Genomic DNA, 54269 nt, shown 5'->3' on the forward strand with positions numbered 1-54269 from the left:
CGCGCGCTGCACCAGGAAGTCGGTCAGCGGGCCGGGGGCGGCGTGCCGGCGGGTGGTGTCCAGCGGGAAGGAGGCGATGAGCAGGGCGGGGACGCCGAGGGGCTCGTCGCTCGGGGTGGGGGCGTGCACGACGGGTGTGGTGCGGGGGCGGGCCGGGGTGCCGTCCGGGTCGGGCACGGCCCAGGTGACCGACCAGTGCGGGCGCAGCCGCTCCTCGACCGGGCGGTCGGCGAGCAGGTCCGGGGTGAGCGGGCCGTGCGCGGAGACCGTGCGCCAGCGGGTCGTGCCGTCGCGGGAGTCGTTCACGACCGTGTGGGCGCCCTCGGTGCGGCGGCGCAGGGTGCGGGGGGCGTCGTCGTTGATCTCGACGACCACCTCCTCCAGGCCGGGCAGGGCGAGCAGGAGGGCGTCGTCGACGGCGTGCAGGAGGCGTTCGGCGAGGTCGGTGGCGGCCGCGTCGCGCAGCGGGAGGATGACGGCCGTGTCGTACGGGTCCGGGGCGCTGCCCTCGGCGGCGAACGGCAGGCGCAGCAGCGGTACGTGTCCGTCGCGGCGGCGGATCTCGTCGCCCAGGCCGGGGCTGTGGCGGGCGGTGTCGACGGCGAGTTCGCGGGCCTCGGCGAGGGACCAGCGGACGCCGCCGTGCCGGCCTACGACCGCGGGCTCGTCGGTGACGGCGAGTACGGCGGCGAAGCCGACGCCGAAGCGGCCGACGGTGGGCCGGTTTTCGTCGGCCTCGCGCTTGGCGGAGGCGCGGAGGGTGGAGAGCGACTCGACGCCGGCCGCGTCCAGGGGGGCGCCGGTGTTGGCGGCGACCAGGACGCCGTCGCGGAGGGTGAGGCGGAGGCGGCCGGGCACGTGGGCGTGGGCGCGGGCCGCTGCGTCGGCGGCGTTCTGGGCCAGCTCGACGACGAGGCGGTCCCGGTAGCCGCCGAGGACCAGGTCCTCCTCGGCGTTGGCGTCCTCGCGGAAGCGGGCGGGGCTGGTGGCCCAGGCGTCGAGCACCCCGCGGCGGAGGCGGGCGGTACCGAAGGGGTCGGCACCCTCTGTTGCCGGGCGCACGTACTTGGTCACGGTCACTCTCCTCGTCGGCTGACCACGAAGGTACCGCGCCGCTGCCGCTGGGCTTGGCCGGTGGGCCCGGTGGGGGGTGCTTCCTGGGGCTGCGCCCCAGACCCCGGGTCGGCTGGGGGTGCCACGCCCTGGGGCTCCGCCCCAGACCCCGGGGGTTTCCCACCCACCCACCCATGACGGCCAACTGGGAAGTCACCCCACCCTGGGGCTCCGCCCCAGACCCCGGCGGGGGCTCCGCCCCCTGCACCCCTCGCGGGGCTCCGCCCCAGCACCCCCGCGGGGACTGCGTCCCCTGCACCCCTCGCGGGGCTCCGCCCCAGACCCCGGCGGGGGCTCCGCCCCCTGCACCCCCTGCGGGCTCCGCCCCCGCACACCCCCAACCCCGGCCCGCATCATCCAGCCCGTCCGGCGTTTGAGGACGAGGGCCGTTCAGGGCCGACAGCGGGGGCCCGGGGGCGGCAGCCCTCGGTTACGAGTGGCCCAGTTCCGCCGTCTCCTCGTCGCCGGTGGGCGGTACCGAACCGGAATCCGGGGACGGTCGCAGGGGGAAGGGGTCGACCCTCGTCTCGTCGATCACGGGGGTGGCCGGCTGGGGCGGCTTGGGCATGACCGCGGCCTCGGAGTGGCCGCCGCAGCCGTAGGCGAGGGAGACGACGCGGCCGTCGGCCGGGGAGAACTCGTTGGCGCAGACACCGAAGGCCTGGCCGAGGGAGCCGCCGACGGGGACCAGGAAGCCGCAGCTGGCGCAGGAGGCGGGTGCCGCCTGCGCCATGGGGGTCTGGGCGCCGAAGGAGTCGTCCCAGCGGTCGGCGGCGACGTGGAGGCCGTAGCGGGACAGGACGCGGGCGCGGCGCATGCCCAGTTCCTCCGCTACCGCGGCGATCGTGCCGCGGGCGGGGGTCACCGGCTGTACGGCGGGCGTGCCGGGGGTGACCTCGGCGTCCTCGGCCTCGGCGAGTTCCGCCATCTCCTCGGACACGGGGGCGTTCGGCGGCGGCTCGGCCTCGCCGGTGTAGCCGGGCTCGAGGCGGAGGTCCTCGGCGTCGGTGGGCAGCAGGTCGCCGGGGCCCATGTCGCCGGGGCGGAGGCGTTCGCTCCAGGGCACCCACTGGGGGGCGAGGAGGGCGTCGGGGCCGGGGAGGAGGACCACCTCGTCGAGCGTCACGAACTTCGCGCGGGACGCGCGGGCCACCGTGGCCGCCCAGCGCCAGCCCCGGTACCCGAGCTCCTTGCACTCGAAGAAGTGCGTGACGACTCGGTCGCCCTCGGCGACCAGGCCCACATGCTCGCCGACGACGCCTGGCGCGGCCGCCTCCTCGGCCGCGGCACGGGCTAGGTCGACGGCCTCGGCGCACAGGCGGTCGGGGGTGCGGCTTCGCGTGGTCGCTGCGCTCACAGGTATCGCTTCTCTCCTACGCCGTCTCACGGGTGCGCCGGCCTGAAGGCGGTGGAACGGACGGAGCGGACCTGTGGGCCGCATCGACGTCCGCGTCCGATCGCGCTCGGGCGCACCTCTGCCATCCATTCTGCGGGATGGCTGAGATACGCACGCTACCCGGTCACCGGCGCTCGGCCTACACCGACGGAGTTGTTCGCCGGTTCAGGGTGGTGTTTCCGGCCCGGCCGTTCGACTCGCTTGGCTTCAAACCGCACTATCAATGCCCCTCTCGGGGCACTATGAACGTCGTGGCAGCCACGAGGCCGCCCCAGGGTGCCACCGGGACCGGTGGGACCGGGGGGAGTAGTCGAGGTGGCGGTGCGGGTCCGGTGCGCGGGGCCGCCCGCGCGGTCGGTCGTGCCCTGCACTTCCCGGTGACGGGGACCGCGCGCGGCATCCGCAAGGCGACGCACGCGCACGGCGCCGGCGAGTCCGGACTCGGCAAGCTGATCGAACTGCACGCGGTCAACGGCGCGGGCGACGTCATGATCACCGTCGCGCTGGCCTCGACGGTGTTCTTCTCGGTGCCCACCGACGAGGCCCGGGGGCGTGTAGCGCTCTACCTGGCCATCACGATGGCCCCGTTCACGGTCCTCGCGCCGGTGATCGGCCCGCTCCTCGACAAGCTGCCGCACGGCCGCCGGGTCGCGATGGCCGGGACCATGCTCGCCCGTGCCCTGCTCGCGCTGATCATCTCGGGGGCCGCGGCCAGCGGCAGCCTGGAGCTGTATCCGGCGGCGCTCGGGGTGCTGGTCGCGTCCAAGGCGTACGGGGTCGTACGCAGTGCCGTGGTGCCCCGGCTGCTGCCGCCCAGGTTCTCTCTGGTGAAGGCGAACTCGCGGGTGACCCTGGGCGGGCTGCTGGCCACGGGTGTCGCCGCGCCCATCGGGGCGGGGCTCCAGTCGATCGGCTCGCCCTGGCCGCTCTACGGCGCCTTCGTGATCTACATGGCCGGCGCGTTCCTGTCCTTCACCCTGCCCGCGAAGGTCGACTCGGCCAAGGACGAGGACATCGCGCTGCTCGCCGCCGACGAGCGGCATCTGCACGGCCCGCACCGCAAGGAGGAGCTGAAGCGGCCGGGGCTGCGCACGGTCGGGCCGGCCGTCACGAACGCGCTCGGCGCCAACGCCGCCCTGCGCTGTCTGTCCGGCTTCCTGATCTTCTTCCTCGCCTTCCTGCTGCGCGAGCACCCGCTGACCGGCGAGAGCGCGGCGGTGTCGATGGGGATAGTGGGCGTGGCCGCCGGCGCGGGCAACGCGCTGGGTACGGCGGTCGGGGCGTGGCTCAGGTCCCGGGCGCCGGAGATCATCATCGTGACGGTGGTGGCGGTGGTGCTGGGGGCGGCGATCGTCGCGGCGGTGTTCTTCGGCGCGTTCCTGGTGGCGTGTCTGGCCGCGGTCGCCGGGTTCGCGCAGGCGCTGGCCAAGCTGTGTCTGGACGCGCTGATCCAGCGGGACGTGCCGGAGCAGGTGCGGACGTCGGCGTTCGCCCGGTCGGAGACCTTGTTGCAGATGGCCTGGGTGTTCGGCGGGGCGGTGGGCATCGTGATGCCGCTCAACGGCACGCTGGGCCTGGCGGTGGGCGGCGCGTTCGTCGCCGTGGGCTGGCTGACCACGGTGCGCGGTCTGCTGAGCTCGGCGCGGCACGGCGGCACGGCGCGAGCGCGAGTGGCGTAACGAACCGGGCACGCCGCACCCCGCGTGGGGAAGGGCCGGGACACGCCAGATAGCCTTCGGACATGACCACGCTGCACTCCGTTGTTGTGCGACGCCGCCGCGCCGTCGCCGCCGCCGGCGCCGTTTCCGCCGGACTGCTTCTGCTGTCGGCCTGCGACAAGCCGACACCGATGTCGACGATCACCGTCGGCACGAGCTCGGTCAACTCCGAGGCCACTTGTTACAACGACGGCGACGCCCTCGACACGGCGTCGCTGACGAAGTGCCTGAAGGACACCGACCTCAAGTCCATCAAGGTGGACCCGGACGAGACCGTGCGCTTCGGGGTGGACCCGAAGATCGCGGACAACGGCTGGACGATCCTGATGAACGGCCAGCCCCTGACCGACTCCAGCAAGAAGACGTACCGGACCATCCCGGGCAGCGTGTTCTTCAACGCCCAGTACGGCGCCCAGGGCAACTCGACCCTGGTGTCCATCAAGGAGGGCGAGAAGACGGTCACGGGTCTGTGGTCCTTCAAGCTGAAGAAGGACTCCTGACCACGTCGTCCGTAGCCGGCTTCCGGGTCCTGGTGGCCACCGCGGTACCCGCCGAGCGGGACGCGGTGGCTCGGGCGTTTCCCGGTGCCGACGTGGTGGCCGCCGGGGTGGGCCCCGCCCTCGCCGCCGCCTCCACCGCGACCGCCCTCACCACCGCCGCGCTGCGCGGCACCCCCTACGGCCTGGTCGTCTCCGCCGGGATCGCCGGCGGTTTCCTGCCCGAGGCGCCCCTAGGTTCCCTCGTCGTCGCCGACGAGATCACCGTCGCCGATCTGGGCGCCGAGACACCGGAGGGGTTCGTTCCGGTCACCGGGCTGGGCTTCGGGACCGTCACCCACCGTCCGCCGGATTCACTCGTACGAGAGGTGACCGCGGCGACCGGCGCGCTCGCCGGCACCGTCCTCACCGTCTCGACCGTGACCGGAACCGCGGCCCGCGCCGCCGAGCTGCGCGCCCGCCACCCGCGTGCCCTCGCCGAGGCCATGGAGGGCTTCGGGGTCGCCGAGGCGGCCGCCGCGCACGGCACGCCCGTACTGGAGATCCGCGCGGTCTCCAACCCCGTCGGCCCGCGCGACCGCGACGCCTGGCGCATCGGCGACGCCCTCGCGGCCCTGGCCGAGGGGTTCGGGAAGCTGGCGCCCGTACTGGAGAGTTGGAAACAGGTATGACTGCCCACGGTGAGCCCGAGGCGCTGCGGATCGCGTACTCGCCCTGCCCCAACGACACCTTCGTCTTCGACGCCCTCGCCCATGGCCGGGTCCCGGGCGCGCCCGCCCTCGACGTCACCTTCGCGGACATCGACCTCACCAACGGCATGGCCGAGCGCGGCGAGTTCGACGTGCTGAAGGTGTCGTACGCGGTGCTGCCGTACGTCCTCGACGAGTACGCCCTGCTGCCGTGCGGCGGCGCGCTGGGCCGGGGCTGCGGGCCGCTGGTGCTGACGCGGGAGGCCGGGGCTGGGGGCACCTCCCACGCTTTCGGCAGTGGGGGACTGACGGGGCGTACGGTCGCGGTGCCCAGCGAGAAGTCGACCGCCTACCTGCTGTTCCGTCTCTGGGCGGCGGACACGCTGCCCGGCGGGGTCGGCGAGATCGTGGTCATGCCGTTCCACGAGATCATGCCGGCCGTGCGGGACGGGAAGGTCGACGCGGGGCTCGTCATCCACGAGGCGCGCTTCACGTACCAGAACTACGGGCTGCACAAGCTCGCCGACATGGGCGAGTATTGGGAGGACACCACCGGGCTGCCGATCCCGCTGGGCGCGATCGTCGCCAAGCGGTCACTGGGCGCGGACACGCTGCGGCTGCTCGCCGAGTCGATCCGTACGTCCGTGCACGCGGCCTGGGACGACCCCGAGGCCTCTCGCCCGTACGTCATGGAACACGCCCAGGAAATGGACCCGTCCGTCGCCGACCAGCACATCGGCCTGTACGTCAACGAGTTCACCTCGGAACTCGGCGAGGACGGCTATGCCGCTGTCCGGGGCCTGCTCACGCGAGCGGCGGCCGAGGGGCTGGTGCCGCCCCTCGGGCCGGGTGGGCTCGCGTTTCCCTGAGCGGGTGGGTCAGACGTCCAGCTGGTCGGCGACCGCCCGCAGCAGGCCGGCGATCTTCTTGCCGGAGGCCTTTTCGGGGTAGCGGCCCTTCTCGAGCATCGGGGTGATGTTCTCGAGGAGGGTCGTCAGGTCCTGCACGATGGAGGCCAGCTCGTCCGGCTTCTTGCGCTGCGCGGCCGCGACCGAGGGCGTGGGGTCCAGCACGACGACCGAGAGCGCCTGGTCGCCGCGCTGACCGGCGACCACGCCGAACTCCACCCGCTGTCCCGGCTTGAGTACGTCGACTCCGGCGGGGAGGACCGAGGAATGGACGAAGACGTCACCGCCGTCGTCGCGGGAGAGAAAGCCGAAGCCCTTCTCGCTGTTGAACCACTTGACCTTGCCGGTAGGCACGTCTGTCCTCGTCCTCGTACTCGTCGGAAAACTGCTTCGGAAAACGGCTCTTGATAGCACTGGGGCGGGTCGACCATGACCCGCCGGTACCAAGGCTAATGGTCTTGGGGCGGCTGACAAGACGTCGCCCGGTTGTTCCTTCGCGCTGGGAACTACCCTGGTCGGGTGCGTGACAAAACCCAAACGAATTCCGCCGCACCCGGTGACGGACTGATCCGCGCCGGTGCCGTCGTGTTCTTCATCGGTGCCGTGGCCACTCTCGTCACCGTGGCCCCGCTCTTCCTCGGCGCGAAACCATTTCCGGCGTTCATGTACGGCCTGTGCATGCTGATGGGCGTCGGCTTCCTCGTCGCGGGCGCCGGCGTGCTGCGCTCGGTCGCGGCGGGACGGCGACAGGCGCGGGCCTCGCGTTAGGACGGACGCCAGGGCCTGCCCGGCCTGCGACCCGATCCGCCGGACAGGCGCTACGCGGCCCGGCGGTACTCCGTGAGCCAGGCCGGGAGTTCGGTCAGGTCGGTGAGGACCACGTCCGCGCCCGCCGCGCGCAGTTCCTCCGCGTCGCACGGACCGGTCGCCACGGCCACGGACAGGGCGCCCGCCGTGCGTGCCCCGCGTATGTCACCCACATGGTCGCCGACATAGACGCCCGCGCCGTGCTCGCGCAGCGCCCGCGCCTTCTCCTCGGCCCACAGGTCGCCGACGACCGCGTCGGGCTCGATGCCGAGGTGGGCGAGGTGCAGCTTGGCGTTCGGCTCGTACTTGGCGGTGACGACGATCGTCCGTCCGCCGGCCTCCCGCACCGCGTCGATCGCCTCGCGCGCGCCCGGCAGCGCGGGCGTCGCGGTGATGGCGATCATGGGGTACATCTCCCGGTACAGCTCGCTCATCGGCGCCACCTGCTCGGCCGGGAACCAGTTGACCAGCTCGTCTGCCAGCGGCGGTCCCAGCCGGGTCACCGCCAGGTCGGCGTCGATGTACGTCCCCGTCCGCTCCGACAGCGCCTGGTAGCAGGCGCGGATGCCGGGGCGGGAGTCGATCAGGGTCATGTCGAGGTCGAAGCCGACGGTCAGCGGGCGTGAGGTCATATGGGCCATTGTGCCCAGGCGGTACGGCACCCAGGCCCGCCGCGACTGTGAGCTGGGCAACCGTCACGGTCGCCGCGAAGGTCACCGTCGCTGCGAACGCCAGACCAGGAACAGCGCCGAGGCCACGGCCGCGCCACGCACCACCCACGGCCAGGTCTCGGCCAGGGCGTCGTTCATATGGCCCTGGGCGATGGGGGTGCCCCAGCGGCCGTTGTCGCGGCCCCAGAGCCAGACCAGGCCGGCCGCGAGCGCCAGGCCCGGCACGCCCATCACGGCCCACTTGCTCTCCGCCGGGGTGAGCCGACGGGAGCCGTACGCGATGAGCCAGCCCAGGATCAGGACGAACGGGTTGCCCATGACCGCCCCGGCCACGAGCGCGGCGGCGGCCAGCAGCAGGAGCGGGTTGGTCCAGCCGGCGGCGGGGCGGGGCAGGGGGAGCCTGCGGCGGCGGGCGCGGGTGGCGGGGTCCGGGGCGGCCACCGTGTCCCTGGCGTCCGTGGCGTCCTCGACGGCCACCACGGGCGGCTCCGTCTCCTTCGCCGGTTCCTTCTCCAGGCTCGGCGGCTGCCTGAGCAGCTCGGGGATCTCCACCCCGCCGACGAACCCCGGCACGCTGTCGCCCACCCCGAAGGGGCCGCTGTCCACCCGCCACCAGTCGGGCTGCGCGGCGCTGTCGCCGAGTTCGTCCGCGCCCGCCAGGTGCGGCGGGGACGCGGCACGGGAGGGCGGGGCCGGGTCCGGCTCGGCCGGGCGCGGGCGGGGTACGACCCGGCGCAGCCCCTTCGGCCGTGTGCCGTCCTCGCCGTCCCGCTGTACGGGCACCGCGGCGGGCGGCGCCTCGGGGGGCCCGCCGGTGCCGCCCGCCGCCGTGACGACCTCGTCCGGGGTGCCGAGGCGGTCCAGGATGCGGCGGACCGCGGCGGGACTGTCCACCGTGGTCTTCGCCCGGTGCCGGTCGATCTCGTTGCGCAGCTCCGTCACGAGGCGCATCCGTGCGGATGACGCCAACTGGCGTTGCTGGGCCATGTCGCCTACGCGGCTCAGGTATTCGTAGACGACCTGGTCGCTCTCAATCCCCACGAAGTCCCTCCGGGGGTTCGGCCGTTGTTTCCCCGGGTCGAAGGTACCGCGTACCGGCCCTGGGGGCTGCCGCCCCCGGACCCCCGCAGCGGCCTGGACGGCCTCGTCCTCAAACGCCGGACGGGCTGAGAAAAGCGGACCGGGGTCTGAGTCGTACCCACCCGCTAACGTGGGGCAGATGAGCACCGAGGACCGCCCGGCGCCCCGCTCCCTCGCGGAAGCGCTCCGCGCGCGCGACGACGCATCCCTGGCCGGGCTGCTGCGCGCGCGCCCGGATCTCATCACGCCCGTGCCGACCGACCTCACGCAGCTGGCGACCCGTGCGGGGACGCGGGCCTCGGTGCTGCGGGCGCTGGAGCGGCTGGACCGGTTCGCGTTGCAGACGGCGGAAGCGCTGGCCGTGGCGGCGGACCCGGCGACGTACGACGAGGTGCTGGGGCTGATGGCGGGGGACGCCGGTGATCCGGTGGTCACGGCGGCGCTGCCCCGTGCCGTGGGGACCCTGCGCGAGCAGGCCCTGGCGTGGGGCGGCGACGACCGGCTGCGGCTGGTGCGGACCGCCCGTGAGCTGCTCGCGCCGTCCGCGCAGCATCCGTCGCCGACGGGGCTGGGGCCCGCCGTGCAGGAGGCGACGTCGGGGATGTCGCCGGGGCGGATCCAGGAGATCGTCACCACGGCCGGGCTGACGTCCACCCATGACTCGGTGTCGGCGGCGGCCGCGCTGGCCGCCCTGTTCACGGACCGGAAGCGGATGGCGGCGCTGCTCGACGAGGCGCCCGCGGAGTCGCTGGAGGTGCTGGACCGGCTGGTGTGGGGGCCGCCGTACGGGCAGGTCACCGCCGATCCGGCGGCCCGGCTGCGCTGGCTGCTCGATCGCGGTCTGCTGCTGCCGACGGCGCCCGGCACGGTCGTACTGCCCCGGGAGGTCGCCCTGCATCTGCGTGCGGGCCGCGCGCACCGGGAGCCGGAGCCGGTGCCGCCCGCCGTGGAGCCGGCCTCGGCGCACCGGCCCGAGATGGTGGACGCGACGGCGGCGGGGCAGGCGTACACCGCGCCGGCCACCGTCGAGGAGCTGCTGAAGGAGTGGGACGAGGGCGGGCCCGCGGTGCTGCGGGCCGGGGGCCTGAGCGTGCGGGACCTGAAGCGGACGGCCGTCGCCCTGGACGTGGCCGAGCCGGTCGCCGCGTTCTGGATCGAGCTGGCCTACGCGGCGGGGCTGCTGGCCTCCGACGGTGAGGCGGACGAGCGGTACGCGCCGACCCCGGCGTACGACGAGTGGCTGGAGCAGCCCGTGGCCCAGCGCTGGGCGCGGCTGGCCGAGGCGTGGCTGACGGTGACGCGGACGCCGGGGGTGATCGGCGGGCGGGACGCGAAGGACCGTACGTTGTCGGCGCTGGGGCCGGGTCTCGACCGGTCCGCGGCGCCCGAGGTGCGGCACCGGGTGCTGTCGCTGCTGGCGGGGCTGCCGGCGGGCGGGGCGCCGTCCGCCGAGGCCGTGCTGGAGCGGCTGCGCTGGGAGCGGCCGTTGCGCGGACCGCAGCGGGAGGACGATCTGCGGTCCCGGCTGGCCACGTGGACGCTGTCGGAGGCGGAGCTGCTCGGGGTGACGGGCCGGGGCGCGTTGTCCGCGCACGGGCGTGCCCTGATCGGGGCGCCGGCACCGCGTACGGGCGGGAAGGCGCCCGCCGGGCCGGGTGACAAGCTGCCCGTGCACCACCGTCATCACCTGCCGGCGGTCCGGGAGCCCCTTTCCGCGGCCGAGCAGGCCGTCGCGACGGCCGCCGCCGCCCGGGTGCTGGCCCCGCTGCTCCCGGAGCCCCTGGACCATGTGCTGCTCCAGGCCGATCTGACGGCGGTGGCGCCGGGTCCGCTGAAGCGGCCGCTGGCCGACATGCTGGGGGTGCTCGCGGACGTGGAGTCCAAGGGGGGTGCCACCGTCTACCGGTTCACGCCCGCCTCGGTACGGCGTGCCCTGGACGCCGGGCGTGCCGCGTCGGACCTGCACGCCTTCCTCGCCGCGCACTCCCGTACGCCGGTGCCGCAGCCGCTCGCGTATCTGATCGACGACGTGGCCCGTAAGCACGGGCATCTGCGGGTGGGGGCCGCGTCGGCCTATGTGCGCTGCGACGACGACGCGGTGCTGAGCGAGATCCTGGCGGACCGGCGGGCGGCGGCTCTGCGGCTGCGCCGGCTGGCGCCGACGGTGCTGGCGGCCCAGGCCGATCCGGCGACGTTGCTGGAGGGCCTGCGCGGGTTGGGGTTCGCCCCGGCCGCCGAGTCCGCCGAGGGGGATGTGCTGATCACCCGGGCCCATGCCCACCGCACCCCGCCGCGTACCGCCCCGGAGCCGGTTCCGGACGGCCCGCCGCCGCCCGACGGCACTCTCCTGTCGGCCGCGATCCGGGCGATCCGCGCGGGCGATCTCGCCGCCACCGCCCCGCGCAAGCCCGCCACCGCCACCGGCACCGGCACCCCGGTCTCCGACGGCGACCTGCCCCGCACCAGCTCCGCGGAGACCCTCGCCACCATGCAGGCCGCCGTCCTCACCGGCGGGGCCCTCTGGATCGGCTATGTGAACGCCGAGGGCACCGCCAGCCAGCGGGTCATCGCCCCGATCCGGGTCGAGGGCGGTTTCGTGACGGCGTACGACCACACGGCGGACGAGGTGCGGACGTATCCGCTGCACCGGGTGACGGGCGTGGCGGAGCTGGCGGACGACTGACCGCCGGTCTCAGCAGTCCCCGACGGGCGCGTCCGCGGCCAGGCCGAAGTGGGTGCGGGCGGCGGCCTCCAGGGCGTCGGAGGGCATCGAGTCGACGAGCGACGAGGCGAAGACACCGAGGTGTTTCCTGGTCCACCGGCCGTTCCCCGCGCCGTCGGGGGCCTCCTCCCGCGACACGACGCGGTAGCCGCCGTCCGTGTCCCGCGCCAGGCTCACCACCTGCGGGACCTGTCCGGCGCTGCACTCGACCAGGGTGCGGCCGTGCATCCCGTACTCGACGCACAGCGTGTCGACGCCCGCCCGGACGGCATCCCCGTGCTCCTCCAGGCCGATGGGCTCCGCCCGGCAGAACCAGCGCGCGTCCAGCGCGGGCACGGCCTCGCCGTAGCCGCTGCCGTGCGCCTCCGCCACGAGCCGGGCCTCGATCACCGGCCGTACCTGGCTCCACAGCCGCGTGTCGACGTCCGCGGCCGACGGCCGCGTGCCGACGTCCGCCGGCCGCATCGCCCAGGTGCCCGTGGCGGCCAGCACCACGACGGCTCCCACACCGGTGGCCCATCTGCGTCCCGACATCCGCGAACTCCTCACCGCCCCCGCGCCCGCGCACACCGCGCCGCCGCTCACGTGGTGAGACATCCGAACGGCGCGTGGAGTTGCCCCGGAGCCGCCCGGGGAAGAGCGGGCCCCCGTTTCGGGGCGCGGTGCGGCACACTGGACGTTTGGTCCATGCGGAAGGAATGACGTACGTGAATGGTCCGCTGATCGTCCAGTCCGACAAGACCCTGCTCCTGGAAGTCGACCACGAGCGGGCCGGCGACTGCCGTCGGGCCATCGCGCCGTTCGCCGAGCTGGAGCGGGCGCCGGAGCACATCCACACGTACCGGGTGACGCCGCTGGGGCTGTGGAACGCGCGGGCAGCGGGGCACGACGCCGAGCAGGTGGTGGACGCGCTGGTGCAGTACAGCCGGTATCCGGTGCCGCACGCGCTGCTCGTCGACATCGCCGAGACGATGGACCGGTACGGGCGGCTGACGCTGGCCAAGCACCCGGCGCACGGGCTGGTGCTCTCCACCACGGACCGGCCGGTGCTGGAGGAGGTGCTGAAGTCCAAGCGGATCGCTCCGCTGGTCGGCGCCCGGATCGACCCGGACACCGTCGTCGTGCACCCTTCCGAGCGCGGGCAGATCAAGCAGACGCTGCTGAAGCTGGGCTGGCCGGCCGAGGACCTCGCCGGGTACGTGGACGGTGAGGCGCACCCGATCGAGCTGGCCGAGGACGGATGGGCGCTCAGGCCCTACCAGAAGCAGGCCGTGGAGAACTTCTGGCACGGCGGCAGCGGTGTCGTCGTGCTGCCCTGCGGCGCGGGGAAGACGCTGGTCGGGGCCGGGGCGATGTCGGAGGCCAAGTCGACGACGCTGATCCTCGTCACGAACACCGTCTCGGCCCGGCAGTGGAAGCACGAGCTGGTGAAGCGGACCTCGCTGACCGAGGACGAGATCGGCGAGTACAGCGGTACGCGCAAGGAGATCCGGCCGGTCACCATCGCGACGTACCAGGTGCTGACCACGAAGCGGAAGGGCGTCTATCCCCACCTGGAGCTGTTCGACTCCCGGGACTGGGGGCTGATCGTCTACGACGAGGTGCACCTGCTGCCCGCGCCGGTCTTCAAGTTCACCGCCGACCTCCAGGCGCGGCGACGGCTCGGGCTGACGGCGACGCTCGTGCGCGAGGACGGGCGGGAGTCGGACGTCTTCTCGCTGATCGGGCCGAAGCGGTTCGACGCGCCGTGGAAGGAGATCGAGGCGCAGGGGTACATCGCGCCCGCCGACTGCGTCGAGGTCCGGGTCAATCTGACGGACGCCGAGCGGCTGGCGTACGCGACCGCCGAGACGGAGGAGAAGTACCGCTTCTGTGCGACGACGGACACCAAGCGGAAGGTGACCGAGGCGATCGTGCGGCGGTTCGCCGGGCAGCAGATCCTCGTCATCGGGCAGTACATCGACCAGCTCGACGAGCTGGGCGAGCATCTGAACGCGCCGGTGATCAAGGGTGAGACGTCGAACGCGCAGCGCGAGAAGCTCTTCGACGCCTTCCGGGAGGGCGAGATCAGCGTGCTGGTGGTGTCGAAGGTGGCGAACTTCTCCATCGACCTGCCGGAGGCGACCGTGGCCATCCAGGTGTCGGGGACGTTCGGCTCCCGGCAGGAGGAGGCCCAGCGCCTGGGGCGGGTGCTCCGTCCGAAGGCCGACGGCCACCAGGCCCACTTCTACTCCGTCGTCGCCCGCGACACCATCGACCAGGACTTCGCCGCCCACCGCCAGCGGTTCCTGGCGGAACAGGGTTACGCGTACCGGATCGTGGACGCGGACGAGCTCCTCGCGGAGAGCTGAGCACCCAGCAGCGCCAGCCCCAGCAGCGGGTACGGCGACGCCAGCGGTTGCTGCCACCAGGGCAGTCGGAGGTCCAGATCGCCCTGGTGGGGCAGCAGCCACATCAGGCGTGCCGTGAACAGCACGGCCGCGACGGCCGCCAGGCGGGTGCGGCCCTCCGCCAGGAGTACGGCGATGAGCGGCACGCACCACACCCAGTGGTGGGACCAGCTGATGGGGCAGACGAGCAGGGTGGTGAAGGCGGTCAGCAGGATTCCCCAGCGGTCCTCGGGGGCGCGGGCCGCCAGCCACAGGCCGAGCACGCCGAGGGCTGTCGCCGGGAGCAGCCAGGCGGGTCCGGGGGCCGGGTCCCCCAGCATCCGCGCGATCAGCCCTTGCAGGGACTGGTTGTCGATGATCCAGGGTTTGCCGACGCGGTCGGTCTCGTAGAGGCGGCGGGTGAAGAAGTCGACGCTGGCGGCGGGCAGCGCGAGGGTGCCGAGCAGGACGGTCGCGGTCAGTGCCGCCGTCGCCGTGGCGGCCTCCCGGTGGCGGTGACGCAGCAGCAGACAGGCGATGAACACGGCGGGCACGAGTTTGATCCCGGCCGCGACGCCCACGGCGGCCCCCTTGGCGCGGGCGCCGGCCGGCCGGGTGAGGTCCCACAGGGTCAGGCAGATGATCGCCAGGTTGATCTGGCCGAACACGAGGGTCTGGAAGACCGGTTCGAGCCAGAGGGCGAGTGCCGTGGCGGTGCGCAGGGCGGGCGGGGACAGGGTGCGCCCCGCGAGGCGGGCGGAGAGGGTGACGAGGCAGGCGAGCAGGAGCGCGTTGCCCGCGAGAGAGATGAGCTTGAGGGCCGGGACGGGGATCCAGGTCGTCGGGACGAACAGGACCGCCGCGAAGGGCGGATACGTCGCCGGCAGCTGCCATTCGGTGACGGTGAGGCCGTAGAGGTCGCCGCCGTGGGCGACGGCCTCGCCCTCGGCCCGGTAGACCAGCGTGTCGGCCATCGGGACGCGCTGCCAGACGCAGAGGACGGCGAGGGAGGAGAGGGAGACGACGAGGAGGACGCAGGACATCACCGACCGTTTTGGCACGGTGATGAACTTATGCGGTCACTTGGGGCGTATGCCTGCTTCCTCGCCGTACTCGCCGAGGACGACGACGCTGAACGCCGCGCTCACGAAGACTTTGACGGCGCGGAGTGCGTCGCCCAGGCGGTGGTGGGGGACGCCGTCGACGGCCGTGGCTCCGGCCGGGCGGGCGGGGGCTGGGTGGATGGTTGCTGCGCTCATGTCTCCATGGTGGAACTCGGACACAGCGATCGCATCGGCCCCGAGGACCGATCCCGGGCATATTTCGGTCCACCCACGGTCGGACCCTCCCCTAGGCCGGAGGTACTACCCCCTAAGGGTCCCTAGGGGGTCCTGGGGGACGGAAAAGGATTGGCTACCGCCGCCCCGCCCTCACTACAATCTCCGCTCCTGCCCGCCTCCTCACGGAGTGCCGCCGTCCGGCCGGAAACCGGTCGGCACCCCCACCGCACGCGCCCCACCAGGCCCCTCGGAGGCACCCCCTTGTCCACGCCCACCCACGACCCCCTCGCCCGGGAACGCTCCCACCTCGCCGCCTCCCGCGCCGCCCTGCGCGCCATGCGCGAGGACGTGGAGTCGCTCGACATCAAGGATGTCACCGCGAACTGGGTGAACGCCGAGGTGCTCGCCCGCCAGATCGACGAGCGCATCAAGGCGCTGGCCGACCTCAGCGGCACCCCGCTGTTCTTCGGCCGCCTCGACTATCTGCACGCGCCCGGAGCCGAACAGGCCGAGGGCGCCGAGGGAGAGCAGTTCTACATCGGGCGGCGGCATGTGCACGACGCCGACGGCGACCCGATGGTCATCGACTGGCGTGCGCCGGTCTCGCAGCCGTTCTACCGGGCGTCCAAGAAGGACGCGATGGACATCGGGCTGCGCCGCCGCTTCGGGTACACCGGCGGCGACCTCACGGCGTACGAGGACGAGCACCTCTCCGACCCCGCCGAGGCGGCCTCGACCAGCAAGCTGCTCCAGCAGGAGATCGAGCGCCCGCGTGTCGGCCCGATGCGTGACATCGTCGCCACGATCCAGCCGGAGCAGGACGAGATCGTCCGCAGCGGGCTCGGCGGCACGGTCTGTGTGCAGGGGGGCCCGGGGACCGGGAAGACGGCCGTGGGCCTGCACCGGGTCGCGTATCTGCTGTACGCCCACCGGGACCGGCTCGCCCGCACCGGCACCCTGGTCATCGGGCCGAACCGGTCCTTCCTGCACTACATCGAGCAAGTACTCCCGGCGCTGGGCGAGTTGGCCGTCCGGCAGGCCACCGTCGACGACCTCGTGGGCCAGGTCGAGGTGCGCGGCACCGACGACGCGGCGGCGGCGCTCGTCAAGGGGGACGCGCGGATGGCGGAGGTGCTGCGCAAGGCCCTCTACTCGCACGTCACCATGCCCACCGAGCCCGTGGTCGTGGTCCGCGGCTCCCGGCGCTGGCGCGTCCCGGCGTACGAACTCGAAGGCCTGGCACGCGAGTTGCTGGACCGCGACATCCGCTACGGTGCCGCCCGCGAGGCCCTGCCGCAGCGGGTCGCGCACGCGGTGCTGGTGCAGATGGAGCGCTCGGGCGAGGCCCCGGACGACCGGGTGCAGGACGCGGTGGCCCGCAACAGCGCGGTGAAGGCGGCGGTGAAGGCGGTCTGGCCGGCCGTCGAGCCGGCGAAACTCGTCCTGCGTCTGCTGACCGACGCCGATTTCCTCGCCGTACACGCCGACGGGATCCTCGACGAGGAGGAGCAGAAGACGATCCTGTGGGCGAAGCCGGTGCGCAGCGTGAAGTCGGCCAGGTGGTCGGCGGCGGACGCGGTGCTGATCGACGAGGCGACGGATCTCGTGCAGCGCACGCACTCGCTCGGGCACGTCGTCCTCGACGAGGCGCAGGACCTGTCCCCCATGCAGTACCGGGCCGTCGGCCGCCGCTGCACCACCGGCTCCGCGACCGTCCTCGGCGACCTGGCGCAGGGCACCACCCCGTGGGCGACCCGGAGCTGGGACGAGGCCCTCGGCCACCTGGGGAAGACGGACGGGGTGGTGGAGGAGCTGACCGCCGGTTTCCGTGTCCCGACGGACGTCATCACCTACGCCTCGCGGCTGCTGCCGCACATCGCGCCGGGCCTCACCCCGGTCGCCTCGGTCCGCGAGAACCCGGGCTTCTTCGAAGTCCGCGGCATCGACGGCACCGCCGAGGTCGTCGCCGCGTGCGAGGAGCTGCTCCGCAACGAGGGTTCGACCGGCCTGATCGCCGCCGACGCCCGCGTCCCCGCCCTCGCCGAGGCGCTCACCGCGGCCGGGATCACATATCTGGCCCCGGGTGAGGAGACGACGGCGGACACCCGGCTGACCCTGGTCCCCGCCTCGCTCGCCAAGGGCCTGGAGTACGACTACGTGGTCCTCGACGAGCCCCAGGCCGTGGTCGACGGCGAACCGGACGAGCGCACGGGTCTGCGCCGCCTGTACGTGACCCTGACCCGAGCGGTGTCGGGCCTGATCGTCACCCACGCGACCGCGCTGCCGCCGCAGCTGGCGTGAGCCGGCGTCAGGGCCGGGGCGCGTCCAGCGCCTCCCGCCACTGAGCCACCGCCGCCGCCGACACCGGGCCGTCCCAGCCTCCCGGTCTGGCCGCCCCGCCGATGTGGAAGCCGTCGATGCCCGCGGCGCGCAGGGCCGGCACATGGTCGAGGCGGAGGCCGCCGCCGACGAGGAGGCGCTGCTCGTATCCGGGCTCGCCGTGCCGGCGGGCCTCGGTGAGCAGGGTGGGCAGTCCTTCGTCGACGCCGGTGGCGGAGCCGGCGGTGAGGTAGCAGTCCAGGCCGGGCAGGTCGGCCAGTTGCTTGCGCAGGGCGGCGCGGTCGGCGGCGCGGTCGATCGCCCGGTGGAAGGTCCAGCGGCAGCCGTCCAGCTCGGCGACGACCCGCTCCACGGCGTCGAGGTCCACCCCGCCGTCGGGGCCGAGGAAGCCGAGCACGAACTGGTCGGCCCCGGCCGCGCGGAGTTCGCGCGCGGCCCCGACCAGACCGTCGGCCTCCCCGGCGGCGAACCCGTCGGCGAGCCGCAGCATCACGCGCAGGTCGAGGTCGACGGCGGCACGGATCCCGGCGAAGGTCCGGACGGGCGGGGTGAGCCCGTCGGCGGCCATGTCGGTGACCAGCTCGAGGCGGTCCGCGCCTCCGGCCTGGGCGGCGACCGCGTCCTCCGGATCGAGGGCGATCACCTCCAGAACCGCACGCGTGCTCATGCTCATCGGACCCCTTCCGTCGGTGTGCCCTGGAGCGGCTACAGGTCTAGTCCAATCTCAGGGTACGTCGGGAGGGCACCGGCTCGCGAGAGCGCCACCGGGCAGGGGCGTGGAATCAGCCGAAGATGTTCAGCTCCCCCACCTCCGCCCCGGCCAGCTCGTACGGGGCCGCCGTGAGCGGCCGACCCGAGTACAGCCGTACGAGCGTGGCGGCGTCCCCGATGAAGCGCGCCGGGGTCCGCGTCCCGCTCTCCGCCCCCAGCCGCAGCGGCTCGTCCACGTCGTCGAGGTCGGCGTGCAGCGGCAGCCGGCCCTTCTCGCGGGTGATCCAGGTCAGCAGGGTGAGCGCGTGCGGCAGGCCGGCGCCGGAGTAGGCCCCCGGTTCGCCGAAGGTCTCGCGGACGTCGCCCGCGTGCACCCACTCCCCGAGGGCGACCATGTCCAGCACCCCGCCCGCCTTGGCGATCACCGGCCCGGCCTCGGTCATTCCGCGTTCCAGCTCGTCGACCACCCGCGCGTTCGTCCACGCGGCGCGCTCGGCGATGTCCCGGTCGTTCGACGCCGGCGAGAACACCCCCTTCTCGAAGCGTCTCTCCACCACCCGCGTCAGCGCGGCCGAACAGTGCGCGAGCACGTCCCGCACCGTCCATCCCGGACACGCGGCGGTCGCCAGCGCGAAGTCCGCCTCGGAACGGGCCCGCAGCAGCGGTACCAGCGCGTCCCGCTCCACGGCCAGCAGCCGGCCGGGGAGTTCGGGGTCCCGTGTTTCCTTCATGGTCACGTCAGTCATACCGACCAAGCTAGGCCGCGCGGCGCACGGGAGGCGGGAGAATGAGCTCATGGCCGATCTCGACGTCCTACGCGCCCGTTTCGCCCGTGCCCTGGAGGGGGCCCGCGCCCCCGGCGGCGGCAAGGACCCGGTGCCGTACGCCGACAACCTCCTCGCCCGCTGGCAGGAGCCGCAGCGGCACTACCACACGCTCACGCACCTCACCGCGGTCCTCGACCACGTCGACGTACTGGAGGAGTACGCGGGCGACCCGGACGTCGTGCGCCTGGCGGCCTGGTTCCACGACGCCGTCTACCTGCCCGAACGGTCCGAGAACGAGGAGCGGTCGGCCCGGCTCGCCGAACGCGCGCTCCCCGAGGCCGGGGTCCCGGAGGGGAAGACCGCCGAGGTCGCCCGGCTGGTCCGGCTCACCGTGACGCACGACCCCGGCGACGAGGACCGCGACGGCCAGGTGCTGTGCGACGCCGACCTGGCGGTCCTCGCCGCGCCGCCCTCCGCGTACGCCGCGTACACCGCCGCGGTCCGCGAGGAGTACCACTTCGTGCCGAACGACGCCTTCCGCGCGGGGCGGGCCGCGATCCTGCGGCAACTCCTGGAACTGCCCAGGCTGTTCAGGACGCCGTACGGGCAGGAGAAGTGGGAGGCGACGGCCCGCTACAACCTCGCCGGCGAGCTGGAAATGCTGTCGACCTGAGCGGCCCGGCCCGCTTAGTGTGCGGCCCATGCGTGCCATAGGTGGGGATCAGGTGGAAGAGGCCGTCGCGGGCTGCGTGGCGGCACTGCGGCCGGCGGTGGAACGGGACTGGGAAGGCGTGAAGGCCGCGGGACTGGACTGGAGCTGCCATCAGACGGCGTTCCACATCGCCGAGGACCTCGTCGCGTACGCCGCCAACCTGGCGGGACGCGCCCAGGACGACTACGTGCCGTTCGAGATCACCCTCGACGACGGCACCGACAACGCGGGCCTGCTGCACGTCGTCGAGTCGACCGGAGCCCTGCTCGCCGCCGCCGTCCGCACCGCCCCGCGCGAGGTCCGCGCCTTCCACCCCTACCCCTTCCGCAGCGCCGACCGCGAGGGCTTCGCCGCGATGGGCATCGCCGAGGTGCTGCTGCACACGCATGACATCGCCCAGGCCCTGGGGCTGCCCTACGAGCCGTCCGAGGAGCTGGCCGAGTCCGTCCTGACCTGGCTCTTCCCGCACGTCCAGCCCGGCCCGGCCGCCTGGCCGACCCTGCTGTGGGCCACCGGCCGGGGCGAGCTGTCCGGCCGTGCCCCGGTCACCGAGTGGCGCTGGCGCAACAACCTGGTCATCCCCACCGAACGCCTCACCCTGGTCGGCGTCCGGCCCGCCGCCGCCCGCGATCTGCGGCTGGGCGGCGACGGCGGCTTCGAGTGGGTCGACGGCGGGCCGTTCCAGGGCACGCGGGACGCCGCCGGGATGGTGGTCAAGGCGTACGAAGCGGGCGTGCACCGGCCGGAGTTCGGGCTGTTCGCGCTCGTCCGCCGGGAGGACGGCCGCGCGGTCGGCGGCATGGGCTTCCACGGCGCCCCGGACGAGGAGGGCCGCGCGGAGGTCGGGTACGACCTCGTCGAGGCCGCCCGCGGCCAGGGCTACGCCACCGAGGCCCTGCGCGCCCTGTCCGAGTGGGCGCTCGCCCGGGACGACGTACGGCTGCTGATGGCCACCGTCGACCAGGAGAACCTCCCCTCGCAGGCTGTGGTCACCCGGTCCGGCTACGACCGGGCGACCGTGGAGGAGGAGCGGACGGCCCGCGAGCAGGACGACATGGACAGCGTGCTCCAGCTGTATCTCCGCCGGGACTGAGGGCGCCCAGGGCAGGCCCTAAGGGCCCCCGCGGTACTTGCGCCTGCGCAGCCCGGACTTGTGCAGCAGCCGCACCACCTCGCGGCTGCTGACCTCCACCGCTCCGGCCCGTACGACGTCCGCGTACCGGTGGGAGGGGATGTCGTAGTGGTCGCGCTCGAAGGCCCGCCGGGGCACGCCCAGTTCCGCGGCGAAGCCGTGCAGCTCGTCGTACGAGACGTCGCTCACCAGGTGCGACCACATGCGCCCGTGGCCGGGCCAGGTCGGCGGATCGATGTAGACCGTCACGGGCGCCTCACGACGGCGGCTCCCCGCCCGTCGCCGATCCCAGCGCGCCCACCGCCGCGACCTTCACACCCGCCTTGTGGCACACCCAGTGCGGGTCGGGCCCCAGCTCCGGCTCGACGTCCAGGGCGTGCGGGTCGCCGTGGCCGCACACCGGGCACAGCGGCCAGCGTCCGTACCGGTCCAGGAGCGCGTCCTGCACGTCCTGCGCGATCAGCCCCGCCACATAGCTCGCCCCCTCCGGCCACTGCTCGACCCACCATCGCCGCTGTACGACGGACTCCTCGACCAGCGAGACGACGTCGGCCTCGGCCACGTCACCGGCGACGAGGTCGGCCAGTACGAGGGCGCGGGCGGCATGCAGGGCCTGCTCCAGGGGGCTGATGGGGTCCATGAACCCATTGTGCGCACTCTTGACCGGGACACCGAGCCGAAAATATCTTTCATGGGTGACCCAGGATGTGAAGGAAATTTTCGGGGGAGCCCTGGCCGCCAAGGTCCGCACGCTCGCGCCGTCGATGACCCGCTCCATGCAGCGCGTCGCCGAGGCCGTCGCGAACGACCCGGCGGGCTGCGCGGCCCTCACGGTCACCGGCCTCGCCGAACTCACCGGCACCAGCGAGGCCACGGTCGTACGCACCGCCCGGCTGCTCGGCTATCCGGGTTACCGCGACCTCCGACTCGCGCTGGCCGGCCTCGCCGCCCAGCAGCAGTCCGGACGCGCGCCCGCCATCACCACCGACATCGCGGTCGACGATCCGATCGCCGACGTCGTCGCCAAGCTCGCCTACGACGAGCAGCAGACCCTCGCCGACACCGCCGCCGGCCTCGACACCGTGCAGCTGGGCGCCGCCGTCACCGCGCTCGCAGGCGCCCGGCGGACCGATGTGTACGGGATAGGCGCGTCGGGGCTCGTCGCACAGGACCTCACCCAGAAGCTGCTGCGGATAGGGCTCATAGCCCACGCGCACAGCGATCCCCATCTCGCCGTGACCAACGCCGTGCAGCTGCGGGCGGGGGACGTGGCGATCGCGATCACGCACTCCGGTTCGACGGGCGACGTCATAGAGCCGCTGCGGGTCGCGTTCGAGCGCGGGGCGACCACCGTCGCCGTCACCGGACGCCCGGACAGCGCGGTCACCCAGTACGCCGACCACGTGCTGACCACGTCGACCGCACGGGAGAGCGAACTGCGGCCGGCGGCCATGTCGTCCCGGACCGGTCAGCTCCTCGTGGTGGACTGCCTGTTCGTCGGTGTCGCCCAGCGGACCTACGAGACGGCGGCGCCGGCGCTGGCCGCCTCGTACGAGGCGCTGGCTCACCGGCATCGAAGTGGATCACGATAGACCCAGGGAAGCCGCGCTTACCCGCACCGGAAAGAGCTGCCCTCATGACCTCCGCCTCCCGCCCCCGTGACCTGCGCGCCCAGTTGGCGAGCCTGACCACCGAGGCCTTCCGCCCGGAGCTCGCCGGGATCGACCGGCTGCCCACCCTGGAGATCGCCCGCCTGATGAACGGTGAGGACACCGCCGTACCCACCGCCGTGGCCGAGCAGCTCCCGCGGATCGTGGCCGCGATCGACGCCGTCGCCGAACGCATGCGGCGCGGCGGCCGGCTGGTGTACGCGGGCGCGGGCACCGCCGGGCGGCTCGGCGTGCTGGACGCCTCCGAGTGCCCGCCGACCTTCAACACCGACCCCGACCGGGTCGTCGGCCTCATCGCGGGCGGCCCGGACGCCATGGTGACCTCCGTGGAGGGCGCGGAGGACTCCGAGGAGCTCGCGCACCGCGACCTGGACGCGCTCAAGCTGACCGCCGAGGACACGGTGGTCGGGATCTCCGCCTCCGGCCGCACCCCGTACGCCATCGGCGCCGTGGAACACGCCCGCGCCCAGGGCGCGCTGACCATCGGTCTGTCCTGCAACCGGGACAGCGCGCTCGCGGCGGCCGCCGACCACGGCATCGAGGTCGTCGTCGGCCCCGAGCTGATCACCGGCTCCACACGGCTGAAGGCGGGCACCGCCCAGAAGCTGGTCCTGAACATGCTGTCGACGATCACGATGATCCGGCTGGGCAAGACGTACGGGAACCTGATGGTCGACGTACGGGCCTCGAACGACAAGCTGCGGGCCCGCTCCCGCCGTATCGTCGCGCTGGCCACGGGGGCGGCGGACGGGGAGATCGAGAAGGCGCTCACCGAGACCGGCGGCGAGGTGAAGAACGCGATCCTGGTCCTCCTGGCCGGCGTCGACGGCCCGACGGCCGACCGCCTTCTGGAGGAGTCCGGCGGCCATCTGCGCGCCGCGCTGGCGGCGGCGTCCGGCTGACCGCACGCTCGGGGTGTGCAGACCTCGAACGAGACCGCCGTCGCCCTCCTCCCCCTGGTCGGCGGCCCCGCGAACGTCACCTCCGTCGCCCACTGCGTGACCCGGCTGCGGCTGGGTCTCGCCGACCGGTCGCTGGTGGACGAGGAGGCGCTGCGGGCGCTGCCCGGCGTCCTCGGTGTCGTGGACGACGACACGTACCAGATCGTGCTGGGCCCCGGAGCGGTGACGGAGGTCGCCGCACGGTTCGAGGCGCTGCTGGCGCCCCGCACCACCGCCGAGGAACTGGCCCTGCTGGGCTCCGGGTTGCGGGAGGAACGACGGCGGCACAACGCGACCCCGGTCAAGACCGCCCTGCGCCGGATCGCGAACGTCTTCGTCCCGCTCATCCCGGCACTGATCGGCTGCGGAATCCTCGCCGGCCTGGTCGGACTGCTGACGAACGCCGGCTGGCTGCCCGGCCTGACCCCCGCCCTCGCCGCCGTCGCCTCCGCCTTCATGGCGCTCATCGCGGTGTTCGTCGGCTATCAGACGGCGAAGGAGTTCGGGGGCACGCCGGTGCTCGGCGGGGCGGTGGCGGCCGTGGTGGTGTACCCGGGCGTGGCGAAGGTGACGGCGTTCGGCGTGCAGCTGGCACCCGGTCAGGGCGGGGTGCTCGGCGCGCTGGCGGCGGCGCTGCTGGGGACGTACGTGGAGAGGTGGTGCCGGGGACGGGTGCCGGGCGCTCTCGACGTGCTGCTGACCCCGACGGTGACCGTGCTGGTCGCCGGGCTGGCGACGCTCTACGGGCTCATGTACGCGGCCGGCCTCGTGTCCTCGGCGATCGGCACGGCGGCCGACTGGCTGCTGGCGACGACCGGCGCGTTCGCCGGGCTGGTCCTCGGCGGCCTGTTCCTGCCCCTGGTGATGCTGGGCCTGCACCAGGCCCTCATCCCCATCCACACCACCCTCATCGAACAGCAGGGCTATACGGTCCTGCTGCCCCTCCTCGCCATGGCGGGCGCCGGGCAGGTGGGCGCGGCCCTGGCGGTGTACGTCCGGCTGCGCCACGACACCTCGCTGCGCACGACGATCAGGTCGGCGCTCCCGGCGGGCCTGCTGGGCGTCGGCGAGCCCCTCATCTACGGCGTCTCGCTCCCCCTGGGCCGGCCGTTCCTGACCGCCTGCGTGGGCGGGGCGGCGGGCGGGGGCTTCATCGGGTTCTTCGCGATGCTGGGCGACCGGGTCGGGGCGACGGCGATCGGACCGTCGGGCTGGGCCCTGTTCCCGCTGCTCGCGGGGAACAGGAGCCCGGCCCTGACGGCGGCGATCTACGCGGGCGGTCTGCTGACCGGGTACGGGGTGGGTTTCCTGGCGACGTACCTCACCGTCAGGCCCGGCAGGCGCGAGATCCCGGCGATCGGCACCGCGGGACGGGGAACCGGCGACAATGGCCGGGATGCGGGCGACCCGCGGAACAGAGAGGTACAGCCATGAACCACGCCCAGCTCACCGCCCTCGGCCGTGCCCTGCGGGTGCTCGGCGAGCACGGTGAGGCGCTGACCACCGACACGCCGGACGCCAGGCTGCACGAGGTCAAGGCCGACCTGCGGCGGGCGCTGGACCTGCTGGAGGAGAGCGTCACGGGCGCCGCCAAGACCACGCGGTGCGCCGAGCACCCCGCGGGTCCCGTCGACGAGAGCGCCCCGGATCTGTGTCTGCTGTGCGAGACCCGGCGGCGGGCCGCCCGGCGGTCGGAGTTCGGCGGCGGCCGGCCGCAGCCCACGGACGCGGCCTCCCCGTCCTCCTCCCGTTACGGGGTGCGCGCCGACCGGCCACAGCCCCAGCAGCGCTGGCTGCCGGAGCAGTGGAACGGCCGGGAGTGGCAGCTGTGCGGTACGCCGAGGCGGGACCGGCGCGAGGCCGAGCTCTACCTCGCCGCCCAGCGGCGCGGCTCCCGGCCCGCGATGGCGTACCGGCTCGTGCACGAGTTCACCGACTACGAGGTGCTGCGGGTGTGGGGCACGCCGGTGCAGGTGGACATCGAGCCCATGGGGAATCTGTAGCCCGCCGCGCCCCGCCGCGCCCCGCCCGCCTCAGCCGAGCAGCGGCAGCGCGGCGAACTCGTACCCTTCCCAGATCCGCCGGCTCGCCTCCTCCGGGTACGCCGTGACCGCCGGCTCCGTGTCCAGGACCTGCACCAGGCGCCGGTCGTCGTGCTCCGGCCAGCCCGGGTCGCCCGTCCGCGCGAAAGCCGTCCATGATTGGCGGATGCGGGCCGACAGGGCATGCGCCTCCGGCGGGACGTCCGCGCCGGTGAAGAGCAGGGCGCCGAGGTCGGCCTTGAAATTGCCGAAGAGGAGCGGGACGTCCAGGTAGTGGCAGGCGCCCAGGGCGCCGCCGTCGGCGGGGGCGGAGTAGGTGAGTTCGTAGAAGTACGCCCGGCCGCCGCCCGCCCGGTGGGCCTCGGCCAGACGGAGGGACGGGATGGCGAAACTCCAGTCGTTCTGGACGCGTTCGTACAGCTCGGACGGGCCGGCCTCGGGGAAGGCCGTGCGGTAGGCACGTTCGCCCGCCTCGCCGCCCGGTGCGTACAGGCGCAGGGAGGCCGTCGCCCGGTCGTCGCCGATCCGGCCGAGCGCACCGGCGAAGGCGAGGAAGAGGCGGCACTCGTCGCGGTTGTGGCCGGTGATCAGGTCGACGTCCCGGGCCGCTCCGGAGGCCAGCGCCTGCCAGGGCGTGGTCGGCAGCACCTCGCCGTCGACGACCGGGGCGAACGGCGTCACCGTGGGCGCGGCCTGGCCCCAGCGGTCCAGGTACTGGTTCATCTTCGCGCCCAGCTCACGCCCGGCGTACGTCAGTTCGTGCGGGTCGGCCGTCGACAGGTCGGCGACCGTCGGGCGCAGGCCGGCCTCCGCCGCGAGGGCGGTGCCGATGTCCCGGGCGAGGGCGTCGGAGAAGTACGTGCCGGGCACGCTCTGCGCGACCGCCCGCCGGAAGAGTCCCTTCGCCCTCGGCATCGCCAGCAGCGCCGCCACGGAGCCGGCCCCGGCGGACTCGCCCATGACGGTGACCTGTCCGGGGTCGCCGCCGAACGCCGTGATGTTCTCCCGTACCCACTCCAGGGCCGCCACCTGGTCGAGCAGGCCCCGGTTGGCGGGGGCGCCGTCCAGCAGCGCGAAGCCCTCCATCCCCAGGCGGTAGTTGAAGGTGACCATGACCACGTCGCCGTCGCGGGCGATGTGCTGGGCGTCGTAGCCGGGGCTGCCCGCGTGGCCCAGCTTGTAGGCGCCGCCGTAGATCCACACCATGACCGGGCGGGCGGCGGCCGGATCGGCCTCGGGGGTCCAGACGTTGACGGTCAGCCAGTCGTCGCCCTGGGGTGCGCCCGGGACGACCACACGGCCCTGGAGGCCGGGCTCCTGCGGGGGCGGCGGCCCGAACGCGTACGCCTCGCGGGTGCCGTCCCAGGACCTCGGCGGGCGCGGCGCCGCGAATCTCGCCCCGCCCACCGGGGGTTCGGCGAACGGGATGCCCCGGAAGACCGTCAGACCCCGCTCATGGCGTCCGCGCACGGCGCCGGCGGTGGTACGTACGACGGGTCCGGCCGTGGCTGGCGTCGCCTCGTGGGACTCCGTGGTCGTCATCCTCGCTCCTCACTGGGTCGGAAAGGTGCAGGCTCGTCGTCTCCCGCACGCTAACCAGCGGGCGGGGCCAGGGCCACTGTCCTGGCCCCGACCCGCCCGGAGGAGTGTCAGCCGAGCTGTCAGCTGAGCGTCTTCAGCGCGGCGGCGTCGTACGGCTTCAGCTCGTCGAAGCGGCCCGCGAGGACCTTCGCCGCCCACTCCGGGTCCTGCAGCAGCGCGCGGCCGACGGCGACCATGTCGAACTCGTCCGCCTCCAGACGGTCGAGGAGGTCGTCGATGCCCTTCACCGCGGAGCCCTCACCCTGGAAGGCCTTGAGGAACTCGCCGTCGAGGCCGACCGAGCCGACGCTGATGACCTGCTTGCCGGTGAGCTTCTTGGTCCAGCCCGCGAGGTTGAGGTCCGAGCCCTCGAACTCCGGGAGCCAGTAGCGGCGGGTGGAGGCGTGGAAGGCGTCGACGCCGGCCGCGGCGAGCGGGGTGAGGATCGCCTCCAGCTCCTCGGGGGTCTCGGCGAGGCGGGCGTCGTACGCCTCCTGCTTCCACTGCGAGTAGCGGAAGATGACGGGGAAGTCCGGGGAGACCCTCTCGCGGACCGCGGCGACGATCTCGGCCGCGAACTTCGTACGGGCCACCGCGTCGCCGCCGTACTCGTCCGTACGACGGTTGGTGCCCGCCCACAGGAACTGGTCGATGAGGTAGCCGTGGGCGCCGTGGAGCTCCACGCCGTCGAACCCGATCCGCTCGGCGTCGGCGGCGGCCTGGGCGAAAGCGCCGATGACGTCGTCCAGGTCCTGCCGGGTCATCTCCGTGGCGTCGGCGGTGCCGTTGACGCGCAGGCCGGAGGGGCCGTGGGAGGGGGCGTCCGGGAAGGGCTGCTCGCCCTGGTTGCGGACGGTGCCGATGTGCCACAGCTGCGGGACGATGGTGCCGCCCGCCTCGTGCACCGCCTGGGCCACCTTCTGCCAGCCGGTGAGCTGCTCCTCACCGTGGAACCGGGGGACGCGGTCGCTGTTGCCCGCCGACTCGTGGCCGACGTACGTACCCTCGGTGACGATCAGGCCCACCCCGGCGGCGGCACGGCGGGCGTAGTACGACAGCACGTTCTCGCCGGGGACGCCGCCCGGAGAGAACATGCGGGTCATCGGAGCCATCGCGATGCGGTTCGGGACGGTCAGGCCGTTGATCGTCGTCGGCCGGGAGAGGATCTGGGCCGCGCGGGAGGCGGGGGGCGTGGCGGTCACGTGGGGGCTCCTCGTGAGACGGCGGTTTAACCGGACGGTATGTGCACGCGCATTGTTGCACCTCATTAAGGAACCCCCCACCCCGCGTCGCGCATTCCTCCATCCAGGCGCGCCACCACGTGATCCAGCACACACCCGGCCGTCACACGCGCGAACGGGCGTCCCGGTTCAGCCGCCGCACCCGCTCCCGCAGCACATCCGCCGGCGCCGCCTCCACCAGCTCGTCCGGCGGACAGTCCCACTCCCGCCCGCCACCCACCGGCCGCAGCTGCACGTACCCGCCCACCCGCCCCATGACCTCACCGATCCGCCCGTCCCGCCCGTCCACGGCGTACGTGGGCCCACCACCGCTCACGCGCCGACGCCCCGCCCGCGCAGGGCGGCGGCCAGCCGGGAAGCCACGTCCAGGTTGCACCGACCGAGGTCGACCAGTGCGTAGGGGTCGCCGTGCGCGCCCGTCACCGGGTCGACGCGCAACGACGGCAGGACGATCCCGACGTCACGCAGGGCGGCACGCAGCCGCTCGACGGCCTCCTCGGCGGAGCGGGCGGGTCGTTCGTCCACCGCGGTTTCCTTCGATTCCATTGAGCCATTCCCTCCACGCTGAGTGTTCACGTTCACCACACAGCGTGGCCGCTACCGCTCTAACCTGGCCAGATACGGCGGTCCAACAACCACGTCTGTAGGACCAGGGAGTTGCCATGTCAGGACCGAAGGACCTCGATCCGTCGTCATCGCCGCGCGCCTTGCTGGGGGCCGAATTACGACACGCTCGCGAGCGGAAGGGCATGAGCCAGGAGCAGTTGGGCCAGAGGCTGTTCGTGAGCGGCTCGTTCATCGGGCAGCTGGAGGCTGGAACACGGCGGATCCAGTCGGAGTACGCGCGGATGCTGGACGAAGTGCTGGATACGGGTGACTTCTTCCAGCGGAACTGCGGCGCGGCGAACAAGTCCCGCTATCCCGAGCACTTCGCCGAGGCAGCGGAGGCAGAGGCACTGGCCACGGCGATCCGCCACTACGCACCGATGCTGATCCCCGGTCTGGTCCAGACGCCCGCGTACGCACGGGCTGTGAACCGCGCCTACGACCCGACGGCACCAGAGGAGACCATCGACGAGTGGGTGGAAGGCCGGATGGCGCGGACCCGTCTACTGAACCACCCAACAAAGCCGTTGTTGTGGCTGGTGCTTGACGAGGCGGCGCTGTGCCGGGAGATCGGTGGCCGAACGGTGATGGCGGAGGCCCTGCGCCACGTCGCGGGACTGGCCCGCCGCAGCCGGATCATCATGCAGGTCCTGCCGTTCAGCGCGGGGGCGCACAAGGCGACGGAAGGCTCGCTGAAGCTGATGGACTTCGAGGACGCCCCTCCGCTGATCTACTTCGAGGGACCCGGCACAGGACGACTGGAGGACGACCCAGCCACCGTCACCCAACAGAGGTTCACCTTCGAGCTCCTCACGGCCTCCGCGCTCCCTCCGGAGGAGTCCCTGGCCCTGATCGAGGCGAAGGCGCAGGATTACGCCCATGAGGAACACCCCTGACTACGACCTGAGCACGGCCACCTGGCGCAAGTCGACATACAGCGGCGGCGGTGGCAATGACTGCCTCGAAGTCGCCGACGGCCACCCCGCCCTCGTCCCCGTCCGCGACTCCAAGAACCCCCTCGGCCCGAAGCTCGTGTTCCGGGCGGAGGCATGGTCGGCGTTCGTCGGAAACCTCAAGGTCACGAGGGCCTGAGCTTCGGGCGCCGAGCCTTGAGCCCTCTTTGTTTTGAATGGGTGGAGGGTCTCAACCCACCCTCCCACCCGGCGCGTTGACTTGACGCAACCGATTTGCCACGCACAGTCACAAGGCTCTAACGTCCCGCACAACGAAACAGCCCCCGCCAGGCGCTACCAACACCTGCGGGGGCTTGACCTACGAGATCGACGGAGCTCGATCCCATGGCTGACGCCAAGCTTAGTCCTGCCCCCACGCTGACGCACGCGTCCCCGCACCCGATGGCCAATCCGGGTTACGGCAAACGCTCCGCCCCAGACCAACTCCCCCGCACCAACCACGACTTCGCGCACCTCCCGCCCCGCGAGGCGGCCATCGCCGCGTACGTCGACCGGCTCCCCGACGGCGCCGACATCTCGGTGAAGACGCTGGCCAAGGAGCTGCCGTACGGCCAGTGCGCGCTGCGGACGGCCCTCAACAACCTCCATCGGGCGGGCCACTTGCGGCGGGGCCGCGAGAACATCGCCGGTTCGGGCGGCTCACGCTGGATCACCCGATCGTGGTGGTCCCGTACGGCACGAGACGACGGCTGGTGGGCGGCGTTCACGCGCGGCGACGTACCGGAGGCACCACCGCCGGAACGGGCCCGCCCCACCCGCTCCCGAGCCCACATCCTGCTCGCCGCCCTCGGCCGTACGGCCCCCGCCCTGTCGCTCTCGGAGGCCGACTGCGCGCAGCTCGCGCCGCTGGTGGCGGAGTGGTTCGCGCGCGGGGCGACCGACGAGGCCGTACGCACCGCCCTGACCGCCGGCCTGCCCACCCCGGTGCACCACCCGGCGGCCCTGCTCCACCGCCGCCTGACCACCAAACTCCCCCCGCCACCCGCCCCGCGCCCACCGCTCCGGGTCCTGGAGTGCGCGGAATGCCGTACTCCGGGCCCCCCGGAGGCCCTCCCGGGCGGCCTCTGCGGCGCGTGCCGGGGTGACCGCTCCCCCGTCCGCCTCAACACGCCCCTGTCCGCTTCCGCGGTCCAAGTCCGCGCAGGCGAGATCCGCGCTGCGATGTCCCTACGACGTGAGGAGACGAGGGCATGACCCTCAGCACCGATGAAGGCTGGCGGATGCCCGTCGAGGACTTCGAGGAACTGGCCAGTGTGGCCCCTGACGGGGTACGGCTCGAGTTCGTCGACGGCCGAGTCCTCACCAAGGATCCGCTCAGCGTCGAGGACTTCGAGGAGCTGGAGCGCCGGGCGCCGGAGACCGTCTGGCTGGAGTACGCCAACGGAAAGCTGGAGGTCAAGGCCCCGCAGGACGGCACCCATTCCTGCATTTTCATGTGGCTGCTGCGCCAATGCCTCCACCAGCGCCCCGACCATGCCCTCTACGGCTTCTCGGGCATCAAGACGCAGGCCCACCGCAATGGACGAGCCCGGTCGGACGGAGCCTTCGCGCGGCGCGGCCACTTCAGAGGACATGGCGAATGGTCCGACCCCGAGGGCATCCTGATGGCCCTGGAGATCACCTCCCGCGACCATGACACCAACCAGCGCGCCCGCATCGACAAGCCCGTCGGCTATGCGGGGACCGACATTCCCGTCTACCTCCTCGTCGACCGCGGCAACAGCACAGTCACCGTCTACAGCGAGCCGAAGAACGGCCGCTACCGGCAGTCATCGTCCTACCCGTGGGGAGCGACCGTCGAGATTCCGCCCCCGGTGAGCATCGTTCTGGACACCGAGCAGCTCAAGAAGTACGCCGACTGACAGTCGGCCCTGACCACCGAAGCGACGGCAGAATGTACACAGCGCACGCACCCGCCGGTCTGTACAGTTTTCCCATGGAGACGTATCCGCTCGTGGAAGCCCGCAATCAGCTCGGGCAACTGGTCGGCCGAGTCCGCCACGGCCAGGAGCACATCCTGATCACCGAGTACGGAAAGCCTGCCGCCGCGCTCATCCCGATAAGCGAACTGGAAGAATTGCAGCGGTTGCGCGACGAGGCGGACATCACCGAAGCGCGGGCCCGAGAGGCCGATCCGTCCGGCCCGTCCATGGCACATGACGCATTCATGGCCCAGCTGGAGGCGGAAGACCGCCGGGAAGCCGCTTCGTGACCTACGCGGTGGTGTGGGAGCACCACGCCATGAACGAGTTCCGACGGCTCCGCGCGATCGACCCCGTGGGCGCGAAAGCATCCGCTGCCGCGGTCCGTGCGCTGGCCGACGATCCCCGCCCAGAAGGAGCCCGGGCTCTGGGAACCTCCGGCTACTTCCGGTTGCACGTCGGGGCCTGGCGAGTGCTGTACCGGCCGGACAGAACCACCGTCACTGTTCATGTACTGAAAGTTGGCCGCAGTACCTGAACGCGGACGCCGCTCCCGCCTGGACGGGCCTCTTAAACGCCCGAGGGCGGCACCCCCTGCCACAAGACAGGGAGCACCGCCCTCGGTAAGGACGCAGATCAACCGGAACCGGTCGATCAGAAGTCCATGTCACCGCCCGGCATGCCGCCACCGGCGGGCGCGGCGGCCTTCTCCGGCTTGTCGGCGATGACGGCCTCGGTGGTGAGGAACAGCGCGGCGATGGAGGCGGCGTTCTGCAGGGCAGAGCGGGTCACCTTCGCCGGGTCGATGATGCCCTGGGCGATCATGTCGACGTACTCGCCGGTCGCGGCGTTCAGGCCGTGGCCGACCGTCAGGTTGCGCACCTTCTCGACGACGACGCCGCCCTCGAGACCACCGTTGACGGCGATCTGCTTCAGCGGGGCCTCCAGCGCGAGCTTCACGGCGTTGGCGCCGGTCGCCTCGTCACCTTCGAGCTCCAGCTTCTCGAAGACACCGGAGGCCTGGAGCAGGGCCACGCCGCCACCGGCGACGATGCCCTCCTCGACGGCCGCCTTGGCGTTGCGGACGGCGTCCTCGATGCGGTGCTTGCGCTCCTTGAGCTCGACCTCGGTGGCGGCACCGGCCTTGATGACGGCCACGCCGCCCGCGAGCTTGGCCAGGCGCTCCTGGAGCTTCTCGCGGTCGTAGTCGGAGTCGCTGTTCTCGATCTCGGCGCGGATCTGGTTGACGCGGCCGTTGACCTGGTCGGAGGAGCCGGCACCGTCGACGATGGTGGTCTCGTCCTTGGTGATGACCACCTTGCGGGCCTTGCCCAGCAGGTCGAGGGTGGCGTTCTCCAGCTTGAGGCCGACCTCCTCGGAGATGACCTCGCCGCCCGTGAGGATGGCGATGTCGCCGAGCATGGCCTTGCGGCGGTCACCGAAGCCCGGGGCCTTGACGGCGACGGACTTGAAGGTGCCGCGGATCTTGTTGACGACCAGGGTCGACAGGGCCTCGCCCTCGACGTCCTCGGCGATGATCAGCAGCGGCTTGCCCGACTGCATGACCTTCTCCAGGAGCGGGAGCAGGTCCTTGACCGAGGAGATCTTGGAGTTGGCGATCAGGATGTACGGGTCGTCGAGGACGGCCTCCATACGCTCCATGTCGGTGGCGAAGTACGCCGAGATGTAGCCCTTGTCGAAGCGCATACCCTCGGTGAGCTCCAGCTCCAGACCGAAGGTCTGGGACTCCTCGACGGTGATGACGCCTTCCTTGCCGACCTTGTCCATGGCCTCGGCGATGAGCTCGCCGATCTGGGTGTCGGCGGCGGAGATGGAGGCCGTGGAAGCGATCTGCTCCTTGGTCTCGACGTCCTTGGCCTGCTCCAGCAGGGCGGCGGAGACGGCCTCGACGGCCTTCTCGATACCGCGCTTGAGGGCCATCGGGTTGGCGCCGGCGGCTACGTTGCGCAGGCCCTCCTTGACCAGGGCCTGGGCGAGAACGGTCGCGGTGGTCGTACCGTCACCGGCGACGTCGTCCGTCTTCTTGGCGACTTCCTTGACCAGCTCGGCGCCGATCTTCTCGTACGGGTCCTCGAGCTCGATCTCCTTGGCGATGGAGACACCATCGTTGGTGATCGTGGGGGCGCCCCACTTCTTCTCGAGGACGACGTTGCGGCCCTTGGGGCCGAGCGTCACCTTCACGGCGTCCGCGAGCTGGTTCATGCCGCGCTCGAGGCCGCGCCGCGCCTCCTCGTCGAACGCGATGATCTTGGCCATGTGAAGTGGTCCCTCCAGGACTGGGGGTGATTCCTTCGGACCGCGCCCGCGCCCGCGACGGACGGCTCGCGGACCCCGTGGTTCCTTGCCCCACTTGGCCTGCGGGCCTCACCGACCCGGTCCTTCGTTGTCACTCTCACCTTCAGAGTGCTAACGCCAATGATTAGCACTCGCCCATGCCGAGTGCAAGCGGCTCGAGCGGATCCCCAGGTGAACAGCGGGCACGTACGGCGTCCGGGCAGGCCGAAGGGCTCGCACCCCGGGAGGTACGAGCCCTTCGAAGATGTACAGAAGAACGTCGCTGTCAGTCGGCGCGTGCTTCAGCTGGTCGCGAGCCGGACCATGTCCGCCTGCGGCCCCTTCTGGCCCTGCGAGATCTCGAAATCGACCCGCTGCCCCTCTTCCAGGGTGCGGTAACCGTCCATCTGGATCGCGCTGTAGTGGACGAAAACATCCGCACCACCGTCGACCGCGATGAAGCCGTACCCCTTCTCCGCGTTGAACCACTTGACGGTGCCCTGAGCCATGCCTAACTCCCCTATTACTGGCCCTTGCACAGATCCACACTTCGCGGATCCGGGTCAGACCTCACCCCCCAAGGATTGGGGGCGTGCGCCGGAACGCGTCGACCGCGGCTGAATGTATCTGTCCAACTGCCGTCTGCAACAGGTCAATCGGACGAGAAATCTGGACGGGCACGGTCGGGAATCTGCCAAAAATTCGGCTGAATTCAGGGCAAGTCGGGCCCCGTAAAAGGCTCATAAGGCGCAAAACACACGCACACTTTGGCTACTTCTTGTCGGGTGTGCGGTACGAATCCAGGGCCCATGACCCGGGTTTCAGAAGCGCGTTCCCCAACTGTACCGCGCTCAACCACATGGAATTGCCCCCTCCACTTCTCTCACGGAGGGGGCAATTCGATGAACTCTCGGTAACCTGTGTTACCGAAGGTAATGTTCTGTCATTCGGTCAGCCGCTTCGGGCCGCCTCAGCCGCCGGCGACGGCCGGAATGATCGAGACGCCCGCACCGTCCGGCGTCGCCGTTTCCAGACCCTGCTCAAAACGCACGTCGTCGTCGTTGACGTACACATTGACGAAGCGGCGCAGCTTGCCCTGGTCGTCCAGGACACGGGCGGCGATGCCGGTGTGGTTCTTCTCCAGGTCGGCGATGACACCGGCGAGGGTCGCGCCCTCGGCCTGGACCTCGGCCTGGCCGCCCGTGTAGGTGCGCAGGATGGTCGGGATGCGGACGGTCACGCTCATGCGAGGCCTGCCTCTCGGAAGGAGTCGAGGTTCGGGCGGATCGTGGCGGTCAGGCCGGTGCCTGCCACCGCGTCCAGGGTCTTGAGGCCGTCGCCCGTGTTGAGGACGACGGTCGTCTTGGTCGGGTCGAGGACGCCGTCCTTGATCAGCTTCTGCGTGACGCCGACCGTCACACCGCCCGCGGTCTCCGCGAAGATGCCCTCGGTACGGGCCAGCAGCTTGATGGCGTCCACCACCTGCTCGTCCGTCACATCCTCCACCGCGCCGCCCGTGCGGCGCGCGATGTCGAGGACGTACGGCCCGTCCGCCGGGTTGCCGATGGCGAGGGACTTGGCGATGGTGTTCGGCTTCTGCGGGCGTACGACGTCGTGGCCGGCCTTGTACGCGGTGGACACCGGCGAGCAGCCCTCGGCCTGGGCGCCGAAGATCTTGTACGGCCTGTCCTCGACGAGACCGAGCTTGATCAGCTCCTGGAGACCCTTGTCGATCTTGGTGAGCTGGGAGCCGGAGGCGATCGGGACGACGATCTGGTCCGGCAGCCGCCAGCCGAGCTGCTCGCAGATCTCGTACGCCAGGGTCTTGGAGCCCTCCGCGTAGTACGGCCGCAGGTTGACGTTGACGAAGCCCCAGCCCTCACCCGCCGGGTCACCGATCAGCTCGGAGCAGAAACGGTTCACGTCGTCGTAGTTGCCCTCGATGCCGATGAGCTCGCCGCCGTAGACCGCGGCCATGACGACCTTGCCCTGCTCCAGGTCGTGCGGGATGAACACGCAGGACCGGAAGCCGGCGCGGGCCGCCGCGGCGCCCACCGCGCCGGCCAGGTTGCCGGTGGAGGAGCAGGAGAGGGTGGTGAAACCGAAGGCGCGCGCCGCCTCCAGCGCCTGGGCGACCACGCGGTCCTTGAAGGAGTGCGTCGGGTTGCCGGAGTCGTCCTTCACGTAGAGACCGCCGGTCACGCCCAGCTCGCGGGCGAGGTTGTCGGCCTTGACGAGGGCGGTCCAGCCGGGGTTGAGGTTCGGCTTGTCGGCCACGTCGGCCGGGACCGGCAGCAGCGGGGCGTAGCGCCAGATGTTCGCGGGGCCCGCCTCGATGCGCCTGCGGAGCTCCTCGGTGTCGTAGGACGAGAAGTCGTAGGCGATCTCCAGCGGGCCGAAACACTCCTCGCAGGCGAAGACCGGTCCCAGCGGCACCCGGTGGCCGCACTCGCGACAGCTCAGGGCGGCGGCGGGGCCAAGGTCTACGGTGGAGTCGGTGGTGCTTGCAACAGTCTGCACAGCCATGTGAGGCGAGGCCCTTTCTCCTCATCTTCCTCACGACGCATCTCGCCGTGAGACGGATTTGGCACCTTCCCAAGCCGGGAGCCTCGCGGAACGATCAAGACTGATCTACGAGAACCGACTGGAGGGTTGCCGGGGCTTCATCGGGCCGTGTCCCTCTGCCCCTCTGGATGAGCGGTATGCGGTTGTGTGTGCGGTTGTGAACAGCGGTGACCTCGGACATGCGATGGTCATCCGCGTTGTTCAAGACTGTAACCGAAGGCCGGGACAGTTGAGATAGTCGTCCGAACCGCGAGACAAACAGTGAGGAGCCGCCCACCGTGCTGGAAGAAGTCGAGCGCTGGCTGAGCACCCGCTCCTGGTCGGTGACCGATCGTCCGCTCCACCAGATCCTGGCCGCCAAGCAGCGCACGGGCCAGTCGGTCAGTGTCGTGCTGCCCGCGCTCAACGAGGAGGAGACGGTCGGCGACATCGTCGCGATCATCCGCCACGACCTCGTGCGGCAGGTCCCGCTCGTCGACGAGATCGTCGTCGTCGACTCGGGGTCCACCGACCGCACCTCCGAGGTGGCCGCCGCCGCGGGCGCCCGGGTCGTCCACCGCGACGCCGTCCTGCCGCGGATCCCGGCCGTGCCCGGCAAGGGCGAGGTCCTGTGGCGCTCGCTGCTGGTCACGCGCGGGGACATCGTCTGCTTCATCGACGCCGACCTCAGGGAGTTCTCCTCCGACTTCGTCTCGGGGATCGTCGGCCCGCTGCTGACGGACCCGGACGTGGACCTGGTCAAGGGCATGTACGACCGTCCGCTCGGCGGCGCGGCGGGCCAGGGCGGCCGGGTCACCGAGCTGATGGCGCGTCCGCTGCTGAACATGCACTGGCCGCAGCTGGCCGGCTTCGTGCAGCCGCTCGGCGGGGAGTACGCGGCCCGCCGCTCGCTGCTGGAGCAGCTGCCCTTCCCCGTCGGGTACGGGGTGGAGCTGGGCATGCTGGTCGACGCACTGCATCTGGTGGGCCTGGACGCCCTCGCCCAGGTGGACGTGGGCGTGCGCAAGCACCGCCACCAGGACGGGCAGGCGCTGGGCCGGATGGCCGCCGCCATCTACCGCACCGCCCAGCTCCGGCTGGCCCGCGGGCATCTGATCCGGCCCTCCCTCACCCAGTTCGAGCGGGGCGAGGACGGCTTCGAGCCGCGCACGTTCTCCGTGGACACGGAGGAGCGGCCGCCGATGGTGGAGATCGCGGAGTACGCGGCGCGGCGGGTGGCCTGACTCCGCCGTGTCCCGTCCGTATCCCGTCCATGTCACTCCGCAGGTGAGGGAACGTACGTTTGAGCGTTTCCGGGCCGGGCTAGGTTGAGACTCATGGCTTCCACGGCTTCCACGCACGGTGCTGAGGTGCTGGTCGCGTCCAACCGCGGCCCGGTTTCGTACGAGGTGCGCCCCGACGGCGGGGGCGGCTCGCTGCACGCCAAGCGGGGTGGCGGCGGGCTGGTCTCGGGGCTGTCGGCGATCGGTTCGGACGCGAACGCCCTGTGGGTGTGCGCCGCCCTGTCCGACGGCGACCGCGAGGCGGTGCGGCGCGGGGTGGGCGAGCCGGGCGTACGGATGCTGGACATTCCGGCCGACGTGCACGCCGACGCCTACAACGGCATCGCGAACTCGGTGCTGTGGTTCGTCCACCACATGCTGTACCAGACCCCGCTGGAACCGGTCTTCGACGCGGAGTTCCGGCGGCAGTGGGCGTCGTACGAGGCCTACAACCGGGCGTTCGCCCAGGCCCTGGCCGAGGAGGCGGCGCAGGGCGCGGCGGTGGTCGTCCAGGACTACCACCTGGCACTGGCCCCCCGGATGCTCCGCCAGCTCCGCCCCGACCTGCGCATCGGCCACTTCTCGCACACTCCCTGGGCCCCGCCGGACTACTTCCGCCTCCTGCCCGACGACATCGCGGCCGAGCTGCTCGGCGGGATCCTGGGCGCGGACCGGGCGGCGTTCCTCACCCGGCGCTGGGCGGACGCGTTCACCGCCTGCTGTCACGAGGTCCTCGGCCCCGGCATTCCCTCCGGTACGCGCATCGGGGTGCACGGTCTCGGTGCGGACGCGGACTTCCTGCGCGAGCGGGCGCACCGGCCGGACGTGGCCGAGCGGATGGCGGCGCTGCGGGCGGAGATCGGTTCGGCGCCCGACGGAAAGGCCCGGAAGACGATCGTCCGGGTCGACCGCACCGAGCTGTCGAAGAACATCGTGCGCGGGCTGCTGGCCTACCGGCAGCTCCTCGACGACCACCCGGAATGGCGTGAACGGGTGGTGCACGTGGCCTTCGCCTACCCCTCGCGGCAGGACCTCGCGGTGTACCGCGACTACACGGCCGAGGTGCGGCGGGTCGCGGAGGAGATCAACTCCGCGTACGGCACGCCGGACTGGACCCCGGTCGTCCTCCACGTCAAGGACGACTTCGCCCGCTCCCTGGCCGCGTACCGGCTGGCCGACGTGGCCCTGGTCAACCCCATCCGGGACGGCATGAACCTGGTCGCCAAGGAGATCCCAGTGGTCTCCGACGCGGGCTGCGTCCTGGTGCTGTCGCGGGAGGCGGGCGCGTACGAGGAACTGGGCGAGGACGCGCTCACCGTGAACCCGTACGACATCACGGGCACGGCCCACGCCCTCCACCAGGCCCTCACCACGCCGGACGCCGAACGCGCGGAACGCTCGAAGCACCTGGCCGCCGCGGCCACGGCCCTGCCGCCGGCCCAGTGGTTCCTGGACCAGCTTCGAGCCCTGGACGGCTGATCAGTCCAGCGCCGCCGCGAGCCCCCGCAGCAGTGCCATGACTCCCTCGGGGCCGTTCACCACCAGGTCCGCGCGTTCGGCGAGTTCGGTCACCTCTGCGCTGCCGCTGCACACCAGGAGGCCGGGGACGCCGTCGGAGCGGAGTTTGTCGACGGCGGCGAAGGCGGGAAGGTCGCCGAGGTCGTCGCCGGCGTAGAGGACGGACTCGGCGCCGGTCTCGCGGACGTACTCCAGGAGGGCGACGCCCTTGTCCATGCCGGGCGGGCGGAGTTCGAGGACCATGCGGCCGGGCTCGACGATCAGGCCGTTCCGGGCGGCGAGGTCGGTCAGGGGGCCGCGCAGGGCCTCGAAGGCGGCCTGCGGGTCGTCGGCGCGGCGGGTGTGCACGGCGACGGCCCGCCCCTTCTCCTCGATCCAGGTGCCGTGCCAGGCGCCGATGTGGTCGAGGAAGCCCGGCAGTTCGGCGCGGACGGCGGTGACGCCGGGGTGCGGGGCGGGGGCGCTGACGGTGCCGGTGACGGCGTCCCAGCGTTCGGCGCCGTAGTGGCCGAGGACGACGAGGTGCTCCAGGCCGGGGACGCCCGCGAAGCCGCCGTACCGCACCGCGACGCCGGCCGGGCGGCCGGTGACCACGGCGACGGCGGCCACCTTCGGGGCGAGGGCGGCGAGCACGGGGACGGCCTCCGGGTGGGCGCGGGCCTGGTCGGGGTCCACGACGATCGGGGCCAGCGTCCCGTCGAAGTCGAGCCCGATCACCGCGGAGCGCGGCCGCGTGAGCAGCGCGCGCAGCCCGTCCCGCCCGGCCTGGGTGACGGGGGTCGGCAGCGGGTCCATCTGGTTGTCCGGGTCCGTGGAGTCCGTCGTATGGATGCCCATGGACCGACCCTATCCACGCAACCTCGGATGCACTCCTGGAAGCGCCCCCCGCTACAGCCGGGCCCTGCTGGGGGCTGCCGCCCCCAGACCCCCGCATCGGCCCTGAACGGGCCTCGTCCTCAAACGCCGGACGGGCTGGATGATGCCGACCGGGGTTGAGAGGCTCCTGGGACGCAGTCCCCGATGGGGTGCAGGGGCGGAGCCCCAGGGTGGGGTGACTTCCCAGTTGGCCGTCATGGGTGGGTGGGTGGGTGGGAAACGCCGGGCCTCCGGCCAAGCCCCGCGCAGCGGCTACCGCTCGGCCCGGCGGGACTCCCGTACGCGGCGCAGGCGGTTGATCGTTATCGGGTCGTGGGCCAGGGCCCGCTCGTCGTCGAGGAGGGCGTTGAGGAGCTGGTAGTAGCGGACGGGGGCGAGACCCAGTTCCTCGCGTATCGCCCGTTCCTTGGCGCCGGGGCCCGTGAAGCCCCGGCGCTCCAGCGCGAGGATGCCCTGTTCGCGTCGGCCGAGCTGGTCCCGTTCCATGTCCTGCACGGTAGCGCGGGGCACCGACAACGCCTCAGTTCGCGGCGCTGCTGTCCGCCGAGGTGGCCGTCGCCTGGAGGCGGCTGAGGGTGGCGAGGGGGCTGCCGTCGGGGCCGACCGCCTGGCCGATGTCCTTCTTGATGCCGGCGGCGACCGCCGCCCAGGAGGTCTTGCCGGCGGGGTAGAGCTCGGAGGTGGGGAGTTCCGTGAGGAAGGGCCGCAGGTCCTGGTCCCGGGACGAGGCGGCCATGACGTCCGACGCGGAGGTGGTGACGGGCAGCAGCCCGTAGCGCCGGGAGAAGTCGAGGACGTTCTTCTCCCCGTAGACGAAGTCGAGGAAGTCGCCCACCTGCTCGGCGTGGCCGTTCTGCTTGAAGGCCATCATCCAGTCGGAGACGCCCATGGACGCCTTGGTCTGCGACGTCCGCCCCGGCATCGGCACCGTGCCGAACTTCACGCCCTTCTTCTCGGCCTGCTGGATCAGCGTCGGGTGGCCGTCGATCATGCCGGCCTGGCCGTCGGCGAAGGCGGTGAACGCGTCGGCCCGGTTGAGCTTGGCCGGGGCGACCGGGCCGGTCAGGCCCTTGCCGACCAGGTCGTCCTTGAGCCAGGTGAGGGTGTCGACGTTCTGCGTGGAGGCGAGGGAGTAGCCGCCGATGTCGTCGGTGTAGCCGCCGCCCCCGCTGAGCATCCACTGCATGGTCTCGGCCTGGGCCTCCTCGGGGCCGAGCGGCAGCGCGTAGGGGTACTTCACCCCCATCGCCTTGAGCTTCTCGGCGTCGGCCGCGAGTTCGCTCCAGGTGGTGGGCGGGGTGAGGCCCGCCTTGGTGAAGAGGGTCTTGTTGTAGAAGAGCACCCGCGTGGACGCGGCGAAGGGTATGCCGTACTGCGTGTGCCGCCACTGGCCGGCGTCGGCGAGCTGGGAGACGAAGTCGGCCTGGACCGGGATGGAGAGCAGGTCGGAGACGTCGTACAGCTTGCCCGCGGCGGCGTAGTCGGCGTAGGCGCCGATCTGCGCGAGGTCGGGCGCCTTGCCGGCGGCGACCATCTCCTTGACCTTGCGGTCGACGTCGTTCCAGGAGTACACGGTGACGTCGATCTTCACGCCGGAGTGCTTGGCCTCGTAGGCCTTGGCCAGCTCGTCCCAGTACTTCGCGGAGCTGCTGGCCGCCGAGTCCCCGTAGTCGGCGGCGACGAGTCTGAGGGTGACGTCGGACGATCCGGTGCTCCCGCAGCCACCGAGGACCGCGGTCATGCCCAGCGCGGCGACCGCCGCGATCGTTCCTGCCGTACGACGACCCACTGCTCTTGCCCCAAACCCTGCTGTTTCGTCATTCAATATGTGAACCCCATAAGGTCTACACCACGTGAGTGGACTAGACCTCTTGCGGGTCCGCGGGCCACACTGTTCCCGTGAGACATGTCATCGCCCTCGACGTCGGCGGTACCGGGATGAAGGCCGCCCTGATCGGGCCGGACGGCGAGCTGCTGCACCAGGACCGCCGGGCGACGGGCCGCGAGCGCGGACCCGACGCGGTGGTCGAGGCCATCCTCGGCTTCGCCGCCGACCTGCGCGCCCGCGGCGAGGAGCGCTTCGGCGAACCCGCCGCCGCGGCCGGCCTCGCCGTGCCCGGAATCGTCGACGAGGACCGCGGGACCGCCGTCTACGCGGCCAACCTCGGCTGGCGCGACGTACCCCTGCGCGATCTGCTCGCCGACCGGCTCGGTATCCCGGTCGCCCTCGGCCACGACGTGCGCACCGGCGGCCTCGCCGAGGGCCGCACCGGCGCGGGCAAGGGCACCGACCGGTTCCTGTTCGTGGCGCTGGGCACCGGGATCGCCGGCGCCATCGGCCTCGACGGCCGGGTGGAGTCGGGCGCGCACGGCTTCGCGGGCGAGATCGGCCACATCGTCGTACGGCCCGGCGGCATCCCCTGCCCGTGCGGACAGCACGGCTGCCTGGAGCGGTACGCGTCCGCGGCGGCGGTGAGCGAGGCCTGGGCCGCGGCCTCCGGCAGCCCGGAAGCGGACGCGGCCGACTGCGCCAAGGCCGTCGTGTCCGGTGACCCGAACGCCGTCCGGGTCTGGCAGGAGGCCGTGGACGCGCTGGCCGACGGCCTGGTCACCGCGCTCACCCTGCTGGACCCGCGCACGCTCATCATCGGTGGCGGGCTCGCCGAGGCCGGGGAAACCTTGTTCACACCGCTCAGGGAGGCCGTCGGGCGGCGCGTCACCTTCCAGAAACTGCCGTCCGTCGTCCCCGCGGCCCTCGGGGACACCGCCGGGTGCCTGGGCGCGGGGCTGCTCGCCCGGGATCTCCTCGAATCAACCGACCCCTCGGAGGTAACCGCCTGATGCCCCCCACCAAGGTTCTCGCCGGCGCTTCTGTGGTGCTGCCCACCGGTACCGTGCCGGACGGGCGGGTGATCGTCGAGGGTACGACGATCACGGCCGGCGCACGCCCGGACGCGGAGGTCGTCGACGTCAGCGGCCACTGGCTGGTCCCCGGCTTCGTCGACCTGCACAACCACGGGGGCGGCGGAGCCTCGTTCTCCGGCTCGGCGGACGACGCCCTGAAAGCCGTCCGCACCCACCGCCGGCACGGCACGACCACGCTGGTCGCCTCCACCGTCACCGGCGAGATGGACTTCCTGGCCCGGCAGGCGGGGCTGCTGAGCGAGCTGGCCGAGCAGGGTGACATCGCCGGCATCCACTTCGAGGGCCCGTTCATCTCGCCGTGCCGCAAGGGCGCGCACTCCGCGGCACTGCTGCGCGACCCGGACCCGGCGGAGGTGCGCAAGCTCGTCGACGCGGCGCGCGGACAGGCGAGGATGGTCACCCTCGCCACCGAACTGCCGGGCGGCATCGACTCCGTACGGCTGCTGGCCGAGCACGGTGTGATCGCGGCGGTCGGGCACACGGACGCGACGTACGAGCAGACGGTCGAGGCGATCGACGCGGGCGCCACGGTCGCCACCCACCTCTTCAACGCGATGCCCGTCCTCGGTCACCGCTCCCCCGGCCCGATCGCCGCCCTGCTCCAGGACGAGCGGGTCACGGTCGAGCTGATCAACGACGGCACGCATCTGCACCCGGCCGCGCTGGAACTGGCGTTCCGTCACGCGGGTGCCGGGCGCGTGGCGTTCATCACGGACGCGATGGACGCGGCCGGCATCGGCGACGGCCGCTACATGCTGGGCCCGCTGGAGGTCGAGGTCCGCGAGGGCGTGGCCCGGCTGGTGGAGGGCGGCTCCATCGCGGGCTCGACGCTGACCCAGGACCGTGCCTTCAAGCGGGCGGTGACGATCGACCGGCTGCCCGTGGAGGACGTGGTCGCCGCGCTGTCCGCCAACCCGGCCCGCCTGCTGGGCCTGGCCGACCGCGTCGGCTCCCTGGAACCCGGCAGATACGCCGACCTGGTGCTGCTGGACGAGGAGTTCGACCTCAAGGGCGTGATGCACCGGGGCGAATGGGTGGTCGATCCCCAACTGGGCTGATCCGTCCCCTGGTCGGGAGGCGGTGGCCGGATCCGCGGTCTGGGCCGGTCGCCGTCTCTTTGGCATGATCTGGCTTCCGGAAACGGAAGAAGACACGTGTCACGCCCGAGGGGAGGCCGGCCCGAGTGATCCTCACGGTCACACTGAACACCGCTCTCGACATCACCTATCGCGTACGGTCCCTGCGGCCGCACGCCTCCCATCGCGTCCAGGAAGTCATCGAACGGCCGGGCGGCAAGGGCGTGAACGTGGCACGGGTGCTCGCGGCCCTCGGGCACGAGGTGACGGCCACCGGGTTCGCGGGCGGCGACACGGGACGGTCCGTGCGGGACCGGCTGGCCGGCACACCGGGCGTGCGGGACGCGCTGGTCGGGGTCGGCGGGGCCACCCGGCGCACCGTCGCCGTCGTCGACGAGCTGACCGGCGACACCACCCAGCTGAACGAGCCCGGCCCGCAGATCACCCCGGCCGAGTGGGCCGCCTTCCAGGAGACGTACGTGCGGCTGCTGGCCTCGGCCTCGGCGGTCGCCCTGTGCGGCAGCCTGCCGCCGGGGGTGCCGGTGGGCGCGTACGCCGGGCTGGTTCGCACCGCCCGAGCCGCCGGCGTCCCCGTCCTGCTGGACACCGACGGGGAGCCGCTGCGGCGCGGGGTGGCGGCCCGCCCGGACCTCGTCAAGCCGAACGCCGGGGAACTGGCCGAACTCACCGGCTCCCACGAGCCGTTGCGCGCCACCCAGGACGCCCGGCGCCGCGGCGCCCACGCGGTCGTCGCCTCCCTCGGCGCCGACGGCCTCCTCGCCCACACCCCGGAGGGCCGCTGGCGCGCCGCCCTACCCGCCCGCGTCCACGGCAACCCCACCGGCGCCGGCGACTCAGCGGTCGCGGGCCTGCTCTCGGGCCTGATCGAGGACCTCCCCTGGCCGGCCCGACTGGCCCGCGCGGTCGCGTTGTCGGCGGCGACCGTGGTGTCGCCCGTGGCGGGGGAGTTCGACCGGGGGGCTTACGAGGAGTTGGTGGGGCGGGTGGCGGTGACGGACGAGACGTGGGCCGCATGAGCGGCCTTGCTTGTCGCCTGCCAGACAGTCCGGCATGGACTGGCCGAAAAGGGATCTTTCCCTACATCTTTCACAGGTGATCCAATGATCACACTATCGCCATACTGACCAGTGGCGAGGGAATCGAATTGGGGACCCTGTGATACGAACAATCCTGCGCACGGCCGCCGTCCCCGGCGCGCTTGCAGCATCGCTCCTCCTCGCCGCCGCCCCTGCATACGCGGCCGTCTCTGGCGCCTACGGCTCATCGGACTGGACACTCCGCGCAGGTACGTCAGCAACTTCAACTGCAGTGCTCAGAGTTCATGCACTTGGCCACGGCTCCCCGGACAAGGTTCCCTGCTGGGTCTCCAATTGCACAGGTGCGGTCAGGGGTGGAGCGTACAAGTGTTCCAGCGGAGACTCGACGCACAACACATGGACACCACTCAAATGGAAGGGCAAGAAGCGGTGGGTCGCAGACCAGTGCGTGGGTTTCGGTCGAATCGCCTGAACTGAACCTGACCGCGGCACCCTGCATGACGTGAAAAGACCCCTCTCGCACCAGGCGGAGGGGTCTCCTTCACACTGCCGTCGCTAGTTGGTGGTGAGCGACAACTGGTCGAGGACGGCGTTGCACTGGTTGCCGTCGTTGCAGGCGAGGGTGAGTGTGTTGGTGCCCTGGTTCAGGGTGACGTTGGCCCACGTGGTCTTCCAGCCCTTTTCCCAGTCACCCGCGGGTGTGTTGCCGTAGTTCTTCATGCTCAGCGGCTGCGTGTTGGCCTTGTCGTTGACCAACAGGGTTGCGTCGGCGTCCGCGCCCGGCACGCCGTAGCGCACGTTCAGGCGGTAGGTGCCGGCCTTCTGGATACCGTCCACGGTCCAGGTGACCTTCGCTCCGACCTGATTGAAGCCGGTCACATAGACGCCGCCGTCGGCCTTGGCGCCCTTGAACTCGGACGCGGTGGTGGTCCCGCCATCCAGGCGCAGCGCCTTCGCGTCGATCTTCGGCAGCTCACCCGAGCTGGAGACCGAGCTGGTGCTGGCCGGGCTGGGCTTGGCACTGTGCGACTGCGTCGGCGCCGTGGACACCTGGCTGCCGGCCTTCTTGTCGTCGTCCCCGTTGCCGTTCATCATGGCCACGCTGATGCCGATGACGACCGCGGCGACCACCGCGACGGCGCCGATCAGCAGGCCCTTGGTGTTCGGGCCGCGGCCCCGGCCGTTACCGCCCCCGCTGCCGGGCATCGGCTGCTGGGTGGTCGGCGCGCCGCCCGGGAGGGTTTCCGGCGCCTGGTAGGCGGCGTTCGGCTGGCCGTAGGCGCCCTGCTGCTGCGGGGCGGTGGCCTGGCCGCCGTACGTGGCCTGCTGGCCGTACTGGCGCTCGCCGACCGCGCGCGTCCTGCTGCTCCTGCTGACCGAGCCCGGGTAGCCGTAACCGCTGGACGGCGGCTGGGCGCCCCTCGCCTGCCCGTCGGCGTACAGATAGCCGAACGGGTCGTCGTCCTCGGGCGTGCTCGGGCCGTTTTCGCCGGGGCTCATCCCTAGGTACTCCTCAACAGGTGCGGGTGGATGCGGTACATGGTGAGAATGGCGAGCCTACCCGCTCCGAGTGGTCCAAACAGGTGACTCCGGTCGCATCGACCCGCTGACCTGGGGGTCACCCGGCCCGTCGGTGCTGTTTGGGACGAGATCGTTTCTCGACGTACATGCGTTCGTCAGCGGATTTCAACACTTCGTCCGCCGTCATTCCACAGTGTGCCCATCCGATGCCGAAGCTCGCGCCCACCCGCACGGCCCGCCCCTCGGCCCGGATCGGCTGGATGATCTCGTTGCGCAGCCGTACGGCGAGGTCCTGGGCGTCGGCCTCGCCGAGCCCGTCGGCGAGGATCACGAACTCGTCGCCGCCGAGCCGGGCCACCGTGTCGCCGTCCCGCACGCCCCTGCTGAGGCGGCGGGCGACCTCGATGAGGACGGCGTCGCCCGCGTTGTGCCCGAACCGGTCGTTGATCGACTTGAAGCCGTCGAGGTCGCAGAAGAGGACCGCGAGCCCCTTGGTGCCGTCGTCCCGCTCGCCTTCGGGGGCGACGGTGTGCTCATGGTGGTCGAAGCCTTCGAACGCCTCCGCGCCCTGCGCGAAGTCGAAGCCGTGGCCGACCGCGTCGAAGGCGGGATGGCCGTAGGCCGCGTCCAGCGACTCCAGCGCGCCGGACTGGGTGGCCCGCTGACAGAGCCGGGCCGACAGGCGGGAACGCAGTTCCGCGGAGTTCGGCAGGCCGGTCAGGGAGTCGTGGGAGGCACGGTGGGCGAGCTGGAGCTCGCGGCGCTTGCGCTCCTCGATGTCCTCGACGTGGGTGAGCAGGAAGCGGGGCCCGTCGGCGGCGTCCGCGACGACGCTGTTGCGCAGGGAGACCCAGACGTACGTGCCGTCGCGGCGGCCGAGGCGGAGCTCCGCGCGTCCGCCCTCCGCCGAGGTCCGCAGCAGGGTGCCTATGTCCTCGGGGTGGACGAGGTCGGAGAAGGAGTAGCGGCGCATCGCGGAGGCGGGGCGGCCCAGCAGGCGGCACAGGGCGTCGTTGGTGCGCAGGATCCGGCCGTGCTCGTCGCCGCCCATCTCGGCGATGGCCATGCCGGAGGGGGCGTACTCGAAGGCCTGCCTGAAGCTTTCCTCACTGGCGCGCAGGGCCTGCTGGTCGCGCTCCAGGCGGACCAGGGCGCGCTGCATATTCGCACGTAGACGCGCGTTGCTGATGGCGATGGCGGCCTGGAACGCGTACATCTGGAGCGCCTCGCGCCCCCACGCGCCGGGGTGGCGGCCGTTGCGCGGCCGGTCCACGGAGATCACGCCGAGCAGTTCGCCGCAGGAGCCGCCCGGCCCGCCGGGCGTGTACATGGGCGCGAAGAGCCGGTCGGAGGGGTGCCACTCGTCCTCGAAGCGCGGGGCGGGGCCGTCCGTGAACCACTGGGGGACGTCGTCGTCGTCCAGCACCCAGCCCTCGGTGTGCGGTATGAAACGCAGGTCGCCCCAGGCCTCGCCCATGCCCAGACGGCGCTCCCAGGAGGCGCGGGAGCCGACGCGGCCGGTGATGAGGGCCTCGGCGGCGGAGTTGCCTGCGAAGGCGGCGACCACGAGGTCGCCGTCGGGGCGCACGAGGTTCACGGCCGCCATCTCGTACCCGAGGGCGTTGACGGCGCCGTCCGCGACGGTCTGCAGTGTGTCCGCCAGGCTGCGTGCCGTGTTCATGTCGGCCATGACCTGGTGCAGCTGTCGCAGGGACGCAAGGCGGACGTACGGCTCCGACTCGGTCTCCATGCTCGCCCTCCCCCCGAGACCTCGCAGCGAATCAGGGTTGTCTTCGGCGGTCGTCTCCCGCGTTTCTTTTCGGTGAGGCCCTTGCGGCTCTTGGTAGCTTCCCCGCCACTGAATCACAGCGCGCTGCCCACTCGGTACACAGGGTCAACAATTCCTGCCCCTTGTGACTCAAGTCACAGGGGAACGTGAACAATTGAGTGGAGTTTCTGTATTTTCCCTGTGCGTTAACTGAACGCAAGCTTTGCGGGTGTGTGGACATGATGCACGAAGAGATCCACCGCGTAAGTACGCCGCAGGCCGGCGCGGGTCCTAGGACCTTCTCCCGGGACCCGGTCGGGCGGAGGCCCGATGCGATCCGCCCGGAGCGGAGATTAGCGTTTCCGGTGTGCCGAACACTCCCCCTGCCCCCTCCCTCCCCCTCGCCCCCACCGCCTCCGGGCATGCTGAGGGGGTGAGCAACGACGAGTTCCGGGCCGCGATGTCCCGGCTGGCCGCGGGCGTGGTCCTGGTGACCGCGCAGGAACCGCCGATCGACCCGGACGACCCCGGAGCGCCGGCCGGCGAGGACGCCGGCATGACCGCCACCGCCTTCATGTCGGTCTCCCTCGACCCGCCGCTGGTCCTGGTCAGCCTGCGGGAGGGCTCGCGCATGGACGACCTGCTCGCCGAGCAGCCGCTGTGGGCCGTGTCCGTCCTCGCCGACCATCAGCGCCAGGCCGCCGGCCGCTTCGCCATGAAGGGCCGCATCAGCGACCGCCTCCTCTTCGCGGACCTCCCCGTCACCCGCGGAGAGGTCACCGGCGCGCCCCTGGTCGACGGCGCGCTGGCGACCCTGGAGTGCCGCACCGAACAGCGGGTGACGGCCGGCGACCACACACTGGTGATCGGCCGGGTCCTGACCGCCCGGGCACCCGGCGCGACGGGCGGGCCGCTGCTGTATTTCCGGGGCCGGTACGGGCACTTGGCATAATCGCTGCCGGGAATTCCGTCGCCGCATTGTGAACTCCCGGCCTACGGTGCGGACATGACGCCCCGTCTGGAAGAAGTCACTCCCCGGAATTTCGAGACCGCCGTCGCTATTCGCGTCCGCGCCGACCAGGAACACGCGGTCTCCCCGGTGATGCGGTCACTGGCCGAGGCGTACGTCCATCGTCCGGCGGCCGGGTTGAGCGGGGAGGGATTTCAAGGCCCCGCCCTCAGGGGGGCACCCCCCGGACAGGCTGCGTGTGGCGCCGGGCGCGTCAGCCCCAGTCCCGGGCCGACCTGCCGCGCTTGGTCTCCGACCGCTGCTTCTTCTCCCGGAGCCGGCGCTCGTTGATGCCGCGCGGTATGCGGGTCGGCTTGCGGGGCTTGGGTGGGGGCGCGGTGGCCTCGGCGAGCAGCGCCGCGAGGCGTACGGCGGCGGTTTCGCGGTTGCGCCACTGGGAGCGGTGCTCGGAGGCACGGACGGTGACGACCCCGTCCACCAGCCGCCCGCTCAGCCGGGCCAGCGCCCGCTCCTTCCACACCGGTGGGAACGCCTCGGTCCTCGCCAGGTCGAAGCGCAGCTCCACCTGCGAGTCACTGGTGTTGACGTGCTGCCCGCCCGGTCCCGAGGACCGCGAGAAACGCCACATGAGCTCGGCCTCGGGCAGCGAGACGGAGCCGCGGACGATGTAGGGACCGGACATGCCGTCCATGGTCCCGTCTCCGCCCCTCCGCGTCACCCGGATTTCGCGTTGGTAAAAAAGGTAAAGGCATCCGGAACCATAGGGACCCCCCTTGGCGTTGTCCGGGGTGACGGTAGCTTCGTCCCCAGTGCGAAGCCCGTACTGACATAACGAGGGAAGGGACTCCCAAACCATGGCTGTAAGCCTGTCCAAGGGCGGCAACGTCTCGCTCAGCAAGGAAGCTCCGGGCCTGACCGCCGTCACCGTGGGCCTCGGCTGGGACGTCCGCACCACCACCGGCACGGACTTCGACCTCGACGCCTCCGCGATCGCGGTCAACACGCAGGGCAAGGTCTACTCCGACGCCCACTTCGTCTTCTTCAACAACAAGCAGACCCCGGACAACACCATCGTCCACACCGGCGACAACCGCACCGGCGAGGGCGCCGGCGACGACGAGGCGATCAACGTCAACCTCGCCGCCCTCCCGGCCGACATCGACAAGATCGTCTTCCCGGTCTCCATCTACGACGCCGAGAACCGCGGCCAGAACTTCGGCCAGGTCCGCAACGCCTACATCCGCATCCTCAACCAGGCGGGCGGCGCCGAGATCGCCCGCTACGACCTCTCCGAGGACGCCGCCACCGAGACGGCCATGGTCTTCGGCGAGCTCTACCGCAACGGCGCCGAGTGGAAGTTCCGCGCCGTCGGCCAGGGCTACGCCTCGGGCCTGGTGGGCATCGCGCAGGACTTCGGCGTCAACGTCTGAGCAGCACCCGCTCCTTGACGGAGCCCCCGGTCGCGACTGCCCGGCGACCGGGGCTCCGCCGTACCCCGCGATAGGTTTCCCGTCGTGATCCTGGAGCCCCTTCCCCCCGGACAGGACATCCCCGCGCCCGTCCTCACCGAACTCACCGCCCTCTACGTCTCCAACCGCGAGTTCTTCGCGCTCAGCGGTGACTTCCCGGACCCGGACGACATCCGGCCGGAGCAGGTGGCGGCCGCGCTGGCGGAGGATCTCGCCCACCCGGACGCGCAGGTGCTGCTGGCCCGCAGCCAGGGACGGCTGGTCGGGGTCGCCGCCACGCTCGCCCGCCACCCGGACCCGGCCGACCCGGACCCGTGGATCGGGCTGCTGCTGGTGGACGCCGGCGAGCACGGCCGGGGATTCGGGCGGCGCATGGCTCAGCTGATCGAGGGCCGCTTCCGGCAGGCCGGCCGGGACGCCGTGCGGCTCGCCGTCCTCGAGAACAACCCCAAGGGCCTCGCCTTCTGGACGGCCCTCGGCTACGGGATCGTCGACCACCGGCCGGACCTGGCGCTGGGCCGCCCCTGCGCGGTCCTGCGCAAGGTGCTGCGCACCCCGCGCAACGCGGCCCGTATCGCCGTGGTCGACCCGGAGGGCTCGGTCTTCCTCTTCCGGTACGACAACCCCGAGGTGGGCCTCCACTGGGCCCTCCCCGGCGGCGGCCTCGAAGCCGACGAGACCCCGCGCGAGGGCGCCCTGCGGGAAGTGCGCGAGGAGACCGGCTGGAGCGACCTGGAACCCGGGCCGCTGCTGTGCACCTGGGAGCACGACTTCTCACGATTCGACATCGCGGTCCGCCAGCACGAGCACATCTACGTCACCCGCGGCCCGCGCCGGGAGCCGACCGGCGCCCAGCTGGCCGCCGAGCACGCCCGGGACGGGATCCTGGCCTGGCGCTGGTGGAGCAGACGGGAGCTCGCCGAGGAGGCGGAGCCGGTGTGGCCGCCTGGCCTGGCCCGGATGCTGGACGAGTGGGAAGCCTGACGCAGACACGGCACGCCGGTGTCCGTCACGGATGCGCCGGCTTGCCCTTCCCGTACAGCCAGTCGGACCAGATCTTGTCGAAGTCCTCGTCCGGGGCCTGCTTCTCGACATAGGCCGTGAAGTCGGCGGTGTCCGCGCCCGCGTGCCGGTGGGTGGCGGCCCAGCCCTGGATGATGTCGTAGAAGGTGTCGTCGCCGACCTTCTGGCGGATCTTGTGCAGGACCATCGCGCCGCGCTGGTAGACGGGCGGGTCGGAGATGTGCGCGGCGCTGCTCGGTTTCGCCGGCGGGAAGGCCCAGATCGCGTCGGGGTCGCCGACGTCGTCGGAGGTGCCGTCGTACAGCTTGGTGAAGGTCCGCTGCGCCGAGTCGCCGCCGTGGTCCTCCCGCCACAGCCACTCCGCGTACGTCGCGAAGGCCTCGTTGAGCCACATGTCCTGCCAGCTCTTGGGGGTGACGGAGTCGCCGTACCACTGGTGGGCGAGCTCGTGGACGAGGGTCTCGGTGTCCGGGGCGCCGTTGAAGACCGGGCGGGTCTGGGTCTCCAGGGCGTAGCCCGCGTCCTCGGGGCGGTCGACGATCGCACCAGTGGTGGAGAAGGGGTACGGGCCGAAGTTGAGCTCCTCCCACTCCATGATCTCGGGGATCTTCGCCAGTACCGTCCGGCTCGCCCGCTCCTGCTTCGGGTCGACGGCCACGTACACGGGCAGGCCGTCCCCGATGGTCGTGCGTTTGACCGTGTAGTGGCCGATCGCGACCGTGGCCAGGTAGCTCGCCATCGGTTCGGCCGCGTGCCAGGCGAAGGACGTACGGCCGCCGGTGGTGGACTCGTGCGCCAACTGCCCGTTGGACACGGCCTGAAGGCCCTTGGGGACGGTGACCGTGATGTCGTACGACGCCTTGTCGGAGGGGTGGTGGTTGCCGGGGAACCAGGTCATGGAACCGGTGGGTTCGCCGAGGGCGAGCGCCCCGTCCGCGGTGCGCAGCCAACCCTCCTTCGAGCCGTCGGGGTCGGTGATCTGCTCCGGGGTGCCGGAGTAGCGCACGGTGACGCCGAACGTCTCCCCCTTGTCCAGATCGTCGTGCGGGCGGACGGTCAGCTCCTGGCCGGCCCGGTTGAAGCGGGCGTCCCGGCCCTCGACGGTGACCTTCTCGACGTCCAGGCCCTTGAGGTCGAGGTCGAAGGCGGACAGGTCCTCGGTGGCGCGGGCGGTGATCACCGCGGTTCCGGTGAGGTGGCGGCGGGCCGGGTCGTAGGAGAGGGTCAGGCCGTAGTGGGTGACGTCGTAGCCGCCGTTGCCCGCCTTCGGGAAGTACGGGTCGCTCACCCCGGAGCCGCCGGGGATGCCGTGCACGCCGCCGTCGCACGCGGTGAGCGGGAGAGCGAGCGCGAGGAACGCGGCGGTGACCGGGACAAGACGCGCGGATCTGGACATGTCAGCGATCCTATGGGCGCTGGGCCCGGTCGGCGGGCGTGCGGCGATCTTCCGCCGGCGTGACACCATCACGTACGTGCTCGACATCGGCTACGCCCTCTCCACCCGCTTCCCCGACCCACCGCAGACCGACTACCGGCGCGCGGACGTCCACGCCCTGCGTCACGACCTGTTCTCCGGTGACGTCTACCTCGCCGACACCAAGTCGGACCGCGAGCTGTCCACAGCCTGGGGATGGGTGCCGGTGCTGGACTTCGCCTGGGCCCTGTGCGACATCGTCGAGCGCCTGGACCGGGACCCGGCGGGCTCCCGCGCCTCCCGCCCCCAGCGGGCGGAACTGGACTTCACCGAGTCCACCGACCGCATGCTGTTCGAGCGCCGCTTCGGCTGGGTGGACATCGCCGCCGACTGGATGCCGGCCGAGGAAGCCCCCCTCTCCTTCTCCCACGCCGAACTCCGCCGCGAGGCCCGCGACTTCCTGCACGACCTGGTCGCCGACCTGACCGACCTCCATGACGACCTGGCGGAGAACCCGGCGATCTGGACGCTTCAAGCCCGCTTTCCCAGGGTGTCGTAGGTCTCACTCCACCCGGATCCCCAGCTCCCCCGCCAGCACCGGCGCCAGCTCCACCAGTTGCCCGGGGCTGATCACCGCCCC

General features: G+C 72.0%; 57 protein-coding genes, 1 pseudogene and 1 riboswitch (2 of these 59 cut by a window edge). Of the genes and pseudogenes, 30 read left to right on the forward strand and 28 right to left on the reverse strand.

What is annotated here, in order from left to right; translation table 11 throughout:
- Together ABZ915_RS22240 and ABZ915_RS22245 are read right to left on the reverse strand one after the other, a co-directional pair.
- Positions 1-1074 carry the start of a molecular chaperone Hsp90 gene (locus ABZ915_RS22240; protein WP_361805654.1) on the reverse strand. The gene continues 2094 nt to the left of window position 1, outside the view, so 1074 of the gene's 3168 nt are visible here — the first part of the coding sequence; its start codon is at positions 1072-1074; its stop codon lies beyond the left edge, outside the window.
- Between the two features lie 469 nt (positions 1075-1543).
- A complete protein-coding gene (locus ABZ915_RS22245) occupies positions 1544-2470 on the reverse strand; it encodes a DUF3027 domain-containing protein (protein WP_361805656.1) in 927 nt (308 codons plus the stop codon).
- 290 nt (positions 2471-2760) lie between these two features.
- Between ABZ915_RS22245 and ABZ915_RS22250 the strand changes: the two genes are divergently transcribed.
- The 4 genes from ABZ915_RS22250 to ABZ915_RS22265 all read left to right on the forward strand — a co-directional run bounded on the left by ABZ915_RS22250 (position 2761) and on the right by ABZ915_RS22265 (position 6282).
- Positions 2761-4188, forward strand: coding sequence for an MFS transporter (locus tag ABZ915_RS22250; RefSeq protein WP_361805659.1), 1428 nt, complete (start codon positions 2761-2763; stop codon positions 4186-4188).
- Between the two features lie 62 nt (positions 4189-4250).
- Positions 4251-4727 (forward strand): DUF2771 domain-containing protein, encoded by a 477-nt coding sequence (locus tag ABZ915_RS22255; protein ID WP_361805662.1) that lies wholly within the window; start codon positions 4251-4253, stop codon positions 4725-4727.
- On the forward strand, positions 4697-5395 hold the full coding sequence (locus tag ABZ915_RS22260) for a futalosine hydrolase (protein ID WP_361805665.1): 699 nt from the start codon (positions 4697-4699) through the stop codon (positions 5393-5395). Before ABZ915_RS22255 ends, ABZ915_RS22260 begins: the two co-directional genes overlap by 31 nt.
- On the forward strand, positions 5392-6282 hold the full coding sequence (locus tag ABZ915_RS22265) for a 1,4-dihydroxy-6-naphthoate synthase (protein WP_361805668.1): 891 nt from the start codon (positions 5392-5394) through the stop codon (positions 6280-6282). Before ABZ915_RS22260 ends, ABZ915_RS22265 begins: the two co-directional genes overlap by 4 nt.
- A gap of 9 nt (positions 6283-6291) precedes the next feature.
- On the opposite strand, the gene ABZ915_RS22270 is transcribed toward ABZ915_RS22265, so the two are convergent.
- On the reverse strand, positions 6292-6675 hold the full coding sequence (locus ABZ915_RS22270; protein WP_037653330.1) for a cold-shock protein: 384 nt from the start codon (positions 6673-6675) through the stop codon (positions 6292-6294).
- A 165-nt stretch (positions 6676-6840) separates the two neighbouring features.
- Here ABZ915_RS22270 and ABZ915_RS22275 point away from each other — a divergent pair, with 165 nt between their 5' ends.
- Entirely contained in the window at positions 6841-7089 is a 249-nt protein-coding gene (locus ABZ915_RS22275; protein ID WP_361805671.1) for a hypothetical protein, read from the forward strand.
- 50 nt (positions 7090-7139) lie between these two features.
- Here the strand turns inward: ABZ915_RS22275 and ABZ915_RS22280 are convergent, their stop codons facing one another.
- Complete coding sequence (locus ABZ915_RS22280) at positions 7140-7769, reverse strand: HAD family hydrolase (RefSeq protein WP_361805674.1); 630 nt, start codon at positions 7767-7769, stop codon at positions 7140-7142.
- Between the two features lie 72 nt (positions 7770-7841).
- On the reverse strand, positions 7842-8840 hold the full coding sequence (locus tag ABZ915_RS22285; protein WP_361805677.1) for a hypothetical protein: 999 nt from the start codon (positions 8838-8840) through the stop codon (positions 7842-7844).
- A 178-nt stretch (positions 8841-9018) separates the two neighbouring features.
- Between ABZ915_RS22285 and ABZ915_RS22290 the strand changes: the two genes are divergently transcribed.
- Positions 9019-11562, forward strand: coding sequence for a helicase-associated domain-containing protein (locus tag ABZ915_RS22290; protein ID WP_361805680.1), 2544 nt, complete (start codon positions 9019-9021; stop codon positions 11560-11562).
- A 9-nt stretch (positions 11563-11571) separates the two neighbouring features.
- On the opposite strand, the gene ABZ915_RS22295 is transcribed toward ABZ915_RS22290, so the two are convergent.
- Positions 11572-12135: a hypothetical protein gene (locus tag ABZ915_RS22295; RefSeq protein WP_361805683.1), complete on the reverse strand. Its 564-nt coding sequence runs from the start codon at positions 12133-12135 to the stop codon at positions 11572-11574.
- A 173-nt stretch (positions 12136-12308) separates the two neighbouring features.
- On the opposite strand from ABZ915_RS22295, the gene ABZ915_RS22300 reads away from it, so the two are divergent.
- A complete protein-coding gene (locus ABZ915_RS22300; protein WP_361805686.1) occupies positions 12309-13952 on the forward strand; it encodes a DNA repair helicase XPB in 1644 nt (547 codons plus the stop codon).
- Here ABZ915_RS22300 and ABZ915_RS22305 read toward each other — a convergent pair.
- Together ABZ915_RS22305 and ABZ915_RS22310 are read right to left on the reverse strand one after the other, a co-directional pair.
- The gene (locus tag ABZ915_RS22305; RefSeq protein WP_361806293.1) at positions 13904-15013 is read right to left on the reverse strand and encodes a glycosyltransferase 87 family protein; all 1110 of its coding nucleotides are present in this window, start codon (positions 15011-15013) and stop codon (positions 13904-13906) included. The two genes, ABZ915_RS22300 and ABZ915_RS22305, sit on opposite strands and share 49 nt — an antisense overlap.
- 36 nt (positions 15014-15049) lie before the next feature.
- Positions 15050-15229, reverse strand: coding sequence for a hypothetical protein (locus ABZ915_RS22310; protein WP_361805689.1), 180 nt, complete (start codon positions 15227-15229; stop codon positions 15050-15052).
- Positions 15230-15586: 357 nt separating this feature from the next.
- Between ABZ915_RS22310 and ABZ915_RS22315 the strand changes: the two genes are divergently transcribed.
- Complete coding sequence (locus tag ABZ915_RS22315; protein WP_361806296.1) at positions 15587-17551, forward strand: UvrD-helicase domain-containing protein; 1965 nt, start codon at positions 15587-15589, stop codon at positions 17549-17551.
- Between the two features lie 7 nt (positions 17552-17558).
- Here ABZ915_RS22315 and ABZ915_RS22320 read toward each other — a convergent pair whose 3' ends face one another.
- Both ABZ915_RS22320 and ABZ915_RS22325 read right to left on the reverse strand, forming a co-directional pair.
- A complete protein-coding gene (locus tag ABZ915_RS22320) occupies positions 17559-18257 on the reverse strand; it encodes a copper homeostasis protein CutC (RefSeq protein ID WP_361805692.1) in 699 nt (232 codons plus the stop codon).
- Between the two features lie 115 nt (positions 18258-18372).
- Positions 18373-19047, reverse strand: coding sequence for a maleylpyruvate isomerase family mycothiol-dependent enzyme (locus ABZ915_RS22325; protein WP_361805695.1), 675 nt, complete (start codon positions 19045-19047; stop codon positions 18373-18375).
- A gap of 49 nt (positions 19048-19096) precedes the next feature.
- On the opposite strand from ABZ915_RS22325, the gene ABZ915_RS22330 reads away from it, so the two are divergent.
- Together ABZ915_RS22330 and ABZ915_RS22335 are read left to right on the forward strand one after the other, a co-directional pair.
- Positions 19097-19741 carry a hypothetical protein gene (locus ABZ915_RS22330; RefSeq protein ID WP_361805698.1) on the forward strand — a complete coding sequence of 215 codons (645 nt, stop codon included), beginning with the start codon at positions 19097-19099 and terminating at the stop codon, positions 19739-19741.
- A gap of 28 nt (positions 19742-19769) precedes the next feature.
- The gene (locus tag ABZ915_RS22335; RefSeq protein WP_361805701.1) at positions 19770-20873 is read left to right on the forward strand and encodes a GNAT family N-acetyltransferase; all 1104 of its coding nucleotides are present in this window, start codon (positions 19770-19772) and stop codon (positions 20871-20873) included.
- 18 nt (positions 20874-20891) lie between these two features.
- Here ABZ915_RS22335 and ABZ915_RS22340 read toward each other — a convergent pair whose 3' ends face one another.
- Positions 20892-21161, reverse strand: coding sequence for a DUF4031 domain-containing protein (locus ABZ915_RS22340; protein ID WP_361805704.1), 270 nt, complete (start codon positions 21159-21161; stop codon positions 20892-20894).
- A gap of 7 nt (positions 21162-21168) precedes the next feature.
- Positions 21169-21552 carry a hypothetical protein gene (locus ABZ915_RS22345; RefSeq protein WP_361805707.1) on the reverse strand — a complete coding sequence of 128 codons (384 nt, stop codon included), beginning with the start codon at positions 21550-21552 and terminating at the stop codon, positions 21169-21171.
- A gap of 55 nt (positions 21553-21607) precedes the next feature.
- Here ABZ915_RS22345 and ABZ915_RS22350 point away from each other — a divergent pair, with 55 nt between their 5' ends.
- Genes ABZ915_RS22350 through ABZ915_RS22365 form a run of 4 tightly spaced genes read left to right on the forward strand, consistent with a single transcriptional unit; the run spans position 21608 to position 25526 of the window.
- Entirely contained in the window at positions 21608-22504 is an 897-nt protein-coding gene (locus ABZ915_RS22350) for a MurR/RpiR family transcriptional regulator (protein WP_361805710.1), read from the forward strand.
- Positions 22505-22548: 44 nt separating this feature from the next.
- Complete coding sequence (gene murQ, locus ABZ915_RS22355; RefSeq protein ID WP_361805713.1) at positions 22549-23484, forward strand: N-acetylmuramic acid 6-phosphate etherase; 936 nt, start codon at positions 22549-22551, stop codon at positions 23482-23484.
- Between the two features lie 15 nt (positions 23485-23499).
- Positions 23500-24957 (forward strand): PTS transporter subunit EIIC, encoded by a 1458-nt coding sequence (locus ABZ915_RS22360; protein ID WP_361805716.1) that lies wholly within the window; start codon positions 23500-23502, stop codon positions 24955-24957.
- Positions 24954-25526 carry a hypothetical protein gene (locus ABZ915_RS22365; RefSeq protein ID WP_361805719.1) on the forward strand — a complete coding sequence of 191 codons (573 nt, stop codon included), beginning with the start codon at positions 24954-24956 and terminating at the stop codon, positions 25524-25526. Before ABZ915_RS22360 ends, ABZ915_RS22365 begins: the two co-directional genes overlap by 4 nt.
- 30 nt (positions 25527-25556) lie before the next feature.
- Here ABZ915_RS22365 and ABZ915_RS22370 read toward each other — a convergent pair whose 3' ends face one another.
- The 4 genes from ABZ915_RS22370 to ABZ915_RS22385 form a co-directional block, all read right to left on the reverse strand.
- On the reverse strand, positions 25557-27107 hold the full coding sequence (locus ABZ915_RS22370; protein WP_361805722.1) for a carboxylesterase family protein: 1551 nt from the start codon (positions 27105-27107) through the stop codon (positions 25557-25559).
- 119 nt (positions 27108-27226) lie between these two features.
- Positions 27227-28348 carry an NADH:flavin oxidoreductase gene (locus ABZ915_RS22375; RefSeq protein WP_361805725.1) on the reverse strand — a complete coding sequence of 374 codons (1122 nt, stop codon included), beginning with the start codon at positions 28346-28348 and terminating at the stop codon, positions 27227-27229.
- Positions 28349-28490: 142 nt separating this feature from the next.
- Entirely contained in the window at positions 28491-28703 is a 213-nt protein-coding gene (locus tag ABZ915_RS22380) for a hypothetical protein (protein WP_361806326.1), read from the reverse strand.
- Positions 28700-28933, reverse strand: coding sequence for a hypothetical protein (locus ABZ915_RS22385; RefSeq protein WP_361805728.1), 234 nt, complete (start codon positions 28931-28933; stop codon positions 28700-28702). Before ABZ915_RS22385 ends, ABZ915_RS22380 begins: the two co-directional genes overlap by 4 nt.
- A 116-nt stretch (positions 28934-29049) precedes the next feature.
- Here ABZ915_RS22385 and ABZ915_RS22390 point away from each other — a divergent pair, with 116 nt between their 5' ends.
- The 6 genes from ABZ915_RS22390 to ABZ915_RS22415 all read left to right on the forward strand — a co-directional run bounded on the left by ABZ915_RS22390 (position 29050) and on the right by ABZ915_RS22415 (position 32427).
- Positions 29050-29889: a helix-turn-helix transcriptional regulator gene (locus ABZ915_RS22390; RefSeq protein ID WP_361805731.1), complete on the forward strand. Its 840-nt coding sequence runs from the start codon at positions 29050-29052 to the stop codon at positions 29887-29889.
- Positions 29873-30085 (forward strand): DUF397 domain-containing protein, encoded by a 213-nt coding sequence (locus tag ABZ915_RS22395; RefSeq protein ID WP_361805734.1) that lies wholly within the window; start codon positions 29873-29875, stop codon positions 30083-30085. Before ABZ915_RS22390 ends, ABZ915_RS22395 begins: the two co-directional genes overlap by 17 nt.
- Before the next feature lie 206 nt (positions 30086-30291).
- Entirely contained in the window at positions 30292-31161 is an 870-nt protein-coding gene (locus tag ABZ915_RS22400; RefSeq protein ID WP_361805737.1) for a hypothetical protein, read from the forward strand.
- Complete coding sequence (locus ABZ915_RS22405; protein WP_361805740.1) at positions 31158-31829, forward strand: Uma2 family endonuclease; 672 nt, start codon at positions 31158-31160, stop codon at positions 31827-31829. The genes ABZ915_RS22400 and ABZ915_RS22405 overlap by 4 nt, the downstream gene beginning before the upstream one ends.
- A 74-nt stretch (positions 31830-31903) precedes the next feature.
- Entirely contained in the window at positions 31904-32179 is a 276-nt protein-coding gene (locus tag ABZ915_RS22410) for a type II toxin-antitoxin system Phd/YefM family antitoxin (protein WP_361805743.1), read from the forward strand.
- Positions 32180-32208: 29 nt separating this feature from the next.
- Entirely contained in the window at positions 32209-32427 is a 219-nt protein-coding gene (locus ABZ915_RS22415; protein WP_361806299.1) for a type II toxin-antitoxin system RelE/ParE family toxin, read from the forward strand.
- 116 nt (positions 32428-32543) lie between these two features.
- Here the strand turns inward: ABZ915_RS22415 and groL are convergent, their stop codons facing one another.
- The 4 genes from groL to thrC all read right to left on the reverse strand — a co-directional run bounded on the left by groL (position 32544) and on the right by thrC (position 36710).
- Entirely contained in the window at positions 32544-34166 is a 1623-nt protein-coding gene (gene groL / locus ABZ915_RS22420) for a chaperonin GroEL (RefSeq protein WP_361805746.1), read from the reverse strand.
- Positions 34167-34486: 320 nt separating this feature from the next.
- Positions 34487-34693 carry a cold-shock protein gene (locus ABZ915_RS22425; RefSeq protein WP_019057200.1) on the reverse strand — a complete coding sequence of 69 codons (207 nt, stop codon included), beginning with the start codon at positions 34691-34693 and terminating at the stop codon, positions 34487-34489.
- A gap of 461 nt (positions 34694-35154) precedes the next feature.
- Positions 35155-35430: a MoaD/ThiS family protein gene (locus ABZ915_RS22430; protein WP_361805749.1), complete on the reverse strand. Its 276-nt coding sequence runs from the start codon at positions 35428-35430 to the stop codon at positions 35155-35157.
- Positions 35427-36710, reverse strand: a complete 1284-nt coding sequence (gene thrC / locus ABZ915_RS22435; protein WP_361805752.1) for a threonine synthase — start codon at positions 36708-36710, stop codon at positions 35427-35429. The genes ABZ915_RS22430 and thrC overlap by 4 nt, the downstream gene beginning before the upstream one ends.
- 18 nt (positions 36711-36728) lie before the next feature.
- Positions 36729-36884, reverse strand: a riboswitch (SAM riboswitch).
- 143 nt (positions 36885-37027) lie between these two features.
- Between thrC and ABZ915_RS22440 the strand changes: the two genes are divergently transcribed.
- Both ABZ915_RS22440 and ABZ915_RS22445 read left to right on the forward strand, forming a co-directional pair.
- On the forward strand, positions 37028-37972 hold the full coding sequence (locus tag ABZ915_RS22440; RefSeq protein WP_361805755.1) for a glucosyl-3-phosphoglycerate synthase: 945 nt from the start codon (positions 37028-37030) through the stop codon (positions 37970-37972).
- 93 nt (positions 37973-38065) lie between these two features.
- Positions 38066-39490: a trehalose-6-phosphate synthase gene (locus ABZ915_RS22445; RefSeq protein WP_361805758.1), complete on the forward strand. Its 1425-nt coding sequence runs from the start codon at positions 38066-38068 to the stop codon at positions 39488-39490.
- On the opposite strand, the gene otsB is transcribed toward ABZ915_RS22445, so the two are convergent.
- From otsB to ABZ915_RS22460, 3 genes are all read right to left on the reverse strand, one after another.
- Positions 39491-40366, reverse strand: a complete 876-nt coding sequence (gene otsB, locus ABZ915_RS22450; RefSeq protein WP_361805761.1) for a trehalose-phosphatase — start codon at positions 40364-40366, stop codon at positions 39491-39493. It abuts the gene before it with no gap.
- Positions 40367-40657: 291 nt separating this feature from the next.
- The gene (locus ABZ915_RS22455; protein ID WP_361805764.1) at positions 40658-40891 is read right to left on the reverse strand and encodes a DUF3263 domain-containing protein; all 234 of its coding nucleotides are present in this window, start codon (positions 40889-40891) and stop codon (positions 40658-40660) included.
- A gap of 34 nt (positions 40892-40925) precedes the next feature.
- Positions 40926-42146: an extracellular solute-binding protein gene (locus ABZ915_RS22460; protein WP_361806302.1), complete on the reverse strand. Its 1221-nt coding sequence runs from the start codon at positions 42144-42146 to the stop codon at positions 40926-40928.
- A gap of 158 nt (positions 42147-42304) precedes the next feature.
- Between ABZ915_RS22460 and ABZ915_RS22465 the strand changes: the two genes are divergently transcribed.
- The 3 genes from ABZ915_RS22465 to ABZ915_RS22475 all read left to right on the forward strand — a co-directional run bounded on the left by ABZ915_RS22465 (position 42305) and on the right by ABZ915_RS22475 (position 45443).
- Positions 42305-43246, forward strand: coding sequence for an ROK family protein (locus ABZ915_RS22465; RefSeq protein ID WP_361805767.1), 942 nt, complete (start codon positions 42305-42307; stop codon positions 43244-43246).
- On the forward strand, positions 43246-44388 hold the full coding sequence (gene nagA / locus ABZ915_RS22470; RefSeq protein ID WP_361805770.1) for an N-acetylglucosamine-6-phosphate deacetylase: 1143 nt from the start codon (positions 43246-43248) through the stop codon (positions 44386-44388). The genes ABZ915_RS22465 and nagA overlap by 1 nt, the downstream gene beginning before the upstream one ends.
- Before the next feature lie 125 nt (positions 44389-44513).
- Positions 44514-45443: a 1-phosphofructokinase family hexose kinase gene (locus ABZ915_RS22475; RefSeq protein ID WP_361805773.1), complete on the forward strand. Its 930-nt coding sequence runs from the start codon at positions 44514-44516 to the stop codon at positions 45441-45443.
- A gap of 576 nt (positions 45444-46019) precedes the next feature.
- Here the strand turns inward: ABZ915_RS22475 and ABZ915_RS22480 are convergent.
- On the reverse strand, positions 46020-46964 hold the full coding sequence (locus tag ABZ915_RS22480) for a CBM35 domain-containing protein (protein ID WP_361805776.1): 945 nt from the start codon (positions 46962-46964) through the stop codon (positions 46020-46022).
- A gap of 118 nt (positions 46965-47082) precedes the next feature.
- Positions 47083-48735 carry a diguanylate cyclase CdgB gene (cdgB, locus tag ABZ915_RS22485; protein ID WP_361805779.1) on the reverse strand — a complete coding sequence of 551 codons (1653 nt, stop codon included), beginning with the start codon at positions 48733-48735 and terminating at the stop codon, positions 47083-47085.
- Positions 48736-49120: 385 nt separating this feature from the next.
- On the opposite strand from cdgB, the gene ABZ915_RS22490 reads away from it, so the two are divergent.
- Together ABZ915_RS22490 and ABZ915_RS22495 are read left to right on the forward strand one after the other, a co-directional pair.
- Positions 49121-49705, forward strand: a complete 585-nt coding sequence (locus tag ABZ915_RS22490; RefSeq protein WP_361805782.1) for a flavin reductase family protein — start codon at positions 49121-49123, stop codon at positions 49703-49705.
- Positions 49706-49759: 54 nt separating this feature from the next.
- A pseudogene (locus tag ABZ915_RS22495) lies at positions 49760-49885 on the forward strand (GNAT family N-acetyltransferase); the annotation flags it as partial.
- Between the two features lie 91 nt (positions 49886-49976).
- Here ABZ915_RS22495 and arfB read toward each other — a convergent pair.
- Positions 49977-50414 carry an alternative ribosome rescue aminoacyl-tRNA hydrolase ArfB gene (arfB, locus tag ABZ915_RS22500; protein WP_361805785.1) on the reverse strand — a complete coding sequence of 146 codons (438 nt, stop codon included), beginning with the start codon at positions 50412-50414 and terminating at the stop codon, positions 49977-49979.
- A 163-nt stretch (positions 50415-50577) separates the two neighbouring features.
- Here arfB and ABZ915_RS22505 point away from each other — a divergent pair, with 163 nt between their 5' ends.
- Complete coding sequence (locus ABZ915_RS22505) at positions 50578-51153, forward strand: TerD family protein (RefSeq protein WP_361805788.1); 576 nt, start codon at positions 50578-50580, stop codon at positions 51151-51153.
- A gap of 84 nt (positions 51154-51237) precedes the next feature.
- The gene (locus ABZ915_RS22510) at positions 51238-52176 is read left to right on the forward strand and encodes a bifunctional GNAT family N-acetyltransferase/NUDIX hydrolase (RefSeq protein ID WP_361805791.1); all 939 of its coding nucleotides are present in this window, start codon (positions 51238-51240) and stop codon (positions 52174-52176) included.
- Positions 52177-52201: 25 nt separating this feature from the next.
- Here the strand turns inward: ABZ915_RS22510 and ABZ915_RS22515 are convergent, their stop codons facing one another.
- Positions 52202-53611, reverse strand: a complete 1410-nt coding sequence (locus ABZ915_RS22515; RefSeq protein ID WP_361805794.1) for a M1 family metallopeptidase — start codon at positions 53609-53611, stop codon at positions 52202-52204.
- A gap of 76 nt (positions 53612-53687) precedes the next feature.
- On the opposite strand from ABZ915_RS22515, the gene ABZ915_RS22520 reads away from it, so the two are divergent.
- Entirely contained in the window at positions 53688-54188 is a 501-nt protein-coding gene (locus ABZ915_RS22520) for a hypothetical protein (protein ID WP_361806305.1), read from the forward strand.
- 3 nt (positions 54189-54191) lie between these two features.
- Here the strand turns inward: ABZ915_RS22520 and ABZ915_RS22525 are convergent, their stop codons facing one another.
- On the reverse strand, positions 54192-54269 hold the 3' end of the coding sequence (locus ABZ915_RS22525; protein WP_361805797.1) for a pentapeptide repeat-containing protein. 600 nt of this gene lie beyond the right edge of the window; only the last 78 of its 678 coding nucleotides appear in the window; its start codon lies beyond the right edge, outside the window; the stop codon is at positions 54192-54194.

Origin of the sequence: Streptomyces sp. NPDC046915, from assembly GCF_040644935.1 — a bacterium.
Classification (GTDB): domain Bacteria; phylum Actinomycetota; class Actinomycetes; order Streptomycetales; family Streptomycetaceae; genus Streptomyces.

What these genes read in the sequence shown, in the direction of transcription:
- ABZ915_RS22330 (WP_361805698.1), top strand. Translation starts at nt 19,097, where the DNA reads ATGGCCGATCTCGACGTCCTACGCGCCCGTTTCGCCCGTGCCCTGGAG.
- ABZ915_RS22335 (WP_361805701.1), top strand. Translation starts at nt 19,770, where the DNA reads ATGCGTGCCATAGGTGGGGATCAGGTGGAAGAGGCCGTCGCGGGCTGC.
- ABZ915_RS22425 (WP_019057200.1), bottom strand. Translation starts at nt 34,693, where the DNA reads ATGGCTCAGGGCACCGTCAAGTGGTTCAACGCGGAGAAGGGGTACGGC.
- ABZ915_RS22505 (WP_361805788.1), top strand. Translation starts at nt 50,578, where the DNA reads ATGGCTGTAAGCCTGTCCAAGGGCGGCAACGTCTCGCTCAGCAAGGAA.
- ABZ915_RS22515 (WP_361805794.1), bottom strand. Translation starts at nt 53,611, where the DNA reads ATGTCCAGATCCGCGCGTCTTGTCCCGGTCACCGCCGCGTTCCTCGCG.
- ABZ915_RS22320 (WP_361805692.1), bottom strand. Translation starts at nt 18,257, where the DNA reads ATGAGCACGCGTGCGGTTCTGGAGGTGATCGCCCTCGATCCGGAGGAC.
- nagA (WP_361805770.1), top strand. Translation starts at nt 43,246, where the DNA reads ATGCCCCCCACCAAGGTTCTCGCCGGCGCTTCTGTGGTGCTGCCCACC.
- ABZ915_RS22480 (WP_361805776.1), bottom strand. Translation starts at nt 46,964, where the DNA reads ATGAGCCCCGGCGAAAACGGCCCGAGCACGCCCGAGGACGACGACCCG.
- ABZ915_RS22385 (WP_361805728.1), bottom strand. Translation starts at nt 28,933, where the DNA reads ATGGAATCGAAGGAAACCGCGGTGGACGAACGACCCGCCCGCTCCGCC.
- ABZ915_RS22410 (WP_361805743.1), top strand. Translation starts at nt 31,904, where the DNA reads ATGGAGACGTATCCGCTCGTGGAAGCCCGCAATCAGCTCGGGCAACTG.
- otsB (WP_361805761.1), bottom strand. Translation starts at nt 40,366, where the DNA reads ATGGGCATCCATACGACGGACTCCACGGACCCGGACAACCAGATGGAC.
- ABZ915_RS22310 (WP_361805689.1), bottom strand. Translation starts at nt 15,229, where the DNA reads ATGAGCGCAGCAACCATCCACCCAGCCCCCGCCCGCCCGGCCGGAGCC.
- ABZ915_RS22365 (WP_361805719.1), top strand. Translation starts at nt 24,954, where the DNA reads ATGAACCACGCCCAGCTCACCGCCCTCGGCCGTGCCCTGCGGGTGCTC.
- ABZ915_RS22325 (WP_361805695.1), bottom strand. Translation starts at nt 19,047, where the DNA reads ATGACTGACGTGACCATGAAGGAAACACGGGACCCCGAACTCCCCGGC.
- ABZ915_RS22455 (WP_361805764.1), bottom strand. Translation starts at nt 40,891, where the DNA reads ATGGAACGGGACCAGCTCGGCCGACGCGAACAGGGCATCCTCGCGCTG.
- arfB (WP_361805785.1), bottom strand. Translation starts at nt 50,414, where the DNA reads ATGGACGGCATGTCCGGTCCCTACATCGTCCGCGGCTCCGTCTCGCTG.
- ABZ915_RS22415 (WP_361806299.1), top strand. Translation starts at nt 32,209, where the DNA reads ATGAACGAGTTCCGACGGCTCCGCGCGATCGACCCCGTGGGCGCGAAA.
- ABZ915_RS22315 (WP_361806296.1), top strand. Translation starts at nt 15,587, where the DNA reads ATGCGCGAGGACGTGGAGTCGCTCGACATCAAGGATGTCACCGCGAAC.
- ABZ915_RS22400 (WP_361805737.1), top strand. Translation starts at nt 30,292, where the DNA reads ATGGCTGACGCCAAGCTTAGTCCTGCCCCCACGCTGACGCACGCGTCC.
- cdgB (WP_361805779.1), bottom strand. Translation starts at nt 48,735, where the DNA reads ATGGAGACCGAGTCGGAGCCGTACGTCCGCCTTGCGTCCCTGCGACAG.
- ABZ915_RS22445 (WP_361805758.1), top strand. Translation starts at nt 38,066, where the DNA reads ATGGCTTCCACGGCTTCCACGCACGGTGCTGAGGTGCTGGTCGCGTCC.
- ABZ915_RS22265 (WP_361805668.1), top strand. Translation starts at nt 5,392, where the DNA reads ATGACTGCCCACGGTGAGCCCGAGGCGCTGCGGATCGCGTACTCGCCC.
- groL (WP_361805746.1), bottom strand. Translation starts at nt 34,166, where the DNA reads ATGGCCAAGATCATCGCGTTCGACGAGGAGGCGCGGCGCGGCCTCGAG.
- ABZ915_RS22460 (WP_361806302.1), bottom strand. Translation starts at nt 42,146, where the DNA reads ATGACCGCGGTCCTCGGTGGCTGCGGGAGCACCGGATCGTCCGACGTC.
- ABZ915_RS22345 (WP_361805707.1), bottom strand. Translation starts at nt 21,552, where the DNA reads ATGGACCCCATCAGCCCCCTGGAGCAGGCCCTGCATGCCGCCCGCGCC.
- ABZ915_RS22405 (WP_361805740.1), top strand. Translation starts at nt 31,158, where the DNA reads ATGACCCTCAGCACCGATGAAGGCTGGCGGATGCCCGTCGAGGACTTC.
- ABZ915_RS22280 (WP_361805674.1), bottom strand. Translation starts at nt 7,769, where the DNA reads ATGGCCCATATGACCTCACGCCCGCTGACCGTCGGCTTCGACCTCGAC.
- ABZ915_RS22370 (WP_361805722.1), bottom strand. Translation starts at nt 27,107, where the DNA reads ATGACGACCACGGAGTCCCACGAGGCGACGCCAGCCACGGCCGGACCC.
- ABZ915_RS22290 (WP_361805680.1), top strand. Translation starts at nt 9,019, where the DNA reads ATGAGCACCGAGGACCGCCCGGCGCCCCGCTCCCTCGCGGAAGCGCTC.
- ABZ915_RS22430 (WP_361805749.1), bottom strand. Translation starts at nt 35,430, where the DNA reads ATGAGCGTGACCGTCCGCATCCCGACCATCCTGCGCACCTACACGGGC.
- ABZ915_RS22390 (WP_361805731.1), top strand. Translation starts at nt 29,050, where the DNA reads ATGTCAGGACCGAAGGACCTCGATCCGTCGTCATCGCCGCGCGCCTTG.
- ABZ915_RS22395 (WP_361805734.1), top strand. Translation starts at nt 29,873, where the DNA reads ATGAGGAACACCCCTGACTACGACCTGAGCACGGCCACCTGGCGCAAG.
- ABZ915_RS22255 (WP_361805662.1), top strand. Translation starts at nt 4,251, where the DNA reads ATGACCACGCTGCACTCCGTTGTTGTGCGACGCCGCCGCGCCGTCGCC.
- ABZ915_RS22305 (WP_361806293.1), bottom strand. Translation starts at nt 15,013, where the DNA reads ATGTCCTGCGTCCTCCTCGTCGTCTCCCTCTCCTCCCTCGCCGTCCTC.
- ABZ915_RS22295 (WP_361805683.1), bottom strand. Translation starts at nt 12,135, where the DNA reads ATGTCGGGACGCAGATGGGCCACCGGTGTGGGAGCCGTCGTGGTGCTG.
- thrC (WP_361805752.1), bottom strand. Translation starts at nt 36,710, where the DNA reads ATGGCTGTGCAGACTGTTGCAAGCACCACCGACTCCACCGTAGACCTT.
- murQ (WP_361805713.1), top strand. Translation starts at nt 22,549, where the DNA reads ATGACCTCCGCCTCCCGCCCCCGTGACCTGCGCGCCCAGTTGGCGAGC.